This is a genomic window from Streptomyces incanus (genome assembly GCF_042656345.1).
Classification (GTDB): domain Bacteria; phylum Actinomycetota; class Actinomycetes; order Streptomycetales; family Streptomycetaceae; genus Streptomyces; species Streptomyces incanus.
This window is the reverse complement of record NZ_JBHSPC010000118.1, coordinates 1-49,776: the sequence shown is the minus strand read 5'-3', so window position 1 is coordinate 49,776 and position 49,776 is coordinate 1. Positions and strand designations below refer to the sequence as shown.

The following is a 49,776-nucleotide window of genomic DNA, read 5'->3' as shown; positions in this document are numbered from 1 at the left end:
TCCTCGACCGCCGTCACCCGCGCGTGGTCCGGATCGGCCCGCAGATTGCCCCACTCCACGAGCTTGTCCAGCGCCTGCGTCACCGCCTCGACGTCGGCGGGCCGGCTCCCCGCGTCCAGCGCCGCGTGCACGTCCTCCGGCCGCAGATGCACCGCGAACCGCTCCTTGGCGGCGAGGAAGGCGCGCATCACCTGGCGGTAGAGGGGGGCGTTGGGGACGGTGAGGTGGGCGAAGGGGGCGTAGTCGGCGGGGGCGGGGCCGAAGGGCTGTGAGGCTTCGGGCCTCTGGGAGGTCTCGGAGGTCATCGTCGATCCATTGTTCCAAACCGGCGCCCTCGACTGTACGGGATGTCCACTTTTCGTGCGCCGGCCCGCTCACCGCCTTCTTTCCTCATCCCCATAGAGCACCACGCCGATGTCACCGTTCGCACCGGAGGAAACGCACCGGTTCCGTGAGCACGGCGGCAGCGGACTCCGTGTCGGCCAGCCGGGCCGACAGTGTGGCCCCGGCGAGGCGTGGCGGGAGGGCCTCGGCGAACTTCAGGCCGCGCAGTGCGCGTTCGTCGACGTCTGGAAGACACAGCTGGTCCGTCATGTCCTTCGTGGCGTCGCTCCAGGTGCGCGCGGTGACGTCCTCCCGCAGCCGGATCCAGCGGTCGTTGATGTGCTGCCCCGGCACAACCACCGTGTCGAGGGTCGCAGCGAGCGTGGCGTTGGCGCGGTGGCCTGCCCAGGTCCACCAGCGCACGTGGCCTCCCGCGTCCTGAATGATCAAGGTGCCTCCGGGATGCACCCGGTCCAGGTACTCCTCGCGGGTCCGGCGCAGGGCGCTGGTCGCCCGTTGGGTCATCTTCACGGGCGGGTCCTCGCCCAGCAGTACCTGGCGTTCGGCGCGCGTGAGCTCATGGGAACCCGCCAGGCCGAACCCGGCGCTGCTCCACTTCGTCTTGCCTCCCCCGTCGGCCGGCTCGACGAAGCAGCGCCTGCGCCGCCAGTCGATGTAGGTGACCTGCCAGTTCCGGCCGGCCAGCAGAAGCCGACGCGGACCGTCGAGCCGTTCGGTGAGGAGGCTGGGGTCGGTTCGGCCGATCTCCGTGCGTCCTTGGAGAACGGTGAACTGCGGGGGTGCGGTGAACACGGCGGTGAGGTTCATGAAGTGGCGGTGCCCGAAGCGCCGCTCGGCCTCCGGTCCGATGAACAGCATGCCGCCGTCCCTGTCCAGGTACCCCTGGTCGTCAAGGTGCCGGACAACAGGCTCGGCGGTGGATGTGCCGAAGGGGCCGAGTCCGTTCCACCACTCCTGCCACAAGTGCTCACCGACGCGATGTTCCTGCAAGCACAGCGCCAGGAGTTGCTGGGCGACGATGTGCCGGGGCTCCGGTGGCGCCACGACGGGCTCCACCCAGCCCTGCGACCACTTGAGCAGCAGTCCGGCCGCGCCCAGCAGACCGTCCTCGTCCAGGGCCAGGAACAGGCAGTTGCGTGCGGACCCTTCACGGCGTCCGGAACGGCCGAGGCGCTGGAGGAAGGAGGCGACCGAGGCAGGGGCGTCGATCTGAATGACGCGGTCCAGGTCACCGACGTCGATGCCGAGTTCCAGCGTGCTGGTGGAGATGATCACGCAGTCGCGGGCCTCGGCGAAGGCCGCCTCGGCACGTCGGCGCTCGTCGAGGGAGAGCGAAGCGTGCGACAGGAAGGTGGTGACGCCCTTGGCGCGGAGCTTTTTGGGCTACACCTGAAGGCGTCAATACTGCGAACCTGGTAGCCGAGGTCCGGCAGGGCGGGGCTTTCACCGCGTCCGGACTTCGAGATGCGGTCACCGGCACCTGCTGGATACGCTCGCTGAGTGGCCGGGTGATGATGGCCCGAGACCGGGAGCAGGATCCGCCCCACCCCGCCCACCGGAAACGACGACTTCCGCAGTCCAAACCTCTGCAGTGTCCACGCCCTCCACGAGAGGAAGGTTGCGATGAGGTTCACTCGCATGCGTACAGCAAGGGTCACCGCGGCAGCTGTGGTCGCCATCCCGCTCGCGCTTGGAGGTCTGGCGTCGCAGAGCCACGCACAGGATGCGTCTCCCAGCCCGTCGGGGACGTTCGGTCCCGGCTGCTCGGCGCTCTCCCAGAAGGCCGACACCTCCAAGGACAAGGTCGTAGAGGCCTCGGCCGCATATCCACAGCTCAGCCAGCTGGTCTCAGCCGCGGTCAGGGCAAGGCTGAGCGGCACCCTCGACGGGAAACCCCACGTCACCGTCTTCGCGCCCAACAACCAGGCTTTCCAGAAGGTGACCGTGTCGCAGCTTGACTCGCTGCTCAGCAATCAGGGGCAGCTGAAGAAGGTGCTGACCTACCACGTCGTGGACAAGCAGATCGCCCCGAACGAACTCTCCAAGGGCTCCTTCACGACGCTGGAAGGCAGCAAACTGACCACGTCGGGCTCGGGCACCGACTTCAAGGTCAACGGCAAGGCGAAGATCGTCTGCGGCAACATCAAGGCCGCGAACGCCACCATCTACGTCATTGACACCGTCCTCCAGCCCCCGTCCTGACTCATGGCTCCCGTTCCCGGCGCGGGGCGACCCGTGTGGACTCGGGAACGGGAGCTCCCTCGCGCAGCTTCCGGTCCGTGGCCGTGGTCCTCTCCTGCCGGCGGCCGTACCGGTCGGCGAGGGCGGCGGCGGAGACACCGTGCGGCAGCACGCCCAGGCCGGCGGTGACCGCCACCACTCTCGCCAGCAGTTCGACTCCCTGGACGTGCTCCTCATCAAGGAGCAGCCCGAGCACGACGGACGCCGGACCGCGGAGTCCGAACCACCCGATGTAGGCCACCGTGGGCAGTCGCAGCCCCCTGCCGGCGAGCGCGACGGCCACTGGCAGCATCCGGAGGACGGTGAGGCTGAGGACCGCGTAGCCAACGATGCGCCAGCTCAGGTTCTCCAGCGTCGGGCCGAGCAGTACGGCTCCGAAGAGCAGTTGATGAGGTTCGGTCGTGCGGAGCAGTCGCTTCGGACATGTCTGGATCGGGACACCGTAGTACGCGAGCGTCGCTCGATCGGCGCGCGGACGGACCGCGATACGTGGGTGCGTATCGAGCGGCGCGGGCTCGACCGGATCGGGGTCCGGGGCAGGGACGGCACCGCGCCCCCGCAGCCCCCTGCTCGGCCCACCGCCCTGGTGGTGCCGGACTACGGGCGGGCCGGCCTCGACGTGGCCCACGAGTTCTTCGCACTGATCGACGAAGGCGTCCGTCCCGCGATCGTCACCAAGGAGCGGGCCGACGACGACGCTTACCCGAAGAGGCGCGGCATCACCGAACTCCGCGAAGTGGCACCCTGCCCGGTGCGTCGACTCCGCTGATCTCCTCGCCGACCTTCACGTGCGGTGCGCAGGCAGCAAACGGTGGGCACTTGCGTACAGCGGAGCTCGCGTCGCTGAAGTGCACGTCAACCCATGCACAGGTCTTGACTGTCGCTCGCCTCGCGCCGGACCCACCTCAACGGGATACGGTCCCACCGCCGGGCGTCGCGTACAGGCGGTCGAGAACCGTCACCGTCACCGCCGCATAGGCGAGGTGGGGGACGATGTCGGAGACCCAGTCCGACGCCGACCAAGTCCGCGGGTCTGTCACGCCCAGAGCCGTCATCGGACCGTTCGTGCCGATCATCGCCCCCACTGCGGCAACAGCGTATTCGGGGGCTTGGGACGGGTGCCAGCCGGCGCTGCGGGCCAGGGACAGCAGGGCTCCCATCCCGAGACCGCTGGCGATTCCGGTCAGCGGGGCGAGTCCCGCCACCCGGTTGTCCAGGGCCGGGCCGTCGCCGGGGATCCTCACATGCAGTTTCGCCGCGAGCTTGCGCAGGGTGACCTCGGGTGTCGCGCTCGCCGGCCTGGCCCGCAGCGCCATGTCCGCGTAGCTGACGACGTTGAGCGCGGTCGTACCCGCGGCGCCGGCCGCGGTTCCGTAGAGAAGTGGACGTATCACACAGCGCATGGACCCTTCCTCCTCCGTACGGACGCCTCCACGGTCCGCACCGGACACGGACCGGAGCACATGGCCACGATCCGGCTGCGCACATCGCCCTGCGGCCCTGGTCAGGCCCAGGGTCAGGCCCAGGGTCAGGCCCCGGCGATATTCCTGCCCGGCATCGGCTCCGCGAGTGCCTTCCGCCCCTCAGGCGCATCGAAGGGGTCCGCGAAGTACTGCGTCTCGTGCACCACATACCCGTGGGAGAACTCCATCACGCTCACCGAGCGGGTGGGCACCCCGTCGTACGTGATGACACACTCACTCACCCACAGATCCCCGCTGCCGACGATCCGGTGGACGGTGAAGTGCCGACTGGCAGGGTGCCCCCCACGTTGCGCCGAAATCGTCGCGCGGCCCCGGAATCGTTCACCTGACTGGGGGTAGTCGAGGATCGCGTCCGCGGCGTAAAGGGCATGCTCGGCGTCGGTATCCCCACGTTCCGATGCTCGCCAGTGTTCCTCGAGTGCGGCCCTGTTCAGCCCTTCGCGTGGAACGGACCCGGTGCCTGCGCTGTCATTCATCGCAATCCTTTCCCTGTCCGGCGCTCTGGCCGCCGTCCACGTGGAGGACCTCGCCGGTGACGAAGGACGCCTGCTCGAGGTACACGATGGCCTGGACGACGTCGTCGACCTCTTCCATCCGCCCGAGTGGATGGCGAGCCACGAGTTCGGGCGTGATCTCCGGGTTCATCGGCGTACGGACGACGCCGAGCGAGACGGTGTTCACGCGGATGCCCTGCCCTGCAAATTCGATCGCCAACTCCTTGGTGACCGCGTTCAGGCCGCCCTTGGTCAGCGACGCGAGCGCGCACGGCACCTGTGCGTTCGGCTGGTCGACCAGGGAGGTGGAGATGTTCACCAGGTGACCGCCGTCTTCACCCCGGGAGAGCATCGCGCCGACGGCGCTGCGCGAGACGTTGAAGAATCCGCGCAGGTTCACACCGACGATCAGGTCGAAGTCCTTGTCCGTGTAGTCGGTGAACGGCTTGCCGATGTAGACGCCGGCGCTGTTGACCACGGTGTCGATCCGGCCGAACCGATCCATCGCCGCCCCCACGATCCGCTCGCCCGCACCGGGCTCCACCAGATCGCCGCTGAAGGCGAACACCTGCGGGTCCTCGGATTCCGGCATGGAACGGCTGGTGGCCGCGACCGCGTACCCGAGGCCGCGGTAGGCGGTGACGACGGCGGAGCCGATGCCCCCGCTGGCACCGGTGATGACCGCGACCTTCCGGGCGGTGTCCGCACCCGTGGTGTCGTCCACGCTCACTTGAGGATTTCCAGCATCCGGTTGCCCAGAATCGCGGCCGAAGCCGGGTTCTGCCCGGTGACCAGGTTGCGGTCCTCGACCATGTACGGCTCCCAGATCGGGCCGCGGCTGAAGTTGACCCCGACCTTCTCCTGCACATCGGTCTCCAGCAGCCACGGGGCCAGGGGGGCCAGTCCGACGCCCTCCTCCTCCTCGTTGGTGAAACAGGTGATGTCGAAGCCCTTGAACGGCGACTCGCCGTGGATCCTGGTCGCCAGCATCGAGGCAGGCGCGTGACAGACGATGAACAGAGGGTTACCCGAGGTCAGCTGCTGCGTCAGCAGCCGTCCGGCATCGGCGTCCCAGGCCAGGTCCGACATCGGACCGTGGCCGCCCGGCAAGTACACCCCGTCGTAGTCCTCGAGGCGGACGTCCGACAGTCGCAAGGGCCGACGCATCACCTCCGCGGAACGGATGACGGCCTCCAGTTCGAGGGCGTTGTCATTTCCGCCGACCATCTCGGGGCGTAGGCTCATCATGTCGACGTTGGGGGTCACGCCGTTGGGCGTCGCGACGACGATCTCATGGCCGGCGTCCGTCAAGATCTTGTACGGGTTCGCGAACTCCTCGGCCCAGTAGCCCGTCGCGTACCTCGTGCCGTCCTTCAACACCCAGTAGGTGGCTCCGGTCACGATGAAAAGCACCCTGGCCATGGCAAGGATCCCCTCTCGGACGCCTGTTTCAGGGTTCCGCGGGATGAGCCAGAAAACCGGCTCGCCGCCGCCGGTCTTCCCCCCTCTCCCCAATGTAGTCTCGGTCATTCATGCGCGCGCGCCGAGGTTCAGGGCGAATGCGGCGGACGGCAGTCGGGCCGGGGCCGGCCCCGACGTCGCTTCCTTGCCGGGTGATCGTTGGCGATGCTCTGCCAAGTCCTGATGGACCTACGGTTCCGCATGGCTGTGGTGACTCCGAAGCCGTTCCACCGGACACTCCCCGTCGATCCCTGTTACGTCCGCCGGCCGTGAGCCGAGTTGTCGGACTCGGGGAGCAGTCGCGCACTCGGCCCAGACCGTTTTGCCGGGGCCGAGGCGGTCGCTCACGCCCCAGTCGGCGGCGAGCGCGTCGACGAGGAGCAGGCCACGGCCCCCGTCCTCGTCCGGGCCGGGAGCCGGCCGCGCCGGCTGGGCGGGATGAGTGTCGGTCACCTCGATCCGGACGACGCCCCGACTGTCGCCCAAGGACAGGGACAGGGCGAAGTCCCGCCCCGGGACACGGCCGTGCAGGACGGCGTTGGAAGCGAGTTCGGCGACGACGAGGACGGCCGTGTCGTGCGCTTCGGTGCCGTGCGGGTGGCCCCACTCGGTGAGCTGGTGCGCGGCGAGCAGCCGGGCGAGACGCGCACCGCGCCGGGTGGCGGAGAAACGCTGCGCGAAGGAGCGGGCCGGGGCGGGTGTGGGGGTGTGAGGGGCTGGCATGGGGGCCAGCCTGCGGGGCGTTGACGGCCCGTCGGCAGGTCCGGCGCTGATACAGATCACGCTGTACTGGTTCACTCGCTGGACTGGACCGGTCGCTGTACGTGACGATGAGCGTGCCGAGCGTGGCGCAGCGCGCCCGGCACACGGTACGGCAAGCGTTCGGGGCCGGCACGGGTACGGCCCTGGCGGCACAGGGGAAGGCGGCTGCGATGGCGACGGGCAACGGCGGCGGGGTGGGCGGGAGTTCGGGGCAGGGCGGAGGCGGAGGAGGCGGCGGGAGTTGCGAGCCGGAACTGTCCGACAGCCTCAAGACGTTCGGCGCGGTGCTGAAGTCCTTGCGGGAGGAAGCCCGGCTGACGCAGGAACAGTTCGCGCCGCTGGTACGGTACTCGGCCGCGTACATCGCCAAGATCGAGCAGGGGAAGCGCTTCCCGCCGAGGGATCTGCTGGAGCGGTCGGAGGAGGCCTTGGGGGCCGTTGCGGGGCGAGTCCTGACAGCGGCGGCACGGAGCCTGACGCGGAAGGCGGGGCTGGCGTCGTGGTTCCGACAGTGGGCGGGGATCGAGGAGGAGGCGATCTCGCTGTACGCGTACGAGTGCGCTGTAATTCCGGGCTTGCTTCAGCCCGAGCACTACATTCGCGCCCTCTTCGACCGGCGTCTGCCGCCCTTGTCGGAGGAACAGTTCGAGCAGCAGGTCACGGCCCGGCTCGAACGCCAACGCCTGCTGACCGAGCGGCCGAACAGCACGTTCAGCTTCGTCGTCGAACAAGCGCTGTTGGACCGCCGCCTGGCCGGTGCCGAGGTCACGCAGGCACTGCTCAACAACCTGCTCGATGTGGGCCGTCTCCGGAACGTGGAGATTCAGATCATGCCTCGGGTTCAGGAGGATCACTCCGGTTTCGAGGGTCCTCTTTACCTCGCCGAGACAGTGGAGAATCGGTGGGTGGGCTACGTAGAAGCCCACGACTGCAGCATGCTCGTCACCGACACAAAAGCCGCAAGCGCCATGCTTCAGCGCTATGGCAAGATGCGCTCGCAGGCTCTGAGTCATCAAGCCACCGCGAGCCTGCTGGAGCAGATGCGAGGAGCGCTATGAGCACCACCGAACTTGCTTGGTTCAAGAGCAGCTACAGCGGCGGTGGAGGCGGCAACTGCGTGGAGGTCGCTACGTGCCCTGACACCGTTCGTGTCCGGGACTCGAAGGACACGCAGCGGCAGGCACTGGCTGTGTCCCGCGATGCCTGGTCTGCGTTTACGACGCTGGCAGTCGACTCGCGCGTCTGAGCTTCCGGTGGGGCGGCGCCCGTCGCTGCCCCACCGAATCTCCCACGGCTACTCGACTTCCAGCGCGGGCTGCTTCGCTGCCGCCTTACGGCCACGCGTCTTCCGCACCGGGCGCCAAGCCTGCAACTCCTCTGCGCCAACCTGGTGTTTGCGGAGCTGGTTCTCGTACTCGGCCTCCAGCTCGTCCGCCGGTACGTCACCCCACTCGTCGTCGTACTCGCCGTGCCACTGCTTGACCCAGGGCATGACCTCGTGGAGTCCAGCGAGCAGCGGAACGACCCGCTCGGAACTCCAGCCGTCCCGCGTGGTGCGGGCGGCCGGCAGCTCGAAGAGGGCCTGTGCCTGGTCCTTGTGACCCCAGCCGGCCCACCCGAGCATCAGCGCCGAGTCGTTGTCGGGCCCGGCCTCGGGGTAGGAGATGAACCGCTCCTTGGGCACGTCGAGCTTGCCGCGGTTCGACCAGTAGGACGGGCGGGCGAAGTCGGCGGACGTGTACGTGGGCGGTACGGGGATGTCGAGCCGTTGCCCCGTCCTGTCCTCCTCGCGCTGTTGCCGCCAGACCTCTTCCCACTGCGCGCGCTCAGGCCGCACACGGTGAGCGCAGGGCGCTTGGTGCGCGGAACCGCACCCGATCCCACCCGGCACGTCGATGTCGTCGAGAACGTCGAGCAGCTCGCAGGTGATGCTCGACTTTCCTGAACTGGACGCGCCGTCAAGGAAGATGATCCGGCCGTCATGCAGGGATGATCACACGACTGCCGCTCCGGCGGTACGACCTGTGGACCTCCCACCTCAGGACGGGCCTGCGGTGCCATCGTGGTGAGGCCGAGGAATCATGCACACCGGCAGTACCGCCTCTTCACCGGTAAAGTACTTGGCTTTCGGCAGTCACTGCTGCGGAAACGGTTGTCGCAATCCGTTCTCCAGCAGCGCGAAGGCGTGTTCTGCGTCAGCCACCGCCCCCGCATAGCGGGCGTCGGCCGACTCTCCGGCCGCCAGGCGATCGGCGTTGTCCTCTGCCAGTGTCCAGCGGACCACGACGATCTGGGCGGCGGCCAGCCGTGCGGTGAGTTCCGGAATGGCTGCCGTCTCGTGCAGCGCCTGGGCGAGCGCGCGTTCGGCGCCGGTCTTGAACCGCTCCATCCGGGCCACCAGCGAGGGCGCGTCGACGATCATCCGGTGGACTCTGCGCACCTGGGGATGGTCGTTGAGTCCGGTGATCGGGTCCCGCTCGCGCAGCCCCTCGAGGTAGTGCTCACGCACCGCGGTCAGCGGGTCAGTGCGGGGTGGGCGGGCCCGCACGACGCGCGCGAGTTCGGTCTCGTGGTCGGCGAGCCGATGCACCACGAGGTCTTCCTTGGTCGGGAAGTAGGCGAAGAGCGTGCGCTTCGACACCTCGGCCGCCTCGGCCACCCGGGCCACCGAGACCTGGTCGAAGCCGTGTTCGAGGAACAGTGCGATCGCCGCATCGGAGATCGCCGCGCGGGTCCGCTGCTTCTTTCGCTCCCGTAGCCCTGGCTTGCCGTCCACGACGCACACCGTAACAGGAAGCTACCCCGAGGGCATTTCTGCACCTGGTATATATTTTCACCAAGGCGAGAGACGAGTGGGATGGAGTGGGGATGTCGGCTGAGATCGAGACCGAGGTCGTCGTCGCGGGCGCCGGCCCGACCGGACTGATGCTGGCGTACGAGCTGGCCCTGGCCGGGGTGGAGGCGCTGGTGCTGGAGAAGCTGCCGCAGCGCGCCGAGCAGGTGAAGGGCGGCGGGATCCAGCCGCGTACCGCGGAGCTGCTGGAATCGCGCGGACTGCTGGAGCCGTTGCTGAAGCGGGCCGCGCCACACGCGCCGGCCGGCGGGCACTTCGCGACCCTGCCCGTGCCCTTGGACTGCACCCCCTGGCAGACCAGGCACCCTTTCCCGATCGCGATCGCCCAGTGGGGGGTCGAGGACGTGTTCGAGGAGCGGGCGATCGCCGTCGGCGCGCGGGTTCTGCGCGGAAACGCCGTCTCGGGGGTCGAGTCGGACGACGACGGTGTGGTCGTGACGGCGGAGGGTCTGCGGGTGCGGGCGCGCTACCTGGTGGCGTGCGACGGCGGCCACAGCACCGTGCGAAAACTGCTCGGGCTGCCGTTTCCCGGCAGGCCCGGGACCCATCAGGCGGTGCTGGCCGACGTCCGCCTGTCCACCGTGTCGCCGCTGGTGCCGCAGCAGATCGGGCACATGAGCACGCTGATGCGCCAGGCGGACGGCTACTGGGCCATGCTGGTCCCCCTCGGCGGCGACCGGTACCGCTTCACCTTCGGGCGCACGGACAAGGCGGACACCGCCCCCGACAGCCCCGACACCGTCTCCCTCGAGGAGATCACCACCGCGCTGCACGCCGTGTACGGCGATGAGACCACCCTCGCCACCGTGGAGAACTCCTCCCGGTTCAGCGACGCCACCCGCCAGTTGGAGCACTACCGCGCGGGCCGCGTCCTGTTCGCCGGCGACGCCGCGCACATCCACCCGCCCCTGGGCGGCCAGGGCCTCAACCTCGGCATCCAGGACGCGTTCAACCTCGGTTGGAAACTGGCCGCGACCCTCCAGGACCGAGCCCCGGACGGCCTCCTGGACACCTACCACGCCGAACGGCACCCGGTCGGAGCCCAGGTCCTGCACCACACGTCGGCGCAGCGGGTGCTGGCAGACCCGAACCCGAGCGAGGACGTGGCCGCCCTGCGCGACATCTTCATCGACCTGCTGCGACTGCCCGACACCAACCGCCACCTCGCAGGACTGATGTCCGGCCTGTCGCTGCGCTACGAGCTGTCCGGCGACCACCCGCTCACCGGACAACGCATGCCGGACGCCGACCTGGTCACCGAGGCCGGCTCCACTCGGCTGTCGACGCTGTTCGGCTCGGGGCACGCCGTCCTGCTCGATCTGGCCGGAGTCGTCCCGGCCGGCCTCCGTCTCCCCGCACGGGTCGACCTCGTCCGCGCCACGTCCGCCGACGACCTGGGCGCCGCCTCCCTGCTCATCCGTCCCGACGGCTACGTCTGCTGGGCAGCGGACAGCTCAGCCCCCGCCCACGGCATCACCTTGGAGGCCGCAATCGCCGGCAACCTTGCGAAGGTGCCCTGAGCCGGATGTCCACCACGGCCCGACCGCATTCACGCGATCAGCGGCCCCTCCGCACGCCCTCGCCCGTCCGCGAACCGCCGCCACCGAGGAAGTCGTCCGCGCCGCCCGCGATCTCCTGCCCGAACCAGGCCGCTCAATCACCTCCATCGCCAAGCTCCTCGGCGTCTCACCGGGCACCCCCTACCACCACATCGTCGGTGAGCCCGGCTGTCACAAGTTGCGGAGTGCCTCCTTGAGGTGCGCTTCAGCTGCCTCGCTCAGGGGGTACGTGATCGCGGCCCTTCCGCGAGGCAGATGAGGGCACCGATGCTGTCGAAGCGGTCGGGGCATCGCACACGAATCGGTTAGGCCGGATGGCCGAAGCGGATGTGGGGTGAGGGCGGCCGGGAAGGGAATCTGTCCCTGACGGCACATCACGGCGAGCTATGACCAGGAGCGGAGACGAGCGATGGCCACCACGACGGGTGGGGCCCGGGCCGGCGTGACGCAGCCGGCGAGTATCCAACTGCCGGGCATCGTGCTCGGCGTGGGGATGGGGGGCTTCGTCGACGGCATCCTGCTGCACCAGCTCTTGCAGTGGCATCACATGCTCACCAGCACCAACGATGACCGCATCGGCGTGAAGTACTACAACCCTCACACCGTCTCCGGCCTGGAGATGAACACTGTGTGGGACGGCATCTTCCACGCCGTGTGCTGGATCGCCGTCCTGCTCGGTCTGGCCATCCTCTTCGCCCGCGTCACCCACAACCGGCGCCGTGTGTGGACCTCCCGTGTGCTGTGGGGCTGGATGCTGGTCGGCTGGGGTCTGTTCAACATCGTCGAAGGACTCCTCGACCATCAAATCCTCGGCATCCACCACGTCCATGGCGGCCCGTACCAGATCTGGTGGGACATGGCCTTCATCCTCCTGGGCGTCCTCCTCCTGGTCGGCGGCCACCTCCTGCAGCGCAGCGGCCGTCCCTTCGACCCCGACGCCCCCACCGCCGACGCCCGGCAGCAGCGGAGCCGGTGATGGACCACGGCACGCCCATGCACGGCCACGAGACCGGCGGCCTCGCGGAAACTCTGCTGCCCGCACTCGCGCTGCTCCTTGCCGCCGGCACCTACCTGTTGCTGGCCCGCCGTGCTCGCAGCCGCAATCCCGCCCGGGGATGGAAACCAGCTCGTACAGCTGGCTTCCTGACCGGTATCGTCCTCCTGGCTGTGGCACTGCTGCCGCCCCTGGCACCATTCGCCCAGGATGACTTCCGCGGCCATATGGCCCAGCACATGCTCATCGGCATGTACGCGCCGCTCGCGCTCGTCCTGGCCGCCCCCCTCACCCTCCTGCTGCGTACCCTGCCCGCTGCCCGGGGACGGCAGCTGACCGCCGTGCTGCACAGCCCACCCGCCCGGTTGGTCGCCCGTCCCGTGGTCGCGCTGCTGCTGTCCACGGGCAGCCTCGCGGTGCTCTACTTCACTCCGCTCCACCACGCGGTCATGAGCACCCCGGATGCGCACTGGCTGTTGCACGCGCACTTCTTGCTGTCCGGGTGCCTGTTCGCCTACGTCATCGCCGGACCCGACCCCGCCCCCTCCCGGCCGGGCGTGCGCGCCCGGCTGGTCTACCTCGGCGTCGCCATCGCGGCGCACGCGGTGATCTCCCAGCTGATGTACGGCGGCTTCTGGGTCGACATCCACGCCCCCATCGACCAGGTCCAGGCAGGCGCGGAGATCATGTACTACGGCGGCGATATTGCCGAGCTGCTGCTGGCCGCCGCTCTGGTCGCCACCTGGCGCCCCGACCACCGGCGCGCGGCGTCCCGTGAGGCTGTCGCCCCTCGGGACGTATCAGCACCTGTCTGACACCACCCAGGGCGAGTCATGGTTCTCGTTCCGAATCCCATGACTTCCGGCATGGAGCTTGGCGGGAGACGCGCCGAGGCGTGCGGTCCCCAAAGTGTCCTCGGGGCCATGAGCACCAGCGGCATCGCCCCGTTCGGCCGCTGACCCGAACCGGTAAAGAGCCTACGAAGAAGCCCATGTCCAGATGACTGAGTCCAAGGGATTGAAGTTCCACCCTGGAGCTGGACAGCCTGACACTGGGACGACAGGTTCCGGAGGAAGCAGATCCAGGCAGTGAGCGAGAAGAGCAATGCGGGCGAGCGGTACACGGCCGAGTTCGAGCGGGACGCGGTCGGACCGGTCCGCTCCTCCGGGCGGACGGTGACGGAGGTGGCCCGTGAGCTCGGGGTGAGCTCCGAAGGGCTGCGGGGCTGGGTGAAGCAAACCGCGATCGACCGGGGCGAGGGACCGGCAGGAGCGCCGACCACCGCGGGACGTGAGGAACCGGTCCGGCTGCGGCGGAGGGTCCGCGAGCAGGAACAGACGATCGAGGTGCCGGGAAAGGCGACCGCCTTCCTCGCTCGGCGGAAGGCGAAGTAGCCGCGCGCCACGCGTTCGTCGATGCGGAGAAGGCATCCAGGCTCTCACCCCTGCGGCGTAAACACCCGCTGTCCATGATCAGGATGGAACTTCACGGGCCTTCTCCCCCGTACGGTTCCACAGCCGTACCTCATGACCGGTTTCTCCGAGCCGCGTCGCCATCGCGGCACCGAGGGCGCCGGCTCCGAGGACGGTGACCGTTGTGGTGTGCGACATGGAAAGCTCCCTCGCGCGCTTTTCCTTCCCCTGTCCATACTCCGCCGGGAACCCGGGGTTTTCCTGACAAGGGAACGCAGCGCCCGTGTCACGGCCTGCCGGCCACCGAGCGCCTCGTGACCGCGGCGGGCACGGGGGCGGCCCGGAGGATGCGGCACGAGACCGGAAGTCGGGTCGCGGACCGACCACGGCACGGGCTCGCTCGCGGCCGCTCGCGTCGACTCGACGATCGCGGGGAGGCCGACATCGGCCGTGCCGCCGCACCCGACGGGCATATGGCGTGCAGAGCGTGGCCGCAGGCGTGCACCACGGGCTCTTCCCGACCGGATGCGCGCCCGTGGCGGTGACCGCGCCGGCATACGTCAGACCGGTTTCCTCCCGGAGCGGCAGCGCATCCGTGCCGGCCCGCGGGCGTGCGTACGCCCCGCTCTTCCAGCGCGCGGAGGATGTCCGTCCGGCGCCCCCCGCCGAAGTGTCGTGAACGTCCGGGCCTGATGCCGGGGCGATGCCAAGCGCGCGATGTCACCGGTCCGGACGCGGGTGCCTTCTCCTGAACCGCGACAGCCATGACAGCCGCGACAGCCCCGACAGTACGGTCTTCACAGGGTCCGGCACGTGCTCGTCCAGCTCCTGTGCCGTCTCCCCACCGGCCCGTTCCGCTTCGGCCACCTTGTCCTTGTCGACTCCGGCGAACAGCATGATGTCGATGGCGACCCTTCGCACCGCGACGCGGACGGCGCTGGAGTACGTGTCATGACCGCCGCCGGGCTCCACCGGCCCGCGCAGTACGCCGAGCGCGATGGCCGCCGCAGCTCGGCGGGTGCCCAGGTCCCCGAGCGCAAGGCCGAGTTCGCCGACGGCCCGGGAGAGTGCACGCACCGCGTCCGACATCGTGGGCCCGGGGTGGACGGCACCTGGGTGGACGTCCATGGCAGTACGTGTGAGCGTCAGGCAACTGTCCCCGAGCAGGACGAGCCGCCCCGCGCTCAGGCTCTCCCGCAGGGCCGGCGCCCCCCGTGTGCGCCAGATCAGCGAGCGGCCTGCGATCCGGGTGCTTCGGCTACGGGTCTGGTCGAGCTCGACGAGCTCTTCGCGTGCGGTACGCAGGCGGTCGAGCACCTCCTGGTCGCTGAGCACGTGATCGCGGTGCCGCAGGGCGAGGGCCGCGAGATCCAGCGCGTCGGCGAGGGCTCTCAAGGTGGTCACCTCCGCTCGGCGCAGGAGCGCGATCGGCTCCGCGGGGAACACGATCTGGCTCATCAGCAGCGCCACACCGGCACCGATCAGCGCGTCGATCAGTCGTTCGGGTCCGGCTTCGACGTTCGAGGTGGCGACGGCGAGGATGGCGCTGACCGCCGCCTGTGCGCGCACGATCCGCTCGCCGCCCAGCAGGAGCGCGATCAGCATGGCCGTGAAAGTGGCGATCGCCAGCGCCCCGTATCCATGATTGCCGAGAACCGTGAGCCAGAACTCGGCCATCAGGATGCCGATGACGACTCCGAGCAGCAGCCGCACGGCATTCTCACCGCGCTCGCCCCGTGAGGCGTTGAGCGCGACGACGGCCGCCACCGGCGCGAAGAGCGGCTCGTGGTGATGCACGAGGTGTCTCGCGATCAGCCACGCCACCGTTGCCGCGCACGTCTGCTGGAGGATCGGCCACAGGTCGGCCCTGACCCGCTCCCGGGCAGCGGGTACCTCACGCACCGCGGCGCGGAGCCGCCGTCGCACCCTGTCGCGCCGCGCATCCACGGGTCGGCGTCAGCCCGAAGCCCGACCGGCCTGCGGCTTCCTGCCGAAGCGGGCCTGCAGAGCGGTGTCCACCTCGTCGAATTCACGGCCGCGGGTCTCGGGCACATAACGGCCGACGAACCACAGGGTGAACACAACGATCACGGCAAAGATCCAGAACGTCTCGCCCTGGCCGATCACATTGGCGAGCGGCAGGAACACGAGGCTGACCACGAAGTTCGACGCCCAGTTCACGGCGGTGGACGCGCCCGAACCGGCAGCGCGAGCCGAGGACGGGAAGAGTTCACCCACGAGCACCCAGAACACCGGGCCGAGTCCTACGGCGAAGGAGGCGATGTAGATCACCATGAACAGCAGTGACAGCACAGAGCTCATGCCCACCACGTACGAGAATCCCAGCAGAACGAGCGTCACCAGCATGCCCGTCAGCGAAATGAGCAGCAGTGGGCGGCGCCCCATTCGGTCGACCAGCCTGATGGCCACAATCGTCATGACCAGGTTGATGACCCCGATCGCCACCGAATAGAAGATGGAGTTCGTTGCCGAAAGGCCGGTTTTCTCGATGAGTGTCGGTGCGTAGTAAATGATCGTGTTGATTCCACCGAACTGCTGCGCGGCCGCCAGTGTGAGACCCACGATCAGCGCCGGCCGGACACGGGGCGCCAGCAGAACCCGCCAGTCCTTTTTCTGTTCCGCACCCTGCTTCTCGTCCGGGCGCCGCCGCAGGGCGCGCTCGATCAGATGCGTCGCCCGTTCCTCGTTGCTGACCGATTCGATGACCTTCCGGGCCTTGTCCACCCGGCCCTTGAGGATCAGCCACTGCGGCGATTCGGGCAGCAGCCACACCGTCCCCGCGACCATCAGCAGGGCCGGAATCGCACCCACGGCGAACATCGCACGCCACTGACCGCTGCCGGCGAAAGCGAGGTTGACGAGGTACGAAATCAGGATGCCAACCGTGATCATGAGCTGGTTGAGTGTGAGGAACCGCCCGCGCAACTCCGTCGGGGAGACCTCCGAGAGATAGACGGGAACGGTCGCCGAGGCCGCACCGACCGCCACGCCGAGGACGATGCGGCCGATCAGGAGCACCACGTAGCCGGGGGCGAACGTGAGGATCGCGGTCCCCCCGATGAACAACAGCCCTTCGATCGCCAGCGTTTTCCTACGGCCCAGCCGGTCCGCCGCCCGCCCCGCCCCCATGGCTCCGAGCATGGCGCCGATGAGCAGCACACTGACGATACTGCTCTGCTCTAAGGAATTGAGATGGAATTCACCCTTGATGTACAGCAACGCCCCGGAGACGACACCCGTGTCAAATCCGAAAAGGAATCCGCCGAGCGCGATGAAGAGCGCCCAGAGGCGAACCTTCCGCACACCCTCCGGGGCAATCCCTGAAAGAGGACCCTCGGTCCCCGGTTCCCTGGAAAATCCCTGGACCATCTCGAATCCCCATCATGCGTCAGCGCCCGGACGTACGAGCCGTCCTTCGACATACGGAATCACAGCCCGGAGCGCACAGCGCGCCTGGCGATCCGATCGGGGCGGGGCGGGGCCGTTCGTCTCCGGGCAACGAGAGGGCGCAGCCTGGTGCCGCTGAGCCGTTCGAGGAGCGGGGCGGTGCGCCCGGCGGCCGGGACGCGGCGACCGCGGCTTTGGCGACGACGTCGGGATCGGGGCCGGGCAGCGGGCTTCGCCCCGGACCGGCGAGGCGGCCATGAGCAGAGCCGCCGTGAGGGGGGGTGGCGCCCGCGACGGCGGCCGGATGACGGTGCCGGCAGCGGCGGCGATCGCCGCGTGGTTGCCGGGGAAGGGAGGCCGCGACCACGATCACGGGGCGGCGAGTGCCTGAGCGGCCCGGGCCCGGGCCCCCTGCGCAGGACGCGCTGGGCAGGTCACTCGCGCGTGACGGCACCCCTGTCCCACCAGTACGAGAGGAGCGCCGTGACCCGGGGCCGCTCCGGCCGTGGGTACGCCGGCGACGCTCCACGACGGCGGTCCGTGCCCCCGGTCACAGGCCCGGGAAGGGGCCCGTCAGGGAATGGAGCACATGGTCGGCGTTGGCGGCACGCAGCTCCTTCACGCTGTAGTGGCCGCTCGCGACCCCGATCGCCGTCGCGTTCGCCGCATGCGCCGCCTCGATGTCGCGCGGGGTGTCGCCCACCACGTACACCTCGTCCCGGCCGAGATCCTGTCCATGCAGCCGGGCGGCCTTCGCGACGGCCATCCTGGTCACCTCGCCCCGGTCCGGGGAGTCCGAGCCGTAGGCGCCGAACAGGAAGTAGCGGCCGAGCTTGCCCGGTTCCAGCTTCGTCCTGGCAGCACCCTCCATGGCCCCCGACGTCAGGCCCAGGATGACGCCGGCGTCCGCGATCCGGCGCAGCACGTCCTCGACGCCGTCCAACACCCGGTAGCCATCGGACCGCCACACGTCGTCCGCCAGGTGCAGGAGGTAGGCGGCGAACAGCCGGTTCATCTCGTCAGCGCGGGCGTCCCGGCCGAGCACCCCGCGGAACGTCTTGCCGCCGACCTCTGGATCGGTCTCACCGGCCGAAGTGTGCTGACCGATGTCGGCCGCCACACTGTGCAGTTGCTCGAACGCCCACGCCCAGCTGCGTGCCCCCGAACCGCCGGTGTGGACCAGGGTTTCATCGATGTCGAAGAGCACTGCGATCGGACCCATTTCCGTGTCCCTCCATTCCGTCGCCGCGCTCGGCGACGACTTCCTTTCAGGGTGGAGGTACCGCGGCTCCTCGGCGAGCGGGGGCGGCGCTGCCCGGTCAGGAGCGGGGTCGGCTGATCGCGACAGCGGGGCGGAATGGCGCTAGCGTGAAATTGCGGCCGGGTCGGCAATGCCGCCTTCGAGTCGGCCGCCCGCGCGGATCGGCGGGCAGGACGGGCCTCACCGGTCGCAGAGCCGTGCGTCCGGTGAGGGATGAGACCCGGGAGGCCGAAATGACAGTCCTGCCGTCGGGCAGCCAGCACCGGATCCACCACGGCGAGCAGGAGGTGCGGCTCACCGAGGTCGGGGGCGGCCTGCGTTCGTACAGGGTGGGAACCCGGCGGGTCATCGACGGGTACCCCCGCGACGAGATGTGCACGGGTGCCCGCGGCCACTCCATGATCCCTTGGCCGAACCGTGTCCGGGGCGGCTCCTACACCTGGGCGGGGATCCCGCTTCAACTGGACCTCACCGAGCCGGAGGCCCTGGGTGCCATCCACGGCCTGACCCGGTGGGCTTCCTGGCGGTGTCCGGACGGCCACACGGACGCGGCGTCGTTCGGGCACACCCTCCATCCCTGCCCCGGGTGGCCATGGACACTGGAGTGCCGCATCGGTTACGTCCTAGACGACCACGGTCTCACCGTGAGTACCACGACGACCAACCTCGGTCCGGCCCCGTGCCCCTACGGGACGGGAGCGCACCCCTACCTCGTCGCGGACACACCGGGCATCGACACGGCGCACGTTCAGGTTCCCGGCTCGGTATATCTGCCTGTCGACGACGTCGGTATTCCCACCGGACACCAGCCGGTGGAGGGCACGGCCTATGACCTGCGCGTACAACAACCGCTCGGTGACCGGCGGATAGACGTGACCTACACGGACCTGCGCCGCGACGAGAACGGCCGTGCCCGGGTGAGGCTGGTGAACCCCGATGGCCCTGTCGTGGTGCTGTGGGCGGACGAGACGTATCCGTATCTGGAGATCTTCACAGGTGACTCATTGCCGGAAGCCGACCGTCGCCGCACGGGGCTGGGGGTGGAGCCGATGACCTGCGCGCCGGACGCGTTCAACTCCGGCGAAGGGCTGATCACTCTGCAGGTCGGGCAAACGCACCGGACGCGGTGGGGCATCGACCCCTACGGCTGAACTCCGACCCGCATCCCGCTGGGGGTACTGCGCATGCCAGGAGGGCGTGAACATGAAGGCCATCACCGTCGTACCCGGTGACCCCGGACGGGTGGAGATCCGTGACGTCGACGAACCCGGCCCGGAGCACGGCTCGTTGCTCGTCGAAGGCCGGCTCCTCGGCATCTGCGGTACCGACATCGACATCGTCGACAAGGGCTACGGTGCGGCGCCGCCCGGTCAGGAGCGTCTGCTCGTCGGGCACGAATCCCTGGGGAAGGTACTGGAGGCACCCGAGGACAGCGGATTCGCGCCGGGAGACCTGGTCGCCGGCATCGTGCGACGCCCCGACCCCGTGCCCTGCGGGCCGTGTTCGGTGGGTGAGTGGGACTTCTGCCGCAACGGCCTCTACACCGAACGCGGCATCAAAGAGCTGAACGGCTTCGGGTCCCAGCGGTGGCGCAGCGAACCGCGGTACGCGGTCAAGCTCGACCCCGCCCTCGGCGACCGAGGAGTCCTGCTCGAGCCCGTCTCCGTGCTCGCCAAGGCATGGGAACAGACCGAACGCATCCTGACCCGGTCCTCCTGGAAGCCCCAGGTCGTCCTCGTCACCGGCGCCGGGCCGATCGGCCTGTTCGCCGCCATGCTCGGCGCCCAACGCGGCCTGGAAGTGCACGTACTCGACCTCAACGACAGCGGTCCCAAACCACAGCTCGTCGCCGACCTCGGTGGGACGTTCCACACCGGCGACGTCCGGGACATCGGCCTGGAACCCGACGTCGTCATCGAATGCACCGGCGCCGGTTCACTCGTCTACGCACTGACGGAAGTAGTCGGGGCCGGCGCCGTCATCTGCCTGACCGGTATCTCCTCCGGCAGCCGGAGGATCGCCGTGGACCTGGACGCGACCGCCCGGGAAATGGTGCTGGAGAACACCGTCGTCTTCGGCTCCGTCAACGCCGGCCGCCGCCACTACGAACAGGCCGCCACCGCTCTCGCCAAGGCCGACCCGCGCTGGCTGGACCGTCTCATCACCCGCCGGGTACCGATGAGCGGCTTCGCCGACGCGCTGCACAAGCGCGGCGACGACGTGAAGGTCGTCGTCGACCTCCAGGCCTGACATCGGCGGTACGGGTGCCGACCCCGCGTGCACGAGCACGCCCGGTGCGCCGAAGACGAAAGGGGCGATCATGAGAATCAACATCGTGGGAACCGGCAACATGGGCCGGAGCATTGCCGTCCGAGCGCTCACCGGCGGTCATGCGGTGCGCCTCGTCAACCCCAAAGCCGGCAGCGGACAGTTGCTCGCCGACGGGCTGAAGCAGCGCTTCCCGGACGGCGAGGTCGCCTACGCCTCCTCGGTCGGGCAGGCCGAGCTGACCGTGTTCGCTCTGCCTTACGACGCCGCCCTGGAGGTCTCGAAGTCCGCCCGGACCGACCTCTCCGGCCAGATCCTGGTCGACATCTCCAATCCCGTCGACTTCACCACCATGGACGCGCTGTCGACACCGCCCGGCACCTCGGCGGCCGAGCAGATCCAGGAGAACGTGGGCGCGGACGTACAGGTCGTCAAAGCGTTCAACACCACGTTCGCCACGCTGCTGGAGACCGGGGAGGGGCACGGCGTCCCGCTCGACGTCTTCATCGCCGGGGACTCACAAACGGCCAAGGACAGCGTGGCCGATTTCGTACGCTCCGCCGCCATGCGCCCGCTGGACGTCGGCGCATTGCGGCGTGCGCGCGAACTGGAGGCCATGGGATTCCTGCACATCGCCATCCAGCAGCCCCTCGCACTGAACTGGCAGAGCGCCATCAAGCTCCTCTCCTGACCGGCGAATGCCACGCGCCCCGTGGGCCCCGGTCCGACCCCACGGCCGAACACCCGGCAACCCCCTCGGACGCCGGGCACCCGGCCCTGCCACAACCACCCCGAACCGGCTGTTCACCCGCCAGAAACCGTTCCTGAAGACTGAGCGGGAGTGAGCCCATTCAGCCCCCCGAACGGTCCTGGGCGCTCCCCCACCGCCTCAAGGGCGTGGGAGGTGCCCCCGGGTTGTCGGCGTACCCGGCCCCGGGGCGGCGACCCGCCTCCCGTGCGTGGTCCGCTCCCGGGAGGCCGGATCCCAGCGCGACCCGGCCCCACGGGTACGGCCAAGGCGACGGAGAGGCCCCGAACCATCCCACCGGTGGAGCGGGAGCCCCGCCCGCCGGCGCCGTGCCCGGCGTCCCGGAGCGCACGCTCACGTCGACCCGGCCGGCCCGGGGCGCCATGAGCGCGCGAACGAACCGTCACACGATCGAGCCGACGCGGCCCCGTGTGCACCCCCGGCGAGCAGTTACCAACCTTCACGGCAGGCTCAAGGAGCGCCACGCGCTCCACATGGTGCGGCAGCCGACCGACCGTCGGGACGTCTTCCGGACGACCCCGGTGAACATCCTGGTGAACGCCCCGGCACATCGTCGCCAGGTCGGCCACGGCACGAACGCCACCATACGAACCTTCCGGCCCCCCGGTCCGCGCCGGTCCGTTCGGCCGGCCACCACGGACCATGTGAAGATCCGGTGCCTCTTGTGCACGCTCCACTGCGACCCCAGCCGAATTCTGCTAACGCCGTGAAAGCCGGTCGCCGCCCTTCGCCACGCCTCGACCCGGGGCGGGAGAGGACTCGGCCGGCGCCTCTCGCCCGCGTCGGACGATGAGAGCGTCGCGACGTTCCGAGGGAGCGAAGCTCGACCTCCGGGAGGGGCTCGGGGAAGCCCCCGGCCCGGACCGCAGGAAGGAAAGAACTACTCCTCGCGAGTTCACGCGGAGGATCCCGCGAGATAATTCAATTTTCAACGGGAATCGTGCCGGGGCAATTCGAAAGACGAACTCAACCGACGGACTCCTTTTCCTCCCGCATACCGAAGGCCGCTTCACCGGGACGGGCTCGGTTTCCGGCGTGAGGAAGCAGCCGGACGGGCCCGGCCGTCCCGGCGGGGAGGGCCACGGAGGCCGTCCAGGCCGCCGGTACTGGCAGGTCGGTGACAAACCAGGCGTCGGGCGTGCCGGGCACCCCGGCGGCAACCGTGACCGTGCCGGCGATGGCCGGATGTGTCTCCACCAGATCCAGGGGAACCGTGACGCCGACACCGACCGCCTTGAGCGCGGCCTCCTTACGGGTCCAGCAGCGCAGGAACGCCCGTCGCCGCGCGTCCCCGGCGAGGAGGCCGTTCAGCCACCGCGCCTCGGAGGGGGTGAGGACGGTGGGCGCGAGATCCCGGACACGGATGTCCCGCACCCGTTCGACGTCCACCCCGACGGGCGCCGCGGCCACGGCGAGCATGCCGCAGCCCGAGGTGTGGGAGATGCTGATCCAGCACTCGACCTTCGGATCCAGCACCGCCGGCGGACCGTGCTCCCCGTTCCCGCAGCCCGGACACGGCCTGCGGCCCAGGCGGATCCGCTCCGGCGCCTCGTCCAGCAGACCGGCCAGGACGCGGCGCACCGACGCCCGGTTACCCGCGAACTCCGCGGCGTCGGCCGGGGTGCGCATACGCCCCAGGCGCTGCCTCTCGGAGTCGTCCAGGAGGGCGAGGTCCGCGGCCAGGACCGTCGTCGCACCCCGCCACCACCACACGGTCGCCCCGTCCGGCGCCTCCCGGACGCCCGGGGATCCACTGGCTGATTCGGTACCGGTCCGGGGTGCGGTCATGTACCGAGACGCTAGGTCGGCCACCCCACAGGCCGACCACGGATGACAGTAAGTGGACAGGGACACACCGTGACAATGACCGAGTGTCACCGTCCGGATGCCGTCCGTGCCCAACCCTGGGTCGGTTCCATGGCACCCGCCGAAAGTGCTGCAACTTGCTGACAACCCGGCCGGAGGTTTTGGGTGCAATGATCCGTGAAGCCCGCCGGGGAGTGCTGCTTTACCTGGACTATGCCTGCACCCCGACGTTGACTGGCTCGCAGCCAGCCCATAATGTCTGAGCTTCGGAGTCGAGCAGGCTTGGTCCATCCTGAGCCCCGCCCGCTGCGTCGTGAATCGCTTTACCTCGACAGGTAGATTGACGATGAATGGATGATTGTTCAGGCAAAGTTAACAGCCAGGAGTCCCGGTGTGTTTTTCAACAGGAATAAAATTCCTGGCATCGGATTTACCAACTTCATCCTCCAGGGCGAGGATTCTATCGCTGAGTGCTACGGGGAATAATCGGTGTAATGAAGACTTCCACGTTGAAAACCCATGGTAAAGACCTGATGTCTGTCGTGATCGGGAAACCTCCGTCGGGCGGGCCGGCCGCGGGTCCTGCCGACGGCGCCATCGATACGGCCGAAGGCGTCAACAGGATGGAAAGCGCGCTGCTTCAGGCACGTGCGCTGATCGAATCGACGATGTCGCTGCACCGGACCAGGCCGGTGCGCGAGTCCCTCGTCCTGCGCGCGGACGATGCCGACATCGGCGGCACGGTCACCCGGCTCATCGGGCTGGCACGTCACTCCGTCTCCGTGTCACTGTCCGCCGGCGAGAACGCGTCTGCCGTGTTCGACGCGCTCGCCGCCCACGCGGCACCCTCCAAGGAGCGGGCGGCGGGCGGCCCGGTCATCCGACTGCTGTGCACGCCGCAGGCGATGAACAGCTGCAGGCCGAGCGCCGAGGACTTCCGGGACACCCGGTGCGAAATCCGGGTCGACGAAGGGGAGTTGCGCGGCATGCTGATCGTCGACAGCCGGGTCGCCCTCATGCCGGACTCTCCCGGGAAGACGAGCGACTCCGCGATCATCAAGGACACTGCGTCGGCCCGCGCCCTGGACCTGCTGTTCGCCGGATCCTGGGCCAACGCCAGGTCGCTCGCCGAGTACCAGCGCACGAGCGCGCGCATGCGGACGGAGTCGGTACGACGCATCCTGGAACAGCTCTGCATGGGCCGCACCGACGAGGTTGCGGCACGCGAACTCCGGGTGTCCCTGCGCACGTACCGTCGTCACGTCGCGGAGATCATGCAAGAGCTGGGAGCCAACTCCCGCTTCCAGGCCGGGGTCAGGGCCGTGGAGATGGCACTGCTGCCGCAGCGCGCCGATGCCCCCGGCAGAGAGTCCGGCAGGGAACCACAACGCCATGGCTGATCCCTATCCGGCCGAACGGCCGCGGTATGCCACCGCGCAGGACCCTCGGAGCCGCACCGAGGACACCGGACAACTCGGCGAACAGCCCGCGGACGACCTGGAGCAGACGCTCATGGAGGTCCGTCGGCTGATCGAGGCCACCGTCGCCAAGCACCGCGACCGTGTCGTGCGGGACTCGCTGATCACCAACGTCACCGCCTGCGTCGGCGAGGTGGCGGCAGCAGCCCTCGGGCTGGTCGCCGAGGCCGAACGGACCATCGACATCGTGCTGGCCGACTCGGAGCACGTCGAGGCGATCAACTCCGTGTACTGGGAGTTGGAGACCAGCCGGAAGAACATCGGACTGCGGCTCCTGTGCACCCAGGCGATGCTCGACAGCGGCGTGGTCCAGCCCCACATGCTGGAGAGCCTTCGGTACGAGGTGCGGGTGGCCCGGGTGCCCATGCTCCAAGTGATGGTCGTCGACGGGGCGGCTGCCCTGGTGACCTCGCAAGCGCTCACCGGACGACAGGCCTCGGTGATCCGCGCCACCACCGTGATCGGCACGCTGGGCACCCTCTTCGAGGGGCTCTGGCGCCACGCGGTCCCGGTCGAGGAACGGATCGACTTCGGTGACCGCGACCGTGCCGACGTGGCCCGGCAGATCCTGGACCGTCTTCAGGTCGGCATCACCGACGAGGTCGCCGCCCGCGAGCTCTCCGTCTCGGTGCGCACCTACCGCCGCTACGTCGCGGAGATCATGGCGCTCCTCGGAGCGAGTTCGCGCTTCCAGGCGGGGGTTCGGGCGGCCGAGCTGGGGCTGCTGCCCAAGGGCCGGAAGAACTCCCCTCACCCGTCGGCCGGACTGGCCAAGGGGGCGTCCGGGCCGCCCGGCCGGCGGGGCGCACCACGGCAGGACGCGCCGGCCCAGGGAGCGGCGCGGGACGTACGCGACGCGGACGGCACACCTCCTCGCGACGGCCGGTTCGGCACTGGCAGCTTCCTGTAGCCGTCGTTGCACCCGTCCGACGGAGCCGGTTAGACAGGGACGGCACGAACGGCCGTCCGCCCCGAGCGGACGGCCGGACACCCCTGACCCGAGAACTCCGGCGGCCCCCGCGTTTCCTGTGCCGCCGGCGATCCGGTGCGCCGCGGGGCCGGGGCCCTCACTCCTCGGCCCCGCGGCACACCGGGTGTCGGGGGCCTGTCACCCGAGACCTCATCAGCCGGGTGCGGGCCCCGTTCCTGTCCCTGTGCCACGTGGAAGGTGTGGAAAGTTGACCCCGACGCCGATCGGTCTGGTATTCCCCGGACAGGGGACGCAACGTCAAGGCATGGGTGAACCCTGGCGGGACACCGCCGCGTGGAGCCTGGCCGGCGAGGTTTCCCGGCACAGCGGCAAGGACGTCGAGGAACTGCTGCTGCGGACCCCGACCGACGTGCTGCGCCGCACCGACCTGGCTCAGCTCTCGGTCTTCACGACGGCCTTGATGGCTCACGCGGAGGCGGCACGGTGCGGGGCGCTGGACGGCGCCGTGGCGTGCGCCGGGCACAGCCTGGGAGAGTACGCGGCACTGACGGTGGCCGGAGTGCTCACGCTGCCGGACGCCGTCGCCCTGGTGACGGACCGGGGGCAGGCCATGCGGGACGCCGAGCAACTCCGTCCGGGCGCCATGGGCGTGCTCGTCGGGATCGGACTCCCGGAAGCCGAGGCACTGGCCGCCGACGTGCGGGCCGAGGGGCTCGACGTGTGGGTGGCCAACATCAACGCCCCCGGCCAGACAGGGCTCTCCGGCTCCACGGACGGCATCGGGAGGGCGGCGGAACTGGCTCCGGGCGTGGGGGCCAAACTCATCCGCCTCTCCGTGGGCGGCGCCTTCCACAGCCCCTTCATGGCGCCTGCGGCCGAGCGGCTGGCCCGGACCCTGCGGGACGTGCGGTTCGCCCCGGGACACCTCCCGGTGGTCGCCAACGTGGACGCGAAGCCGTACACCGGCGACGGGAACTGGCCGGAGCTGGCCGTGCGCCAGCTGGTCTCCCCCGTGCGCTGGGAGGAGAGCGTGCGGACCCTGACCGGACGGCTCGGCTGCCGGCGGCTCGTCGAGCTGGGCCCGGGGCGGGTACTGACGAATCTGATCCGCCGGATCGATCCCGACGTCGAGGTGACCGCCGTGGACGGCCCCGGCGCCCTGGAGGGCCTCGCCACCGTGTGACACCCCCGCCACCCTGGACCGAACTCCCCGATACAAGAAGCCCGGTGCCATGAACACCCTGAAGCACACCCCCCGGAGCGACGCGACGTGGTTCCGGCGCTACTCCCCGTCCGCCTCGACCCGTATGCGACTGCTCTGCCTGCCGCACGCCGGTGGTTCGGCGAGCTCCTACCACTCCTGGGGAAACGCCTTCGGCGACGACATCGAGGTTCTGGCGACCCGGTACCCGGGGCGCCAGGAGCGGATCGCCGAGCCCTGCATCGAGAGCATGGAAGAGATGGCCGACGCGGTGACCGCCGCCGTTCTGCCCCTCCTCGACAAGCCGCTGGCCCTCTTCGGCCACAGCATGGGAGCCTCGCTCGCCTACGAGGTGGCGGTCCGCCTGGAACGCAAGCACGGCTTCTGCCCGAGCGTTCTCCTCGTCTCCGGCCAGCGGCCCCCCCACGGGCAGCGGCCACGTACCGCGCACCTGGACGGTGCCGAGTCCGTCCTCGCCGAGGTCCGCAAGCTGGGCGGTACCGACGCCGCGCTGCTGGAGGACCCCGACCTCCGGGAACTCGTGATGCCGGCGCTCCTGGCCGACTTCACCATCGTCGGGCGGTACGCCGAGAAGGGCCCCCGGCCCGCCGTGCCCGTGCGCTGCCCGGTCGTCGGTTACGTCGGGGACCGCGATCCCAACGTCACCGGGGAAGAGGTGGCCGCCTGGGCCGGCGTCGCCCCGAAGGGCTTCGAGCTCAAGGTGCTGGAAGGCGACCACTTCTACCTGGTGCCCAGCAGGGACGAGCTCGTCACCGACCTGGCCTCCCGCCTGCGCTGACCCCGGCCCCGGCCGCGACCGAGCTCGTCACCGACCCAACGTCCCGCCCCCGCTGACCGGTCGTGCCCCGCCTCGTGGTGTAAGCGACCTTGCTCGACGCGTTCCGGTGAACCGCGCGTCAGCCACCTCATGGGACCTGGCTCCCGCACCGCGCACGGCTGACCTGCCGTCAGCGCCATGGGGGGCCCTGAACCGCGTCGATGCGGCGATGACCTGCGCATTCCGAGTACTTGATCGGCTACACCACCTGGCGGGACGCGATCCGCTGACCCCGACCCCGGCCGAGCTTGTCACCGACCCGGCCCCCGCCCGCACCGACCCCGACCCCGACCGGGGCCGGGGCCGCGGCCGGACCCTGCCGAATCCCGCCCGCCCCCGCTGTCCGCGGCCCATCACCCGGTGTTGCTTGGCAGCTTTGTGCAATGCGGCTTGTCGGAGCGGATAGCCGTGGCTTAGAAATCGTCAGGAAGTTACTGGAATTGCCCGTTCGGCAATTCACGAGAGAGGTGCCAGCATGGCCGCTGCAACGCGTGAAGAGCGTCTTGTCGTCATCAAGGAAATCGTCTGCGACATTCTTGAGATCGAGGAGGAAGAGGTCTCGGAAACCAGCCTCTTCAAGGAGGACCACAACGCCGACTCGCTCCGCGCGATCGAGATCCTCGCGGCACTGGAGAAGGAGTTCGGTGTGGTCATCAACCAGTCCGAACTGCCGCGCATGGTCAACCTCACGGGCGTGTACGAGGTCGTCGGGGAGCCGGCCGGCTGGTGACCCCTCCGCGACGCCTCCGGGTGACGCGCGCGTAGGTCGGACGTGGACAAGGAGATAGGCATGTCGGCAGTGCACGACGCCGGTCCGGAGGCAACGGGGCGGCACCGGGTGGTCCTGACGGGACTCGGAGTGGTCTCCAGCATCGGGCTGGGGGTCAAGGAGTTCCTCGGAGGACTGAAGGAGGGCCGCAGCGGGGCCCGGCCCATCACGGTGTTCGACACCGAAGGTTTCGCCCACGCCAACGGCTGCGAGATCGTCGAGTTCGAGCCGCTGGACTGGATCCGCACCCTGGAGACGAAACAGCTCGGCAGGGCGGCGCAGTTCTCGGCCGCCGCGGCCCGGATGGCCTTGGAGGACGCCGGCCTGGACGCTGCCGACCTGCGCGGCCGACGGGGTCTGATCTCCATCGGCACCACCGATGGCGAGTCCTACGACCTCGATCAGCTGGTCGAGGCCGAACTCAAGGGCGGACCGGAGACGTTCGACCCGATGGCGGCCCGGAGGATTCCCGCCGGACGGCTCTCGGTCGCCATCGCCCAGGAGCTCGAACTGGCCGACGTCGAAGCCGTCACGGTTCCGACCGCCTGCGCCGCCGGCAACTACGCCATCGGCTACGGCTTCGACGCGGTGCGCTCCGGCGAGGCGGACTACGCGTTCTGCGGCGGCGCGGACGCCATGTGCCGCAAGACGTTCACCGGCTTCTACCGGCTGGGAACCATCGCGCCGGAGCACTGCCGGCCGTTCGACGCCGACCGCAAGGGAATCCTGACCGGCGAGGGCGCCGGAGTGCTCGTCCTGGAACGGCTGGAGTCGGCCCTGGAGCGCGGCGCCACCATCTACGCCGAGGTGCTCGGCTACGGCCTCAACTGCGACGCCCACCACCAGGTGGCGCCCAACCGGGCGAGCGTCGCGCGCTGCATGGAACTCGCCCTGGACAACGCGGGCGTGAAGCCGGCCGAGGTGGACCTGATCTCCGCCCACGGGACGGGGACCAAGGCCAACGACATCACCGAGGCGGGCGCCATCCGCGAGGTGTTCGGCACCCCGCCGCGCACCGTCTCCATGAAGTCGATGCTCGGCCACAGCATGGGCGCGGCCAGCGCCCTGGGCGCCATCGGCTGCGCACTGGCCATCGCCAACCGGTTCATCCCGCCGACGATCAATCACGTCACCACGGACCCCGAGTGCGACGTCGACTGCGTGCCGAACCAGGCCGTCGAGGCCGACCTCAAGGTCGTCCAGAACAACGGACTGGCGTTCGGCGGCAACAACGCCGTGGTCCTCCTCGGCCGGTACGACCACCCGAAGGAGGAAGCATGCTGAGCCGTCCGATCACCGGCATGGGCGCTGTGGCCAGTACCGGAAGAGGTGTCGGGACACTCTTCGACAACCTGTGCCGGGGAATCACCGGTCGTGCCGAGCTGCGCGGGTTCGACCGCACCCGCTTCCGGGCGCAGCACGCCTACGAGGTGGACGACCGCCCCGAGGCGGGCGAGGACGTACCCGCCCGCGCCACCGCGCTGCTCATCGACGCGATCGCCCAGGCGGCGGCCGACGCGGGCCTGGGCGAGGACCTCTCCGGCATACCGATACTCATCGGGACGGGGCTGCGCGAGCTGCGCTCCCTGGAGCTCTGGTGGCGCGAGGGCACCGGCCTGGACGACACCGGCCTGCACTTCGGCACCGCGCTGCGCGAGCGGTTCGACGCCGATGTGACGCACACCTTCTCCAACGCCTGCTCCGCCTCGCTGTACGCGCTGGCGCTCGGCTCCGACCTGCTGGCGGAGGAGGGCGACCACGCCCCCGGCACGGTGATCGTCGCGGGCGTGGACGTGCTCACCGAGAGCATGTACGGACTGCTGGAGCGGGTCCACCCGACCCCGCCGGACCGGGTGCGGCCCTTCGACCGGGACCGCACCGGAGTCCTCATGGGCGACGGCGCCGCCGCCGTCGTGCTCAGCCGGGAGACCGGCGGCAGACGGGCGCACGCCCTGCTCCGCAGCGTCGCCGTCAACTGTGACGCCTTCCATGTCACCGCGCCCTCCCCGGAGGGCATCGCGAAGGCGATGCGCACCGCGTACGACATGGCGGGCGTCAAGCCGAAGGACATCGACCTGGTGATGCTGCACGGCACCGGGACCCTGCTCAACGACGAGGCCGAGGCGACGGCGATGGCCGACGCGCTGGGCGACGCGGCGAGCGGTCCGCTGATGACGGCGATCAAGTCGATGACCGGCCACACCTCCGGCGCGTCCGGGCTGATGGGTCTGGTCATGGGCGTCACCGCCCTCAACGAGGGCCGTGTCCCGCCCACCGTCGGACTGGAACAACCGGTCCAGGAGGCCGAGGAGTTCCGCTTCGTGACCGGTGACGCCGCGTCCGCGTCGATGAACGTGGCGCAGCTCAACGCGTTCGGATTCGGCGGCATCAACGCCGTCGCCATCGTGGAGGCCACCGCGTGAGCGTCGTCGTCAGCGGAGTGTCCGTACTGATCCCCGGGGCCGACTCCGCCAAGGCACTGGCCGTCGGCCCCGAGCCCGGCGCCGCGCCCGTCGAACCGGCCGCCCTGGTGGGCAGGAAGGGCCTGCGCTACAAGGACCGGGCCACCCAGCTCGGCTACTGCCTGACCTCCGCGGCCCTGGCCGACGCCGGCCTCCTCGGTGAGGACGGCACGGTGTCCGGTGGGGACGTCGGCGTGGTCGTCAGCTCCAACTACGGCAACCTGGACACGGTCGTCCGCGCCCTGGACACCCTGCGGGAGGGCACCGTCTCGGCGACCAGCCCGATGGACCTGCCGAACGCCTCGAGCAACGTCATCGCCTCCTCGGCGGCCATCCGCTACGGCCTGCGCGGTCCCAACCTGATGGTGTGCAACGGCGCGACCTCCGGTCTGGACGCGGTCAACTGGGCCGCGACCATGATCACGGCAGGCCGCGTGGACCGGGTCCTCGTCATCGGTGTCGAGCCGGACAACGACGTCGTCCAGCGGCTGCTCGGCGGTGGGCACGCCGTCGACGGGGGCGCGGCTGTCGTCCTGGAGGACGCGGGAGCGGCCCGTGCGCGGGGGGCGCGGGTCCGCGCCGTACTCGGCCGGTACGTCCGCGCGGCCGGTGTCGGGGCGGTCCTGGAACGGCTGGCCGCCTCCGGTGTGCCGGCCCCGGCGTGGTGGCACCTGCCCGGCACGGCTTCCGAGGGTGTCGGCGCCGACCTGCTGCCCGGGGTGGAACGGACCTCCCTGCCCGAGCACTCCGGCCGCGCTTCCGGCGCGCTCGGTGTGCTGCAGTGCGCGACGGCCGTCGGCCTGTTCGACGAATGCGGCGAGGGGCCGGTGTTCGCGGTCTGCGGCACCGACGCCGACGACGCCTCGGCCGGACTCGTGCTGCTGGAGCCCCCGGCCCCGGAGACCGTCTGATGCCCACGCCCGACGGCCCCGGCGCCGGGACGGTCCGCCGGCGCACCGCCGGCACCGGCGGGCCCCGGCTGCTGCTGGTCCACGGACTGGCGGAGAACGACAGCGTCTGGGACCGCAGCGCCGCTCTGCTGCCCCCCGAGTACGAGGTGTGGTCGGCCCGGCTGCCCTGGAGCGCCGAGGGTGTGCCCCACTGGGGCACCGACGGTGATCTCGCCGGTCCCCTGGCCCGGGTGCTGGCCGCGGTGCCCGGCGGCCCGGAGATCGTGGTGGCGCACTCCATGTCGGCGGACGTCCTGCTGGACCTCGTCGACCGGGAAAGCCGGCGGGGCGAGGACGCCCTGGCCCGATTCGGGATCCGCGGCCTGGTGCTGGTCTCGCCGTTCTACCGGCGCACCGCCGAGGAGTTCGGCTGGGACACCATCAGCTACTACCTCAACGACTTCCACCTGATCATGGAGGAGGGCCTGCGGGTCCACTCCGGTGACCGGCTTCCCGCCTCCCTGCGGGCGGCCATGGGGGAGCGGGTACGGGACCGGGTGGGCCCGTACGGCTGGCTGCGCTTCTTCGAGCTCTACCTGCGTACTCCGCAGCTCCGGACAGGCCGGGTCACCGTGCCCTGTCTGGTGCTGGGGGGCGGGAAGGACTTCGCGGCACCGCCCGGCGAGAGCGTGGCGCTGGCCGCCGCGCTGCCGGACGCGCGCGCACTCGTCCTCCCCGGCTGCGGGCACTTCCCGATGATCGAGGAAGCGGAACGGTTCGCCTCCGAGACCGTCGGTTTCGTCAACTCCCTCGGGACCGGCGCTCCGCAGCGTGCGCCCGTCCCCGACACAGCTCTGGAGCACCGTCGATGACCATCGTCACGGAGCCCGCCGTCAAGGCGCTCCTCACCGAGACGACCTCCGTCCAGGTCCGCCCCCGTTACGAGGGCTCCAACATCTGCACCTGGATCGGTTTCAAGCACGTCAACTACATGGTCGAGGAGGCGGTCCTCGACCACTTCCGGCAGACCGCTCTTCCGGCCCGTGGCCTGTACGAGGAGCACGGCCTCGGCCTCGACATCGTCGGGATCGACACCCGTATCCTGCACGCCTTCCACATGGACGACGTCGCCACCGCCGAGGTCGTCCCGTTCACCAAGGACGCGGACGGCACGCTGGGCTTCAGGGTGACCGTGCACGTGGAGCGCGACGGGGAGATCCTCAAGGCCGTCACCTCCAAGGTGCGCGTGTCCCTGCGGATCGACACCTACCTCGACTCCGCGGGCGAGGTGCCCGAGCAGCTCGCCCGTTTCGCCGTGGACCGGCTCGGAGCCGGCCCGGAGCCCGCGCCGCTCACCCCGTTCACCTCCGAGGACACGATCCTGGAGGAGCTGCTGGAGGGCAAGAACGCCTACGGCTGGAAGTGGAACATCCCGTACCCGTACTGCCACTTCACCGAGCGCCTCCAGATGTCCGGCTACCTGAGGCTGATGGAGGAGGGCAAGGACCGGTTCGTCGCGGACCGGGGCATCTCCATCAAGACGCTGCTGGACGACCGCCGGTGGATCCCCGTCGTGCCGCGGTCCGAGATCCGGATCCTCGACGAGGCGATGATGGAGGAGGACCTCTACACCACCTACGAGGTGGAGGAGGTCTTCAAGGACTTCACCTACACCACCCGGATGAACTGGTACGTCGTCCGCGACGGCGCCCTCCTCAAGACCGCCACGGGCACCATCGTGCACGGCTACGCGGTCATCAGGAACCGCCGTGACTGGAGTCTGGAGAACTTCGACCAGCACGTGCTGGACGCGCTCAACGGCACGGCACGGCAGCAGCAGCCGTGAACGACGCCCGGGGAGGGAGCGGCGGAAGGACGCCGCGGATCCTGCTGATCGAGAGTCACGGGCCGTGCGCCCCGGTGGACGCCGGCCTCCGGCGCGACGCCACGGCACAGGCCCGGGCCGGGTACCCGGTGCTGATGTACCTGGTGGAGGACGGTTGCCTCCTCGCCCGGCCCGGGACCGACGAGGACCTGGACCGCTTCGAGGCGGCGGGCGGCCGACTGGCCGTCGACCGCTTCTCCCTCGTGCAGCGGGGGATCGGGCATCTCCCGCTGCGTCCCCGGGCGGCGGTCTCCGACATGGACGAACTGGCCGGCTGGGTCACCGGCCCCGGTGTACAGGCGGTGTGGCACTGACATGGCGCGCAGCATTCCGCCCACCGACGTACTGATCACCCTCATGGGCTCACCGCACGAGTCGGAGCGCGTTACCAGCGCGTTGCGCCTGGTCCAGGCGCTGCTGGAGCAAGGCCGTGCCGTGCAGGTGTGGGCGTGCGGGTACGCCACCCTGCTCACCCAGAACACGCTGGGTGAGGACAAGCCGCGCAACCTGGCGAACTGGAACGGGGTGTATCCGTCCACGGCCTCCCTGGTGAAGGACATGCTGGAAACGTTTCCGGACCGGCTGTACTGGTACGGCTGCCGGTTCTGCAGCGACGACCGGGGTGCGGCGGACCACCTGCCGCAGGTCGTCATGCGGCCCCCGTCCGGCTACGGCGCCCATGTGGCCGCGGCCGGCCGCACCCTTCAGGTGGGGGTCCTGTGATGGCCGGCGCACGGACCACCGAGGAAACCGGCATGCCTGGACGGCGCACGCTGGCCATCGTGGAGAAGGCCTACCGCGGTGCGCTGGAGAAGCAGTTCTTCGACGCCCTGTACCTGGCGGTGGAGCTGCACCGCCAACTCGGCGGGCTCGACGTGCTGCTGCGCGGACGAGCCGTCACCTACGGCGTACGTGCCGAGCCGGTCCCCGCGCTGCGGGTCGGCAGCCGCACCCTGGACACCCTCACCGACCCCCGCCGTGACCTGCGCACCCTCATGGACGCCGGGGTCCGGGTCCACGCCGAGGAGTCTGCCCTGGCCGCGCACGGACTGGCTCCGGACCGGCTGCTGGAGGGGGTGCTGACGGCCTCCGACGGGAGCATCGCCCTGCGCTGGCCCGAGTACCGAATGGTCTGTTACCTGTGAACCGAAGGGAAGCGTGGCGGACATGACCACCACCGCAACGGGCGCCGGACGCCCTGTCATCACCGCGTGGTCCGCGGTGTCGCCGTTCGGCATCGGCCGGACCGCGTTCGCCGAGGGAGTGCGCGAGCGACGCCCCACCGTCTCCGTGCTCGACGGGGCCGAGCCCGCCGGGCCCCGGGGCGACGCCTGCGTGGTCCCCGACTTCGAGGTCCGCACCGTACTCGGCAAGAAGGGCACCCGGTCCATGGACCGGGTCACCGGACTGGCTGTCACCGCCGTCGGGGCCCTGCTCGACGACACCGAACGGAGCAGGGCCGTCGGCACCGGCGAGGGCGCCGCGCTGGCTCTGGGCACCACCACCGGCAGCGCCCAGAGCATGATGGACTTCACGCGGGATTCCCTCACCGGCGACCAGCCGTTCTTCGTCGACCCGGCGCGCTTCCCCAACACCGTGATGAACTGCGCGGCCGGCCAGAGTGCCATCTGGTACCAGCTGAAAGGCCCCAACACGACCATCGCGGGCGGCCGGGCGGCAGGGCTGCACGCCCTGAACTACTCCCGCCGGCTGCTGGCCGCGGGCCGTGCCCAGACCGTGCTGTGCGGCGCCGCCGAGGAGTACTCCACCGCCCGCGCCTGGCTCGAGCACCACTCCGGTGACGGCGCGCCGAGCGCGCCGCTCGGCGAGGGCTGTGCCGTACTCCTCGTCGAACCCGCGGCCGGCGAGGGCGCCGGACAGCCGGTGCTGGCCGAGATCCTGGCCGTCGAACTGGGCGTCGTGCTCCGTGCCGACGTGGCCGGCAGTCTCATGGCCTGCCTGCGCGGCGCACTGCGCCGGTCCGGCGTCGGCCGCACGGAGATCGCCGCCGTCGCCCGCTCCGGCGCTCCCGGGGTGGAGGGCGACGCCGAGACCGCGGCCGTCGGCGAGCTGCTGGCCGGCGTGGACGCGGCCGACCTCACCCAGGTCGAGCTGATCGGCGACACCGGCGCCGCCTCCGCCGCCTTCCAGACCGCCGCCCTGCTGGCTCACGCGGAGAACCACCGCGCCGTGGCCGGGAAGGTGGGCCTCGTCACCTCCGTCGACCGGACCGGGACCGTCGGCTGCGCCCTACTCCGGCTGCGCTGACCGCCGTCCGCCCCGCCGCCGAAACCGAAGAACGAAACGCTGAGAGAGGTACCACCGTGCTGGACAAGGAAGAACTGCGCTCGATCATCGCGCAGGTACTGGACGTCGATGCCGCCGAGATCACCGACGAGGTCAAGTTCGTCGACGACCTGGAGGTCGACTCCCTCCTGGCCCTGGAGATCGTGGTCGTCCTGGAGAAGCAGTACGGGGTGAAGCTGCCGGAGTCCGAGCTGCGGCAGATCATCACCCTGCAGAGCGCCTACGACCTGCTGGCCGGAAAGCTGCAGGCCGTCTGATGGACGTCCTCGCCGAGACGCGTCCGGGCGCCCCGGCCCCCGCCGCGGCCCGGTCCGGACCGCGGGCCGCCCGTGTGCTCTCGGGCGCCGTCGAGGTCCTGCCGTCGGAGAAGGACGGGCGCGCCTCCACCCGGTTCACCGTCTTCGCGGACGAGACGGTGCTCCCCGGCCACTACCCGGGCTTCCCCATCTTCCCCGGCGTGTGTCTTGTCGAGTACGTGCACCTGAGCGTGCTCGCCACGGCACCCGCCGGGGAGCCCGAGCCCGATCTCGTGGCCGTGGAGAGCACCCGGTTCACCGGGCCCGTGTACCCGGGCGACGCACTGACCGCGGACATCGACTGGAAGCCGGTGGACGGCGTGACGTGGCAGTGCCGGGCGAAGGTCCGCTCCGGCCGGGGCGACGCCGCGTCGGTGCGCCTGCGCTACCGCCGTACCACGGGCGGGGCGTCGGCATGAGCGGACAGGCGGAGATCCGCGGCAGGCTGCCGCACCGTTACCCCATGCTGCTGGTGGACCGGGTCACGCACGTCGATCCCGGCCGCGCGCTGACCGCCCTCAAGGCGGTCACCTGCAACGAGCCCTGGTACGCGGACCTGGGCCCGGACACCCCCGAGGAGGGCTTCGGTTACCCGAAACCGCTGCTGGTGGAGTCCTGGTGCCAGTCCGCGGGCGTCCTGGCCACCTGGGAGGCCCCCAACCCCGATGTGCTGGCCGGCCAGGTCATGCTCTTCGGCGGCATGACCGGGGTCGAGTTCCACCGCACCGTCCTGCCCGGCGACGTCCTGGAGCACCGCGTGCGCGTCGAACGCAGGGTGGACGACACCGTGATGTTCGAGGGCGAGAGCCTGGTGGACGGCGAGACGGTGATGACCGTCGGCCGGATCGTCATGGCCTTCCGCCCGGCCGACGTTCTGAGACCCGAAGCGAGCTGAGCGAAGACCATGCAGGACAACACTTCCCGGGTGGCACTGGTCACCGGTGGATCACGCGGGATCGGACGGGCGTGCGTGCTGGCCCTCGCCCGCGACGGATTCGACGTCGCCTTCTGCTACCGCGCCGACGACGAGGCGGCCCGGCGGCTGGAGAAGGAGGCCGGACAGCTCGGCGTACGCGTCATGTCCCGGCGGACGGACGTCACCGACGGCCCGGCCGTGCGCTCCTTCGTCGAGGAGGCGGAGGACACGCTCGGCCCCGTCGACGCGGCGGTCACCGCTGCCGGGATCACCCGCGACAACCCTCTGGTGCTGATGGACGACGACCAGTGGCACCAGGTCCTCGACACCAACCTCGACGGCGTCTACCACCTGTGCCGCGCGGTCGTCTTCTCCATGATGAAGCGCCGTACCGGCGCGATCGTCAACATCTCGTCGGTGGCGGGGGTGTACGGCCACGCCAGCCAGAGCAACTACTCCGCCTCGAAGGCCGGCATCATCGGCTTCTCCCGGTCGCTGGCCAAGGAGGTCGGCCGCTCCGGGATCCGCGTCAACGCCGTCGCCCCCGGGTTCATCGACACCGACATGGTCGCCGCGATGAACGACAAGGCCCGCAAGGACATCACCCGGACGATCCCGCTGCGCCGTATGGGCCGTGCCGAGGAGGTCGGCGACCTCGTCGCGTATCTGGTGTCGGACAGGGCCGAGTACATCACCGGTTCCGTCCTGCAGATCGATGGCGGCATCACCATCTGACCCTCTGACCCTCTGACCCTCTGACCCTCTGACCCTCTGACCCTCTGACCACCGGACGGCCCGGACGGCCCGGGCGTCCACCCCCGGCCCGGTCCATGACCGGGCAGCACCCAGCAAGTTTGGAGGCGGTGATGGCCCGACGGAGGCCACGCTGGTACTTCTCGTTCCGCAGCCCCTATTCGTGGATGGCGTACCGGGACCTGATGGCCGACCACCGGGACGTCGCGGAACGCATCGACTGGCTCCCCTTCTGGGAGCCGGACGCCGAGGCGAGCGGCCACCTGGATCAGGCCGGCATCAGTCTGCCGTACGTGGCGATGTCGAGGGAGAAGCACCTCTACATCCTCCAGGACGTGCGGCGGCTCGCCCGCGACCGCGGCCTGGAGATGGTGTGGCCGGTCGACCGCCGCCCCCGGTGGGAGGTGTCGCACCTGGCGTACCTGGTGGCCGACGAACTCGGCCGTGGACGGGAGTTCATCGCGGCGGTCTACCGCGCCAGGTGGGAGGAGGGGCAGGACATCTCCGACCCGGCCGTCATCGCGTACATCGCCGAGCGGCTCGGCCTGGACCCGGTGCGCCTGTCCACCGCGTGCGACGATCCGGCCGTCCGCGAGCACGGTCTCGGGGCCCTCAACTCCCTCTCCCGCGACGGCGTCTTCGGAGTTCCGTTCTTCATCGACGGCTACGAGAAGTTCTGGGGGGTGGACCGGCTGCCCGGCTTCGTCGCCTCCGTCCGCTCCCGCACCGCCTGAACCAGCCCCGAACCCCGATCACATCCGCACCCCCCACCCGCCAACCTCAGCAACGAAGGAGCCCGACATGGCGACCAACCCGTTCGAAGACGACAACGCGAGCTACTACGTCCTGGTCAACGACGAGAACCAGCACTCCCTGTGGCCCGCGTTCGCCGAGGTGCCCGCCGGCTGGACCGTCGTGTTCGGCGAGGAGCCCCGGCAGGCATGTCTCGACCACATCACCGAGAACTGGACCGACATGCGGCCCAAGAGCCTTGCGATGGCCATGGACGCCTGACAAGGACGTCGCAAGGGGGCGCGGCCCGGTGTCCCCGGACGGCCGGGCCCCGCGCAGAGGGCTCGGTGGGCGGGTGCGACGCCCACCGGGCCCTCTTCCGTGTACGGGGAGACCCGCCCCGTCCGTCACCGCGATGCGACAACGGACTTTCCGGTGGCAGCTTGATGCAACCGCCATTGTCCGACTTCCGAAGCCGATGCGACAGTTTCCGGAATTGACCAACGTCGGCCATGCCCGGTCGCGGGATTCAACCGCCGGGATACCTGCCGCACACACACTGCGCAATCCCTGCCAAGGCGATCCGCTAGAGGTGGAAAAGAATCATGCTCGCTGGTGACGGAGTACCGCTTACGTCCGCGCAGTCGGGAATCTGGTTCGCCCAGCAACTCGACGCGTCGAATCCGATCTACAACGCCGGCGAATACCTGGAAATTCACGGGCCCGTCGACGTCACGGTATTCGAGGCCGCGCTGCGACAGGTGGTGGCCGAGGCGGAGAACCTGCGCGTCACCTTCGTGGAGACCTCCGACGGACCCCGCCAGTACGTCCACCCGGACCCCGAGTGGCAGTTGCGGGTCATCGACGTGAGCGGTGAGGCCGACCCGCGGGAGGCCGCCGAGGCATGGATGCGCGCGGACCTGGCGCGGCCTCAGGACCCGTCGGTCGGACCGCTGTTCCTCTTCGTCCTCTTCCGGGCCGCCGGCGACCGCTGGTTCTGGCTGCACCGTTACCACCACCTGCTCGTCGACGGGTTCACCGTGGCGCTCGTCGCCGGACGCGTCGCCGAGGTCTACACCGCCCTGCTGAGCGGCGGGACGGGCGAGAGCCCCTTCGGTTCCCTGGACAGCCTCGTGGCCATGGACGCCGCCTACCGTTCCTCGGACACCTTCGACGCCGACCGCGCGTGGTGGGCGGAGAAACTGGCCGGACGGCCCGAGCCCGTCAGCCTTTCCGCCAAGGAGCCCACGGCCGCCCGCGGCCTGCTGCGCCGCACCGAGTACCTGAACGCCGGGGCGGCCGAGCGGCTCCGTGACGCGGCCCGCGACGCGGGAGTGCCGTGGCCCTGCATGATGACCGCCGCCGTCTCGGTCTACCTGCACCGGCTCACCGGCGCGGAGGAGGTCGTGCTCGGCCTCCCCGTCACCACCCGGCTGGGCAAGGCCGCCCGCGGCGTGCCCGGCATGGTCTCCAACGTGCTGCCGCTCCGGGTTCCGGTGAGTCCGGCCGACACGCTCCCCCAACTGCTGGAACGGATCTCCCGCGAGATGCGCGGCGCCATGAGGCACCAGCGCTACCGCTACGAGGACCTGCGTCGCGATCTGCAGCTCCTCGGCAACGACGAGCGTCTGACCGGTCCTCAGGTCAACATCATGATGTTCGACTACGCCCTCACCTTCGGCGAGCACCGGGCGACGGTCCACAACCTCTGCATCGGCCCCGCCGACGACCTGTCGGTCATCGTCTACGACCGCACCGACGGCCGGGGGCTGCAGATCGACTTCGACGCGAACCCGGAGCTCTACTCCGAGCGCGAACTCGCGTCCCACCTACGGCGCTTCGTCGAATTCCTGGCTGAACTGGCCAAGGCCCCGGCCGATCGGGGCATCGGCGCCCTCGACGTGGCCACCACCGCGGAGCGCGACGTCGTCCTGGCTGCCGGTGCCGGTGCCGGTGCGGTGGTGGGTGAGGCCGGTACGAACGGGCCGTCGTTGGCGGAGCTGTTCGAGGCACGGGCAGCCGCCGCACCGGACACGGTTGCCGTGGTGTGCGGTGACCGGTCACTCTCCTACGGCGAGCTGAACGCCTCGGCGAACCGGCTGGCACGCCGACTGATCGCGGACGGCGCCGGCCCGGGCCGGTTCGTCGGACTCGCCCTGCCCAGGTCCGTCGAACTCGTCATCGCCCTGCTGGCCGTGGTCAAATCCGGTGCGGCCTACGTGCCCATGGACCCCGACTACCCGGCGGAACGCCTGGCGCACATGGTGACGGACTCCTCACCCGCGCTGGTGGTGACCGCCTCCGGCGTGGACCTGTCGGGCGTGGACTGCGGCGACGCGGCCGTCCTCGTCCTGGACGACCCGCACGTGCTGTCGGACGTGAACGACCTGGCCGACGGCGACCTCCCGGACGCCGAACGCGGCGGCCTGCTGTGCCCCGGCTCCGCCGCCTATGTGATCTACACATCGGGTTCGACGGGCCGCCCCAAGGGCGTGGTGATTCCGCACGGCAACGTGGTGCGGCTGTTCTCGGCGACCGACGACTGGTTCGGATTCGGACCGGACGACGTGTGGACGCTGTTTCACAGCTATGCCTTCGACTTCTCCGTGTGGGAGATCTGGGGCCCCCTGTTGCACGGCGGCCGCCTCGTGGTCGTGCCCTTCGAGGTGTCCCGTTCACCGGAGGACTTCCTGGAACTGCTGGCCGACGAGAAGGTGACGGTGCTCAACCAGACACCGTCCGCCTTTTACCAGCTGATGCGGATCGAGGGTGAACGCTCCGATCTGGGAGCGCGGTTGTCCCTGCGCTACGTCGTCTTCGGCGGCGAGGCGCTCGACCTGTGGCGGCTGGAGGAGTGGTACGGCCGGCACCGCGAGGACGCCCCCCGCCTGGTCAACATGTACGGCATCACCGAGACCACCGTCCACGTCACCCACCGGGCCCTGGACCATCTGACCGCCAAGTCCGCCACGGGCAGCCTCATCGGCCGGGGCATCCCCGACCTCGGGGTACGCGTGCTGGACTCCGCCCTCCGGCCCGCCGCGCCGGGCGTCGTCGGTGAGATGTACGTGGCCGGCGCGGGCCTGGCCGACGGCTACCTCGGCCGGCACGCCCTGACCGCCGAGCGCTTCGTCGCCGACCCGTACGGCCCGCCCGGCACCCGCATGTACCGCACCGGCGACCTGGCACGCTGGGACCACGAAGGTGAGCTGGAGTACCTCGGCCGCGCCGACCACCAGGTCAAGATCCGCGGCTTCCGCATCGAGCTCGGCGAGATCGAGGCCTGCCTCGAGACCCACGACGACGTCGTCCAGGCGGCCGTCGTCGTGCGCGAGGACCGGCCCGGCGACAAAAGACTGGTGGGCTACGCGGTCATGGCCGAGGGCCGGGACTGCGACCAGGCCACGCTCCGGGACCACCTGGCCGCGCGGCTGCCCGACTACATGGTGCCCGCCGCGTTCGTCGCGCTCGACGACCTGCCGCTGACCTCCAACGGCAAGCTCGACCGCAAGGCGCTGCCCGCCCCCGCGGTGGCCGCCGGTACCGCCGGCCGTGCCCCCGCCACCCGGACGGAGGAGACGCTCTGCGCCGTCTTCGCCGAGGCGCTGGGCGTACTCGCCGTCGGCCCGGACGACAACTTCTTCGACCTGGGCGGCGACTCCATCGTCTCCCTCCAGATGATCGCCCTCGCACGCCGTGCCGGACTGCGGCTGACCACCCGCGACGTTTTCAAGCACCGCACCCCGGCGGCCCTGGCGGCCGTCGCGGCCACCGGCTCGACGACCGCCGAGCCGGTGCGGGACGAGCCCGTCGGCCCGCTCGTCGCCACCCCGGTCATCCACTGGCTCGCGGGCCGCGGCGGCACCATGGACCGGTACCACCAGGCCACCCTTGTCCAGGTCCCCGCCGGTCTGCGGCAGGAGCACCTCACCGCGGCCCTGCAGGCACTGCTGGAGCGCCACGACGCCCTGCGGACGCGCGCCATGGCCGCAGGAGGCGGTGGATGGACCCTCGAGGTGGCCCCGGCGGGCTCGGTCACGGCCCGGAACACCCTGCGGCGCGTCGGCGTCCCGGACCCGGCCGCCGGCCTCCCGCCGGAGCTGCTCGACGAGCGGACCCGCGCTGCCGTCGCCGAACTCGCCCCGTACGACGGCGTGATGCTGCGGGCGGTCTGGTTCGACGCCGGCGACGAGGCTTCCGGACGGCTGCTGCTGGTCGCCCACCACCTCGTGGTCGACGGCGTCTCCTGGCACATCCTGCTGTCCGACCTCGCGGAGGCATGGCGGGCCGCCGCCGCCGGACGCACCCCCGCTCTCCCCCCGTACGGAACCTCCTTCCGGACCTGGGCCCGTGAGCTCCACCGGCTGGCCCACCGCCCCGAGCGGGTGGCCGAGGCCGAACTGTGGCAGCACCTCGCCTCCGGGCCGGACCCGCTGCTGGGCAACCGTGCCGTGGACCCGGTGCGGGACACGGCGGCGACGGTGCGGTCGCTCTCGGTGTCGCTGCCGGCCACGGAGACGTCGGCCCTGCTGGGCGAGGTGGCGCGGGTGTTCCGTGCCCGTGCGCACGAGGTGCTGCTGGCGGGGCTCGCGCTGGCGGTGCCGAGGTGGCGCCGGGCGCGTGGCGTGGACACCGCCGAGGTGCTGCTGGACGTGGAGGGGCACGGCCGGGAGGACGTGCTCGGCGGTGTGGACGTGTCGCGGACGGTGGGCTGGTTCACCAGTCTGTTCCCGGTCCGTCTGGACGCCGGCGGGGAGAACGCCGGGGACGCGTTGAGGCGCGTCAAGGAGCAGATACGGGCGGTGCCGGACAACGGGATCGGTTTCGGTCTGCTGCGTCATCTGCACCCGGTGGCGGGGGCCGTGCTCACCGGTCTGCCGGCCCCTCAGATCGGCTTCAACTACCTCGGCCGCGTCGGTGGTCCACCGGGCGGCGACTGGGCCCCGGTGGAGGGGGAGCGCGCGCTGACGGGCGCCGACGACCCGTCGATGTCCGTCGCCCACACCGTCGACCTCAACGCGTACACCCAGGAGACCGCCGAGGGCCCGCGGCTCACCGCCGTGTGGAACTGGGCCGGGGGCCTGCTCACCGAGGGTGAGGTGAGCGGTCTGGCCGACCTGTGGTTCCAGGCCCTGCGGGAGCTCGTGGCCGCGTCCTCGCACCCCGGGGCGGGCGGCTTCACCCCCTCCGACGTGCCGCTGGTACGGCTCACCCAGGAGCAGATCCGCAGCATCGAGGCCGCGCATCCGGCGACCGCCGACATCCTCCCGGTGACGCCGCTCCAGCAGGGACTGCTCTTCCACACCCTGTTCGACGAGGGCGGACCGGACGTCTACACCGTCCAGTTCTTCTACGATCTGGAGGGCCGGCTGGACGCCGCGGCCCTGCGGGGCGCGGCCGAGGAGATGCTGCGCCGCCACCCCGGTCTGCGCGCGGCCTTCCGGCTCGACGGGCTGGACCACGCCGTCCAGGTGATCCCCGAGTCGGTGGAACTGCCCTGGGTGGACAAGGACCTGCGCCACCTGGACGCGACCGAGCAGCAGACCGTCCTGGACCGGATGCTGCACGAGGACCGCAACAGCCGCTTCGACCCGGCGGCCCCTCCGCTGATGCGCTTCCTGCTGGTCGCGCTCGCCGACGACCGGCACCGGCTGGTCTTCACGCACCACCACGTCCTGCTCGACGGCTGGTCCATGCCGCTGTTCGTCCGTGAGCTCCTCGACCTCTACGCGGGCCGGGCCCCGGACCGCACCCCGCCCTACCGGGACTACCTCGGCTGGCTCGGCGAGCAGGACGCGTCCGCCACCGCGAGCGTATGGCGCGAGGCGCTCCGCGGGCTCGAGGAGCCCACCCTCCTCGCCCCCGCGGCCCCCGGCCGGCAGCCGGTCACCCCCGACCAGCTGACGGCCGACCTGCCCGCCGATCTGACCGCGCGGCTCCTGCGCACCGCACGCGAACACGGCCTCACCCTCAACACCCTGCTCCAGGGTGCCTGGTCCGTGGTGCTGGGCCGGCTGACCGGACGCGACGACGTCGTCTTCGGAGGTACGGTCTCCGGCCGGCCGCCGCAGGTTCCCGGCGTGGAGTCGATGGTCGGCCTGTTCATCAACACCCTTCCGGTGCGGGTCCGGATCGTGCCCGGGGAGAGCGCCGTCGCGTTCCTGACCCGGCTGCAGGACGAGCAGGCCCGGCTGATGGAGCACCAGCACCTCGGACTCGCCGACGCCCAGCGGATCGCCGGGATCGGCGAACTCTTCGACACCATCACCGTGCTGGAGAACTACCCGCTGGACCCGGCACAGCTGAGGGTGCCCGGCCTCGCCGTCACCGCCATCGACGGCCGGGACGCCACGCACTACCCGCTGAGCCTCGCCGTGATGCCCGGCGAGCGGCTGCACCTGCGGATCAACTACCGGCCCGACCTGTTCGACGCCGATGCCGTCCGGCACCTGGTGAGCCGCCTCCAGGCGGTCCTGGAGTTCTGGGCGGACCGTCCGCGGGAGCCGGTGGGCCGGATCGACATCCTCCCCGCCGCCGAGTACGAACACCTGGTCCGCGGCGTCAACAACACCGCGCGCGACGTCCCGTACGACACCTTCCCGCGGCTGTTCTCCGCGCAGGCCGCCGCCGCCCCGGACGCCCCGGCCGTACTCTTCGGCGACCGCGTGCTGACCTACGGGGAACTGGACGAGCGCACCGACCGCCTCGCGGCCGTGCTGGCCGGCCGGGGCGTGGGCCCCGAACAGATCGTGGCCGTCGCGATGCCGCGCTCGGCGGAACTCGTCGTGTCCGTGCTCGCCGTCCTCAAGGCAGGCGCCGCGTACCTGCCGGTCGACCTCGACTATCCGGCCGACCGCGTCGCCTACATGCTGAAGGACTCCCGTCCCGCGCTGGTCATCACCACGTCGGCGGCGGCGGACGCGATCCCCGGTGACGTACCGCGGTTCCTCGTGGACCGCCCGGACGATCTCGCCGGGCCCGTCGCGCCCGTCGTCCCGGCGGACGTCACGAGCCCCGCGTACGTGATCTACACCTCCGGCTCCACCGGCCGCCCCAAGGGCGTGGTGGTCACCCACTCCGGCGTGGCGAGCCTGATCGCCGCCCAGACCGAGCACTTCGGCGTCGGACCGGGCAGCCGTGTGCTGCAGTTCGCCTCGCCGTCGTTCGACGCCGCGTTCTGGGAGCTGACGATGGCGCTCCTGTCCGGGGCCGCCCTGGTCGTGGGCACCGTGGAGGAGGTCACCCCCGGTCCGGCGCTGGCGGCGCTCGCCGCCCGGCACCGGGTCACCCACGCGACGCTGCCGCCGGTGGTCCTCGGGGCCGCCTCCCCCGGCGACTTCTCCTCGGTCTCGACGCTGGTCGTCGCGGGTGAGGCCACCGCCGGCGAGACGGTCGAACGCTGGTCGTCCGGCCGCCGGATGGTCAACGCCTACGGTCCCACGGAGACCACGGTCTGCGCGACGATGAGCGCCCCCCTCGGCGGCGGCGGACTGCCGCCCATCGGCGGTCCCGTCGCCAACGCCCAGGTGTACGTCCTGGACGCCCACCTGCGGCCGGTGCCGCCCGGCGTCGCGGGCGAGCTGTACATCGCCGGCGCCGGGCTCGCCCGCGGTTATCTGGGCCGCCCGGACCTGACGGCCGACCGTTTCGTGGCCGACCCGTTCGGCGCAGCGGGCGCCCGGATGTACCGCTCGGGCGACGTCGTGCGCTGGAACAACGACGACCAGCTCGAGTTCCTCGGCCGGGTCGACCACCAGGTCAAGGTGCGCGGTTTCCGGATCGAGCTGGGCGAGATCGAGTCCGTGCTCACCGCCCTGCCGCAGGTCGCCCAGGCCGTCGTGGTGGTGCGCGAGGAACCCGCCGGCCCCCGCCGGCTGGTGGGCTACGCGGTACCGGCCGAGGGCGCGGCGGTCGATCCGACGGAGCTCCGCTCGGCGGTCGCCCGCGAGCTTCCCGACCACATGGTGCCTTCCGCCGTGGTCGTGCTGGACGCGCTGCCGCTCACCCCCAACGGCAAGCTGGACCGCAAGGCCCTGCCCGCCCCCGGGACCTCCGCCGACACCGGCCGGGCCGCCGCGACGGAGCGGGAGAGGATCCTGTGCGAACTGTTCGCCCAGGTGCTCGGCCTGCCCTCGGTGGGCGCCGAGAGGAGCTTCTTCGACCTGGGCGGCGACTCCATCGTCTCCATCCAGCTCGTCTCCCGGGCCCGGGCCCGCGGCCTCGTCATCACACCGCGCGAGGTCTTCGTCCACCGCACCGCCGCCGCGCTGGCGGTCGTCGCCCGTGCCACCGAGGGGGACGCGCCGGAGGAGGCCGCGCGGGAGAACGCGGACGACGGCCTCGGTCCGCTGCCGCTCACCCCGATCATGCACTGGCTGCGCACCAGGCCCGGCACCGTCGACGCCTTCAGCCAGTCCGTGCTGGTGCGGACCCCTGCCGGTGCGACGGAGCAGAATCTCGCCGCCGCTCTCCAGGCCGTGCTCGACCGGCACGACATGCTGCGGGTGCGGCTGACCCGTCGTGGACCGCTCTGGGGTCTGGCAGTGACCGATCGCGGCAGCGTCACGGCCGCGTCCGTGCTCTCCCGCGTCCCCGCGGACGGTACGTGGGACGAGGCGTTCGGGAAGCTCGTCGCCGAACACGCGGCGCGGAGCCGCGCCGCGCTGGCGCCCGAGGAAGGCGCCGTGCTCCGGGCCGTGTGGTTCGACGCCGGACCGGACACGGCGGGCCGGCTGCTGCTGACCGTGCACCACCTGGCCGTCGACGGGGTGTCCTGGCGGATCCTGCTGCCCGACCTGTCGGCCGCCTGGGACGCCGTCCGCGCGCAGCGCGCCCCGCGCCTCCCGGCCGTCGGCACCTCCTACCGCCGCTGGGCCGAGCAGCTCACCGCCCTCGCCCAGGAACCGGAGCGGCTCGACGAGCTCGGTTTCTGGACCGACATGCTCGCCGTGCCCGACGCCCCGCTCGGCGACCGGCCGCTCGATGCCCGCCGGGACACCGTCACCACCGCCCGCAGCCTCTCGCTGACCCTCCCCCCGCAGACCACGGCACCGCTGCTCACCAACGTGCCCGCCGATTTCCGCACCGGTGTCGGCGAGGTCCTGCTCGCCGGGCTCACCCTCGCCGTCACCGAGTGGCGGCGCCGCCGCGGCCACGACACGGCCGCGGGAGTGCTGATCGACCTGGAGGGCCACGGCCGCGACGAATCGCTGACCGGTGCGGACCTCTCCCGTACCGTCGGCTGGTTCACCAGCCTGCATCCCGTACGCCTGGACGCGGACGGCCGACAGGACCCCGCCGAGACCGTCAAGCGGGTCAAGGAGCGGCTGCTGGCCGTCCCCGACGGCGGCGTCGGCCACGGGCTGCTGTGCCACCTCAACCCGCAGACGGCGATGCTGCTGCACGGCCTGGCAGCCCCGCAGATCGGCTTCAACTACCTGGGCCGCTTCGGCTCCCTGGGCGACGGGGACTGGGCCCCGGCGGGCGAGGCGGGCGTGATCGGCGGCGGCGCCGACGACGACATGGCCGTGCCGCACGTCGTGGAGATCAACGCCGTCACCCAGGACGGCCCCGAGGGGCCGCACCTCGTGGCCACCTGGACCTGGGCCGGCGAGATCCTGGAGGAGTCCGCGGTCCGCGAACTGGCCGGGCTGTGGTTCGAGGCGCTGCAGCGGCTCGCCGCCCCGACGGGCCCGAGCGGCCCGGCCGGCGGCCTCACCCCCTCCGACCTGTCGCTCGTCTCCCTGGAACAGCACCACATCGACATGCTGGAGGCCGACCGGCCCGGCCTCGCGGACGTCCTGCCGCTGGCCCCGCTCCAGGAGGGCCTGCTCTTCCACAGTCTGCTGGACGACAGCGCTCCGGACGTCTACAACGTCCAGCTCCACATGGACCTCACCGGCCCCCTGGACGTCACGGCGCTGCGCTCCGCGGCCGCCGGGCTCCTGGCCCGCCACCCGAACCTGCGGGCCTGCTTCCGCGAGGACGGGCTGCCGCACGCCGTGCAGCTCGTGCCGAACTCCGTGGAACTGCCCTGGACCGACGTCGACCTCGTCCACCTCGACGAAGCGCGGCGCGGCGCCGAGCTCGACCGGGTGATGGAGACGGACCGGACCACCCGGTTCGACGTGACCACCGCACCGCTGATCCGCTTCACCCTCGTCCGGCTCGGCGCCGACCGCCACCGGCTCCTTCTCACCAACCACCACATCCTGCTCGACGGCTGGTCGATGCCCGTCCTGCTCGAAGAGCTGTTCGCGCTCTACGAGACCCGCGGGGACGCCTCGGCGCTGCCTCCGGCCCCGGCCTTCTCCGACTACCTGAGGTGGCGCACCGGCCTGGACGACGAGCCGGCGAAGCGGGCCTGGCACACCGCGCTGGACGGGCTGGAGGAGCCCACCCTGCTCGTGCGGGGGGCCTCCGACGCCACCGTGACGCCCGGCCGGGTCTCCCGGTTGCTCTCCGAGGAGTCCACCGCCGGGCTGACGGCTCTCGCCCGCAGGCACGGCTTCACCCTCAACACCCTGGTCCAGGGCGTGTGGGCACTGACGCTCGCCGGGCTCACCGGCCGACAGGACGTGGTGTTCGGCGCCACGGTCTCCGGTCGTCCCCCCGAGGTCCCGGGCATCGAGTCGATGGCCGGTCTCTTCATCAACACCCTGCCCGTCAGGGTCCGGCTGCGTCACGACGAGACCGTGACGGCGCTGCTCACCCGTCTGCAGGCCGAGCAACTGGAGCTGATGGACCACCAGTACCTCGGCCTGTCCGAGATCCAGCGCATCGCCGGTCACGGCGAACTCTTCGACACGCTGGCGGTACTGGAGAACTACCCCCTGGACCCGGAGAAGCTGCGGGCCCCCGGGGCACTGGACGTCGCCCACATCGACGGCCGCGACGCCACCCACTACCCGGTGACGTTCGTCGTCCTGCCGGGTGAGCGGCTGGAGTTCCGCCTCAACCACCGGCCGGAGCTGCTGCCGGCGGACCGGGCCGAGGCCATGGCCGACCGGCTGACGGACCTGCTGGCCCGCATCACCGCCGCACCGGACCTCCCGGTCGGCCGGCTGGACCACGTCACCGAGGCCGAGCGTGAGCGCGTCCTCCACACGTGGAACGGCGCACGCCGGGCGATCGAGCCCCTCACGTTCCCGGCGTTGTTCGAGGCGCAGGCGGCCCGTACCCCGGACGCCCCGGCGGTCGT

The 49,776-nt window shown here is 70.7% G+C and carries 46 protein-coding genes and 2 pseudogenes; 32 read left to right on the top strand and 16 right to left on the bottom strand.

Translation table 11 applies throughout. The features are described 5' to 3' along the window. Together ACFP2V_RS32180 and ACFP2V_RS32175 are read right to left on the bottom strand one after the other, a co-directional pair. Window positions 1-305, bottom strand: a 305-nt coding sequence (locus tag ACFP2V_RS32180; RefSeq protein WP_381218807.1) for a DUF2397 family protein, incomplete at its 3' end; no start/stop codon positions are given. Between the two features lie 112 nt (window positions 306-417). Continuing rightward, window positions 418-1,725, bottom strand: a pseudogene (locus ACFP2V_RS32175) (helicase-related protein); the annotation flags it as partial. 258 nt (window positions 1,726-1,983) lie between these two features. Between ACFP2V_RS32175 and ACFP2V_RS32170 the strand changes: the two are divergent. Continuing rightward, window positions 1,984-2,547, top strand: coding sequence for a fasciclin domain-containing protein (locus ACFP2V_RS32170; RefSeq protein ID WP_381218806.1), 564 nt, complete (start codon window positions 1,984-1,986; stop codon window positions 2,545-2,547). 1 nt (window position 2,548) lies between these two features. Here ACFP2V_RS32170 and ACFP2V_RS32165 read toward each other — a convergent pair whose 3' ends face one another. After that, complete coding sequence (locus ACFP2V_RS32165) at window positions 2,549-2,878, bottom strand: hypothetical protein (protein ID WP_381218805.1); 330 nt, start codon at window positions 2,876-2,878, stop codon at window positions 2,549-2,551. Window positions 2,879-3,079: 201 nt separating this feature from the next. On the opposite strand from ACFP2V_RS32165, the gene ACFP2V_RS32160 reads away from it, so the two are divergent. Then, window positions 3,080-3,355: a hypothetical protein gene (locus ACFP2V_RS32160; RefSeq protein ID WP_381218810.1), complete on the top strand. Its 276-nt coding sequence runs from the start codon at window positions 3,080-3,082 to the stop codon at window positions 3,353-3,355. A gap of 136 nt (window positions 3,356-3,491) precedes the next feature. On the opposite strand, the gene ACFP2V_RS32155 is transcribed toward ACFP2V_RS32160, so the two are convergent. The 5 genes from ACFP2V_RS32155 to ACFP2V_RS32135 all read right to left on the bottom strand — a co-directional run bounded on the left by ACFP2V_RS32155 (window position 3,492) and on the right by ACFP2V_RS32135 (window position 6,748). Then, window positions 3,492-3,989, bottom strand: coding sequence for a hypothetical protein (locus ACFP2V_RS32155; protein WP_381218804.1), 498 nt, complete (start codon window positions 3,987-3,989; stop codon window positions 3,492-3,494). Between the two features lie 125 nt (window positions 3,990-4,114). Beyond that, window positions 4,115-4,546, bottom strand: a complete 432-nt coding sequence (locus tag ACFP2V_RS32150; protein ID WP_381218803.1) for a nuclear transport factor 2 family protein — start codon at window positions 4,544-4,546, stop codon at window positions 4,115-4,117. Further along, on the bottom strand, window positions 4,539-5,294 hold the full coding sequence (locus ACFP2V_RS32145) for an SDR family NAD(P)-dependent oxidoreductase (protein WP_381218802.1): 756 nt from the start codon (window positions 5,292-5,294) through the stop codon (window positions 4,539-4,541). The genes ACFP2V_RS32150 and ACFP2V_RS32145 overlap by 8 nt, the downstream gene beginning before the upstream one ends. Beyond that, window positions 5,291-5,986, bottom strand: coding sequence for a type 1 glutamine amidotransferase domain-containing protein (locus tag ACFP2V_RS32140; protein ID WP_381218801.1), 696 nt, complete (start codon window positions 5,984-5,986; stop codon window positions 5,291-5,293). Before ACFP2V_RS32140 ends, ACFP2V_RS32145 begins: the two co-directional genes overlap by 4 nt. 228 nt (window positions 5,987-6,214) lie before the next feature. Continuing rightward, window positions 6,215-6,748, bottom strand: coding sequence for an ATP-binding protein (locus tag ACFP2V_RS32135; RefSeq protein WP_381218800.1), 534 nt, complete (start codon window positions 6,746-6,748; stop codon window positions 6,215-6,217). A 209-nt stretch (window positions 6,749-6,957) separates the two neighbouring features. Between ACFP2V_RS32135 and ACFP2V_RS32130 the strand changes: the two genes are divergently transcribed. Together ACFP2V_RS32130 and ACFP2V_RS32125 are read left to right on the top strand one after the other, a co-directional pair. Next, complete coding sequence (locus tag ACFP2V_RS32130) at window positions 6,958-7,845, top strand: helix-turn-helix domain-containing protein (protein ID WP_381218809.1); 888 nt, start codon at window positions 6,958-6,960, stop codon at window positions 7,843-7,845. Further along, window positions 7,842-8,033 (top strand): DUF397 domain-containing protein, encoded by a 192-nt coding sequence (locus tag ACFP2V_RS32125; protein WP_381218799.1) that lies wholly within the window; start codon window positions 7,842-7,844, stop codon window positions 8,031-8,033. Before ACFP2V_RS32130 ends, ACFP2V_RS32125 begins: the two co-directional genes overlap by 4 nt. A gap of 48 nt (window positions 8,034-8,081) precedes the next feature. Here the strand turns inward: ACFP2V_RS32125 and ACFP2V_RS32120 are convergent, their stop codons facing one another. The 3 genes and pseudogenes from ACFP2V_RS32120 to ACFP2V_RS32110 form a co-directional block, all read right to left on the bottom strand. Continuing rightward, window positions 8,082-8,624 (bottom strand): DUF7008 domain-containing protein, encoded by a 543-nt coding sequence (locus ACFP2V_RS32120; RefSeq protein ID WP_381218798.1) that lies wholly within the window; start codon window positions 8,622-8,624, stop codon window positions 8,082-8,084. Between the two features lie 60 nt (window positions 8,625-8,684). Continuing rightward, window positions 8,685-8,774, bottom strand: a pseudogene (locus ACFP2V_RS32115) (phosphotransferase-like protein); the annotation flags it as partial. Window positions 8,775-8,921: 147 nt separating this feature from the next. Further along, on the bottom strand, window positions 8,922-9,563 hold the full coding sequence (locus tag ACFP2V_RS32110) for a TetR/AcrR family transcriptional regulator (protein ID WP_381218808.1): 642 nt from the start codon (window positions 9,561-9,563) through the stop codon (window positions 8,922-8,924). Between the two features lie 92 nt (window positions 9,564-9,655). On the opposite strand from ACFP2V_RS32110, the gene ACFP2V_RS32105 reads away from it, so the two are divergent. The 4 genes from ACFP2V_RS32105 (at window position 9,656) to ACFP2V_RS32090 (ending at window position 13,588) form a co-directional block, all read left to right on the top strand. Beyond that, on the top strand, window positions 9,656-11,161 hold the full coding sequence (locus ACFP2V_RS32105; protein WP_381218797.1) for an FAD-dependent monooxygenase: 1,506 nt from the start codon (window positions 9,656-9,658) through the stop codon (window positions 11,159-11,161). Between the two features lie 448 nt (window positions 11,162-11,609). Further along, the gene (locus ACFP2V_RS32100) at window positions 11,610-12,176 is read left to right on the top strand and encodes a DUF2243 domain-containing protein (protein ID WP_381218796.1); all 567 of its coding nucleotides are present in this window, start codon (window positions 11,610-11,612) and stop codon (window positions 12,174-12,176) included. After that, on the top strand, window positions 12,176-13,009 hold the full coding sequence (locus ACFP2V_RS32095) for a cytochrome c oxidase assembly protein (protein ID WP_381218795.1): 834 nt from the start codon (window positions 12,176-12,178) through the stop codon (window positions 13,007-13,009). The genes ACFP2V_RS32100 and ACFP2V_RS32095 overlap by 1 nt, the downstream gene beginning before the upstream one ends. Before the next feature lie 273 nt (window positions 13,010-13,282). Beyond that, complete coding sequence (locus ACFP2V_RS32090; protein WP_381218794.1) at window positions 13,283-13,588, top strand: transposase; 306 nt, start codon at window positions 13,283-13,285, stop codon at window positions 13,586-13,588. 78 nt (window positions 13,589-13,666) lie between these two features. Here the strand turns inward: ACFP2V_RS32090 and ACFP2V_RS32085 are convergent, their stop codons facing one another. The 4 genes from ACFP2V_RS32085 to ACFP2V_RS32070 form a co-directional block, all read right to left on the bottom strand. Next, window positions 13,667-13,804, bottom strand: a complete 138-nt coding sequence (locus tag ACFP2V_RS32085; protein ID WP_381218793.1) for a 2-dehydropantoate 2-reductase N-terminal domain-containing protein — start codon at window positions 13,802-13,804, stop codon at window positions 13,667-13,669. 522 nt (window positions 13,805-14,326) lie between these two features. Then, entirely contained in the window at window positions 14,327-15,508 is a 1,182-nt protein-coding gene (locus tag ACFP2V_RS32080; RefSeq protein WP_381218792.1) for an FUSC family protein, read from the bottom strand. 54 nt (window positions 15,509-15,562) lie between these two features. Continuing rightward, window positions 15,563-16,996 carry a sugar porter family MFS transporter gene (locus ACFP2V_RS32075; protein WP_381218791.1) on the bottom strand — a complete coding sequence of 478 codons (1,434 nt, stop codon included), beginning with the start codon at window positions 16,994-16,996 and terminating at the stop codon, window positions 15,563-15,565. A 568-nt stretch (window positions 16,997-17,564) separates the two neighbouring features. Next, window positions 17,565-18,236, bottom strand: coding sequence for an HAD family hydrolase (locus tag ACFP2V_RS32070; protein ID WP_381218790.1), 672 nt, complete (start codon window positions 18,234-18,236; stop codon window positions 17,565-17,567). Window positions 18,237-18,508: 272 nt separating this feature from the next. Here ACFP2V_RS32070 and ACFP2V_RS32065 point away from each other — a divergent pair, with 272 nt between their 5' ends. The 3 genes from ACFP2V_RS32065 to ACFP2V_RS32055 all read left to right on the top strand — a co-directional run bounded on the left by ACFP2V_RS32065 (window position 18,509) and on the right by ACFP2V_RS32055 (window position 21,234). After that, window positions 18,509-19,426, top strand: a complete 918-nt coding sequence (locus ACFP2V_RS32065) for an aldose 1-epimerase family protein (protein ID WP_381218789.1) — start codon at window positions 18,509-18,511, stop codon at window positions 19,424-19,426. Window positions 19,427-19,478: 52 nt separating this feature from the next. Next, window positions 19,479-20,525 (top strand): glucose 1-dehydrogenase, encoded by a 1,047-nt coding sequence (locus ACFP2V_RS32060; RefSeq protein WP_381218788.1) that lies wholly within the window; start codon window positions 19,479-19,481, stop codon window positions 20,523-20,525. 70 nt (window positions 20,526-20,595) lie between these two features. Beyond that, complete coding sequence (locus ACFP2V_RS32055; RefSeq protein WP_381218787.1) at window positions 20,596-21,234, top strand: NADPH-dependent F420 reductase; 639 nt, start codon at window positions 20,596-20,598, stop codon at window positions 21,232-21,234. A gap of 1,044 nt (window positions 21,235-22,278) precedes the next feature. On the opposite strand, the gene ACFP2V_RS32050 is transcribed toward ACFP2V_RS32055, so the two are convergent. After that, window positions 22,279-23,100 carry a 4'-phosphopantetheinyl transferase family protein gene (locus tag ACFP2V_RS32050; protein WP_381218786.1) on the bottom strand — a complete coding sequence of 274 codons (822 nt, stop codon included), beginning with the start codon at window positions 23,098-23,100 and terminating at the stop codon, window positions 22,279-22,281. 512 nt (window positions 23,101-23,612) lie between these two features. Here ACFP2V_RS32050 and ACFP2V_RS32045 point away from each other — a divergent pair. From ACFP2V_RS32045 to ACFP2V_RS31945, 21 genes are all read left to right on the top strand, one after another. Further along, the gene (locus tag ACFP2V_RS32045; RefSeq protein WP_381218785.1) at window positions 23,613-24,518 is read left to right on the top strand and encodes a helix-turn-helix transcriptional regulator; all 906 of its coding nucleotides are present in this window, start codon (window positions 23,613-23,615) and stop codon (window positions 24,516-24,518) included. After that, entirely contained in the window at window positions 24,511-25,506 is a 996-nt protein-coding gene (locus tag ACFP2V_RS32040) for a helix-turn-helix transcriptional regulator (RefSeq protein ID WP_381218784.1), read from the top strand. The genes ACFP2V_RS32045 and ACFP2V_RS32040 overlap by 8 nt, the downstream gene beginning before the upstream one ends. A 268-nt stretch (window positions 25,507-25,774) precedes the next feature. Continuing rightward, entirely contained in the window at window positions 25,775-26,710 is a 936-nt protein-coding gene (locus tag ACFP2V_RS32035; RefSeq protein WP_381218783.1) for an ACP S-malonyltransferase, read from the top strand. A gap of 49 nt (window positions 26,711-26,759) precedes the next feature. Beyond that, complete coding sequence (locus ACFP2V_RS32030) at window positions 26,760-27,527, top strand: thioesterase II family protein (RefSeq protein ID WP_381218782.1); 768 nt, start codon at window positions 26,760-26,762, stop codon at window positions 27,525-27,527. A gap of 514 nt (window positions 27,528-28,041) precedes the next feature. Continuing rightward, entirely contained in the window at window positions 28,042-28,296 is a 255-nt protein-coding gene (locus ACFP2V_RS32025) for an acyl carrier protein (protein WP_381218781.1), read from the top strand. 60 nt (window positions 28,297-28,356) lie between these two features. Then, complete coding sequence (locus ACFP2V_RS32020; protein WP_381218780.1) at window positions 28,357-29,619, top strand: beta-ketoacyl-[acyl-carrier-protein] synthase family protein; 1,263 nt, start codon at window positions 28,357-28,359, stop codon at window positions 29,617-29,619. After that, entirely contained in the window at window positions 29,613-30,758 is a 1,146-nt protein-coding gene (locus tag ACFP2V_RS32015; protein WP_381218779.1) for a beta-ketoacyl-[acyl-carrier-protein] synthase family protein, read from the top strand. The genes ACFP2V_RS32020 and ACFP2V_RS32015 overlap by 7 nt, the downstream gene beginning before the upstream one ends. Then, entirely contained in the window at window positions 30,755-31,708 is a 954-nt protein-coding gene (locus tag ACFP2V_RS32010; RefSeq protein WP_381218778.1) for a beta-ketoacyl synthase N-terminal-like domain-containing protein, read from the top strand. The genes ACFP2V_RS32015 and ACFP2V_RS32010 overlap by 4 nt, the downstream gene beginning before the upstream one ends. After that, window positions 31,708-32,559 (top strand): alpha/beta fold hydrolase, encoded by an 852-nt coding sequence (locus ACFP2V_RS32005; protein ID WP_381218777.1) that lies wholly within the window; start codon window positions 31,708-31,710, stop codon window positions 32,557-32,559. The genes ACFP2V_RS32010 and ACFP2V_RS32005 overlap by 1 nt, the downstream gene beginning before the upstream one ends. Next, window positions 32,556-33,533 carry an acyl-CoA thioesterase family protein gene (locus tag ACFP2V_RS32000; RefSeq protein WP_381218776.1) on the top strand — a complete coding sequence of 326 codons (978 nt, stop codon included), beginning with the start codon at window positions 32,556-32,558 and terminating at the stop codon, window positions 33,531-33,533. The genes ACFP2V_RS32005 and ACFP2V_RS32000 overlap by 4 nt, the downstream gene beginning before the upstream one ends. Further along, complete coding sequence (locus ACFP2V_RS31995) at window positions 33,530-33,886, top strand: hypothetical protein (protein ID WP_381218775.1); 357 nt, start codon at window positions 33,530-33,532, stop codon at window positions 33,884-33,886. The genes ACFP2V_RS32000 and ACFP2V_RS31995 overlap by 4 nt, the downstream gene beginning before the upstream one ends. A gap of 1 nt (window position 33,887) precedes the next feature. Beyond that, a complete protein-coding gene (locus ACFP2V_RS31990) occupies window positions 33,888-34,295 on the top strand; it encodes a hypothetical protein (protein WP_381218774.1) in 408 nt (135 codons plus the stop codon). Between the two features lie 32 nt (window positions 34,296-34,327). Continuing rightward, window positions 34,328-34,717, top strand: coding sequence for a hypothetical protein (locus ACFP2V_RS31985; protein WP_381218773.1), 390 nt, complete (start codon window positions 34,328-34,330; stop codon window positions 34,715-34,717). A 22-nt stretch (window positions 34,718-34,739) separates the two neighbouring features. Then, window positions 34,740-35,840 (top strand): beta-ketoacyl synthase N-terminal-like domain-containing protein, encoded by a 1,101-nt coding sequence (locus tag ACFP2V_RS31980; RefSeq protein ID WP_381218772.1) that lies wholly within the window; start codon window positions 34,740-34,742, stop codon window positions 35,838-35,840. A 56-nt stretch (window positions 35,841-35,896) separates the two neighbouring features. Beyond that, entirely contained in the window at window positions 35,897-36,136 is a 240-nt protein-coding gene (locus ACFP2V_RS31975) for an acyl carrier protein (protein ID WP_381218771.1), read from the top strand. Beyond that, window positions 36,136-36,594 (top strand): 3-hydroxyacyl-ACP dehydratase FabZ family protein, encoded by a 459-nt coding sequence (locus tag ACFP2V_RS31970; RefSeq protein WP_381218770.1) that lies wholly within the window; start codon window positions 36,136-36,138, stop codon window positions 36,592-36,594. The genes ACFP2V_RS31975 and ACFP2V_RS31970 overlap by 1 nt, the downstream gene beginning before the upstream one ends. Beyond that, window positions 36,591-37,070 carry a 3-hydroxyacyl-ACP dehydratase FabZ family protein gene (locus ACFP2V_RS31965; RefSeq protein WP_381218769.1) on the top strand — a complete coding sequence of 160 codons (480 nt, stop codon included), beginning with the start codon at window positions 36,591-36,593 and terminating at the stop codon, window positions 37,068-37,070. Before ACFP2V_RS31970 ends, ACFP2V_RS31965 begins: the two co-directional genes overlap by 4 nt. 9 nt (window positions 37,071-37,079) lie before the next feature. Continuing rightward, window positions 37,080-37,826 (top strand): 3-oxoacyl-[acyl-carrier-protein] reductase, encoded by a 747-nt coding sequence (gene fabG / locus ACFP2V_RS31960; protein WP_381218768.1) that lies wholly within the window; start codon window positions 37,080-37,082, stop codon window positions 37,824-37,826. A gap of 131 nt (window positions 37,827-37,957) precedes the next feature. Then, on the top strand, window positions 37,958-38,578 hold the full coding sequence (locus tag ACFP2V_RS31955; RefSeq protein ID WP_381218767.1) for a 2-hydroxychromene-2-carboxylate isomerase: 621 nt from the start codon (window positions 37,958-37,960) through the stop codon (window positions 38,576-38,578). A 67-nt stretch (window positions 38,579-38,645) separates the two neighbouring features. Then, window positions 38,646-38,858 (top strand): MbtH family protein, encoded by a 213-nt coding sequence (locus ACFP2V_RS31950; protein WP_381218766.1) that lies wholly within the window; start codon window positions 38,646-38,648, stop codon window positions 38,856-38,858. A gap of 323 nt (window positions 38,859-39,181) precedes the next feature. After that, window positions 39,182-49,776 (top strand): amino acid adenylation domain-containing protein (locus ACFP2V_RS31945; protein ID WP_381218765.1); only part of this gene is annotated, 10,595 nt, incomplete at its 3' end.

Bases quoted from the DNA above. Each gene is read 5' to 3' on its own strand.
- ACFP2V_RS32095 (WP_381218795.1), top strand. From the start codon at position 12,176: ATGGACCACGGCACGCCCATGCACGGCCACGAGACCGGCGGCCTCGCG.
- ACFP2V_RS32085 (WP_381218793.1), bottom strand. From the start codon at position 13,804: ATGTCGCACACCACAACGGTCACCGTCCTCGGAGCCGGCGCCCTCGGT.
- ACFP2V_RS32135 (WP_381218800.1), bottom strand. From the start codon at position 6,748: ATGCCAGCCCCTCACACCCCCACACCCGCCCCGGCCCGCTCCTTCGCG.
- ACFP2V_RS32165 (WP_381218805.1), bottom strand. From the start codon at position 2,878: ATGCTGCCAGTGGCCGTCGCGCTCGCCGGCAGGGGGCTGCGACTGCCC.
- ACFP2V_RS32130 (WP_381218809.1), top strand. From the start codon at position 6,958: ATGGCGACGGGCAACGGCGGCGGGGTGGGCGGGAGTTCGGGGCAGGGC.
- fabG (WP_381218768.1), top strand. From the start codon at position 37,080: ATGCAGGACAACACTTCCCGGGTGGCACTGGTCACCGGTGGATCACGC.
- ACFP2V_RS32105 (WP_381218797.1), top strand. From the start codon at position 9,656: ATGTCGGCTGAGATCGAGACCGAGGTCGTCGTCGCGGGCGCCGGCCCG.
- ACFP2V_RS31970 (WP_381218770.1), top strand. From the start codon at position 36,136: ATGGACGTCCTCGCCGAGACGCGTCCGGGCGCCCCGGCCCCCGCCGCG.
- ACFP2V_RS32170 (WP_381218806.1), top strand. From the start codon at position 1,984: ATGCGTACAGCAAGGGTCACCGCGGCAGCTGTGGTCGCCATCCCGCTC.
- ACFP2V_RS32065 (WP_381218789.1), top strand. From the start codon at position 18,509: ATGACAGTCCTGCCGTCGGGCAGCCAGCACCGGATCCACCACGGCGAG.
- ACFP2V_RS32005 (WP_381218777.1), top strand. From the start codon at position 31,708: ATGCCCACGCCCGACGGCCCCGGCGCCGGGACGGTCCGCCGGCGCACC.
- ACFP2V_RS32040 (WP_381218784.1), top strand. From the start codon at position 24,511: ATGGCTGATCCCTATCCGGCCGAACGGCCGCGGTATGCCACCGCGCAG.
- ACFP2V_RS32070 (WP_381218790.1), bottom strand. From the start codon at position 18,236: ATGGGTCCGATCGCAGTGCTCTTCGACATCGATGAAACCCTGGTCCAC.
- ACFP2V_RS32060 (WP_381218788.1), top strand. From the start codon at position 19,479: ATGAAGGCCATCACCGTCGTACCCGGTGACCCCGGACGGGTGGAGATC.
- ACFP2V_RS32155 (WP_381218804.1), bottom strand. From the start codon at position 3,989: ATGCGCTGTGTGATACGTCCACTTCTCTACGGAACCGCGGCCGGCGCC.
- ACFP2V_RS31965 (WP_381218769.1), top strand. From the start codon at position 36,591: ATGAGCGGACAGGCGGAGATCCGCGGCAGGCTGCCGCACCGTTACCCC.
- ACFP2V_RS32045 (WP_381218785.1), top strand. From the start codon at position 23,613: ATGAAGACTTCCACGTTGAAAACCCATGGTAAAGACCTGATGTCTGTC.
- ACFP2V_RS32020 (WP_381218780.1), top strand. From the start codon at position 28,357: ATGTCGGCAGTGCACGACGCCGGTCCGGAGGCAACGGGGCGGCACCGG.
- ACFP2V_RS32140 (WP_381218801.1), bottom strand. From the start codon at position 5,986: ATGGCCAGGGTGCTTTTCATCGTGACCGGAGCCACCTACTGGGTGTTG.
- ACFP2V_RS32025 (WP_381218781.1), top strand. From the start codon at position 28,042: ATGGCCGCTGCAACGCGTGAAGAGCGTCTTGTCGTCATCAAGGAAATC.
- ACFP2V_RS32050 (WP_381218786.1), bottom strand. From the start codon at position 23,100: ATGACCGCACCCCGGACCGGTACCGAATCAGCCAGTGGATCCCCGGGC.
- ACFP2V_RS32015 (WP_381218779.1), top strand. From the start codon at position 29,613: ATGCTGAGCCGTCCGATCACCGGCATGGGCGCTGTGGCCAGTACCGGA.
- ACFP2V_RS31985 (WP_381218773.1), top strand. From the start codon at position 34,328: ATGCCTGGACGGCGCACGCTGGCCATCGTGGAGAAGGCCTACCGCGGT.
- ACFP2V_RS31990 (WP_381218774.1), top strand. From the start codon at position 33,888: ATGGCGCGCAGCATTCCGCCCACCGACGTACTGATCACCCTCATGGGC.
- ACFP2V_RS32150 (WP_381218803.1), bottom strand. From the start codon at position 4,546: ATGAATGACAGCGCAGGCACCGGGTCCGTTCCACGCGAAGGGCTGAAC.
- ACFP2V_RS32125 (WP_381218799.1), top strand. From the start codon at position 7,842: ATGAGCACCACCGAACTTGCTTGGTTCAAGAGCAGCTACAGCGGCGGT.
- ACFP2V_RS32055 (WP_381218787.1), top strand. From the start codon at position 20,596: ATGAGAATCAACATCGTGGGAACCGGCAACATGGGCCGGAGCATTGCC.
- ACFP2V_RS32075 (WP_381218791.1), bottom strand. From the start codon at position 16,996: ATGGTCCAGGGATTTTCCAGGGAACCGGGGACCGAGGGTCCTCTTTCA.
- ACFP2V_RS31950 (WP_381218766.1), top strand. From the start codon at position 38,646: ATGGCGACCAACCCGTTCGAAGACGACAACGCGAGCTACTACGTCCTG.
- ACFP2V_RS31980 (WP_381218772.1), top strand. From the start codon at position 34,740: ATGACCACCACCGCAACGGGCGCCGGACGCCCTGTCATCACCGCGTGG.
- ACFP2V_RS32030 (WP_381218782.1), top strand. From the start codon at position 26,760: ATGAACACCCTGAAGCACACCCCCCGGAGCGACGCGACGTGGTTCCGG.
- ACFP2V_RS32100 (WP_381218796.1), top strand. From the start codon at position 11,610: ATGGCCACCACGACGGGTGGGGCCCGGGCCGGCGTGACGCAGCCGGCG.
- ACFP2V_RS32000 (WP_381218776.1), top strand. From the start codon at position 32,556: ATGACCATCGTCACGGAGCCCGCCGTCAAGGCGCTCCTCACCGAGACG.
- ACFP2V_RS31955 (WP_381218767.1), top strand. From the start codon at position 37,958: ATGGCCCGACGGAGGCCACGCTGGTACTTCTCGTTCCGCAGCCCCTAT.